Origin of the sequence: Amycolatopsis taiwanensis DSM 45107 (assembly GCF_000519205.1) — a bacterium.
GTDB classification, from domain to species: Bacteria; Actinomycetota; Actinomycetes; order Mycobacteriales; family Pseudonocardiaceae; genus Amycolatopsis_E; species Amycolatopsis_E taiwanensis.
Window position 1 is genome coordinate 1 of the sequence record NZ_JAFB01000014.1, and the last position, 57,444, is coordinate 57,444.

Sequence of the window (57,444 nt, forward strand, 5' to 3'; positions counted from 1 at the left end):
GACACGCCCGCCGAGTCCACCTCCGACTATCCCGACACGCACCCTGCAACACCCTGATCATCACCGCACACCAACGCCTCACCGCCCTGCCACAACTCGCCTAACCATCACCAACCCGCCCCGACAACCAGCAACACCACCCCGGCAGTGAACACCGGCGGCCACCCCACCGACAACGGGCACCACCAACCTGCCCCAAACCAAACAAACACCCCGAACAACAACCCCACGGACCACCCAGGACCAGCCGACCACCCCATGCAAGATCCGGGTTAATAGCCGCGCGGTCGCACGTAGGTGGTCTGGGCGTAGGAATTCGCGCCGGCCGGTGCGGGCAGTCCGAGGCTGCGGTTGAGCGCCTGACCGCGGAGCCCACCGCCTTCGACCGCGGGAAACGCGAGTTGGTCGTCGGTCGTGCTGAATCGCAAGGTCAGCGGATCGGCCGACACGACCTCCGCCGGGCCGTCGGCGTGCCGGACCGGATGGATCGAGTGATCTTCGTCTCCGATGGCGCGATCGGGTGGTGGCTGTGGGCCGTCGAGGTCCGCGCTCAGGTCCAGTTCGCCCCTCCGTTGATCATTTGCCGGGAGATTGGCAGGCCCGAATGGGCGCGTCGTGATCTTAGCCGCGGTCCCAGACGGTCACCGGGGCAAACGGCGGGCCGAACTCGACGATCTTGTTGCCGGCGAGTTGCGCCGTCAGCCCCACCAAGTTGTAAGCAAGAGCATAATTATCGACCGTGAAGGTTGTTTCTTTTGTCATCGCGCCGTCGGCCTGCGAGAAAGACAGCAGCTGATGGTGCTCGTTCTCAAGCCCCGTGTAGTCGATCCAGAGTTTCCCCTGGCTCATCCCGATCGCCCTTACGTCGGCGAGGCGTTCGAATTCGTGCGACCAGCGGGCCTGACCAGTGGCAAGGTCGTAGCACGTGAGCGACGGCGTCAGGTCGTCGTCCGGGTCGGGGGCTACAGCACACATGGAGGTGCTGTCGAAGGCCTCAGAGGTCTGGATGCCATCTACCCAACGCGAGAGATCGGTCTCGGGAGAAACCTGTAGGGGTATCGGTGCCGTATTCGGGTCGCGCAGGTAGTAGATCTCGTGGTAATTGACGACGACCAGTGGGTGCACCGACAGCGGTAACAATCGGTCTTCGAAAGTATCCGTTGAAGACATCTTCACCGTTCCCTTCATCGCTCCGCTGGCGGTGTCGTAGGTGGAGACTGTGATGCCGTCGCGCTGGCAGTCCTGTACCTGCACCGTCTCGTCCCCCTCGGCCAGCACGTAGATTTGGGTGCAGTAATCGCCGGTCGGCACCGGCACGGCCCATTTCCGCTGTCCGTCGCGAGCGCCGTAACCGAGCATGTTCTTCCGAAAATCTTCGACGATCACCATCCCATTGGCGACCGAAAGTGCGCCCGACGTGGGAGCGCCTATTTCCGGCAATAACGTTAGCTGGTTCACCGACCAGAGCAGCCTGCCGTCGGTAAGGTCGACGGCGGCGGCGGTGTCGCAGTTGGCGTGGTCGGACGGATTGGATGCCAGTCCGATCGCGCCGATACCGCCGTCGATGGTGGGGCTCATCGCACAGATGTTGGACTCCGGCAACTGCCATATCTGCTTACCGCTGTCGAGGTCGTAGCCGGCAAGTCCGCTCGTGGTGGCATAGGCGACCGTGTGCTCATCGACCAGCCAGCCGTGGAACGGGTCGTTCATGGTGCCAATCGCCGGAGCCGCCCACAGTTTCCTGGCTTCGCCGGGGCCGCCCCAGTCCACGGCCACATGGCTTGGCGTGGGTGCGGCCTTACCGGACCCGAAAACTCCGGTCAGCTTCAGCGTGACGCCGGTGCACGCGAGGATCACCACCAGCACCACGATGGTGATGATCCAAACAGTGTGGCCGTCTGAGGAATCGTCACTGATACTGCGCAGGAGGCGGTTCAGTTCGCGCGGAGTTTCTCGTAGTGCGCCACGCAGTCTTCGTACCGTGGCAGCATTCCGGCCGAGGCGGCTTCCGCCAGTGACGGGGCCGTGCGGTCCTTTTCGGACAGAATGGGCGGCAGGTCCGCCGGCCACGGCAGGCCCAGTTCGGGGTCGAGCGGGTTGATGCCGTGCTCGGCGGCCGGGTTGTAGCCGGTGGAGCACAGGTAGGTCATCGCGGTGTCGTCTTCGAGTGCGACGAACGCGTGCCCGAGCCCTTCGGCCAGGTAGATCGCGTGGAAGTCGGTGGAGTCCAGGCGTACCGCGTCCCAGTGGCCGAAGGTGGGTGAGCCGGTGCGCAGGTCGACGACCACGTCGAGCAGCGCACCGCGTGGGCAGTAAATGTATTTCGCCTGGCCGGGCGGCGTGTCGGCGAAGTGGACGCCACGGATGGTGCCGCGCTGGGAGACGCTGTGATTGGTCTGTGCCAGCCGCAGCGGGTGGCCGAGCGCTTCGATCAGTGCGGCCTCCTGGAACGGGGCGACGAACAGGCCGCGTTGGTCGGGGAACGTCTTCGGCACGAACTCGTAGGCGTCACGCACAGCCAGCTCACAAACCTGCATGCCATGAATGTAATTAGCCGCGCGAAGCGTGTCCGTTGAGGGTGGTGGTGGGCCGGCGGGCGGGGCTGATCAGTCGCGGAAGCGTGTCCGTTGAGGATGGTGGTGGGCGACGGGCCGGCCGGGGCACCGGCGTGGGCGGTTCGGCGACGGTGGGGAGAACGTTTCGGTTCCGTCAACCAAGCCGGATGGTCGTCTTGCTAAGGGGCCTGTGACCAGCCATTTTTGTGATCTCAGCCGCACCTCGGCGGCCAAGCCGCGGCCGCGCCTGTCACACTGGGGGGACCGCCTCGTCCGAGCGGCCGTTGCCCGCAGGACTCCTCGACGGCTTCAGGTGCCACCGCATCGAGCCGAAAGAGCCAGTGTCAGTCCGTGTTACTGGGGGACCTTTGCAATCCCGGGAGGGATTAACCAGATGACTTACGCTCAGGTCACCGGCAGTTCGCCGGTGACTGAAGACGAGATCTTCGAAGGGCACCGGGACGGCAAGCTGTCCGTGGCGGCGACCAGGCCGATCTCCCGGCCGCGGGACCTGTCCATCGCGTACACGCCGGGCGTGGCCAAGGTGAGCCGGGCCATTGCCGAGGATGCCGAGCTTGCCCACCGCTACACCTGGGCCGACCGGCTGGTGGTCGTGGTCAGCGACGGCACCGCCGTGCTCGGTCTCGGCGACATCGGGGCGAGCGCGTCGCTGCCGGTGATGGAGGGCAAGTCCGTGCTGTTCAAGACGTTCGGCGGGCTGAACTCGATCCCGCTCGTGCTGAACACCACGGACGTCGACGAGATCGTCGAGACGCTCGTGCGGTTGCGCCCGTCGTTCGGTGCGGTCAATCTCGAGGACATCGCGGCGCCTCGCTGCTTCGAGCTGGAGGACAAGCTCAAGGCGGCGCTCGACTGCCCGGTCATGCACGACGACCAGCATGGCACCGCGATCGTCACGCTCGCGGCGCTGCGCGGCGCGAACCTGGTGCTGGGCCGGGACATCGCGTCGCAGCGGGTGGTCATCTCCGGCGCCGGCGCGGCCGGTGTGGCGTGCGCGCGGATCCTGCAGGAGGCCGGGGTCGGTGATGTCACGGTGCTGGACTCGAAGGGCATCGTCCACACCGGACGCGCGGGGCTGAACCCGGTCAAGCAGAAGCTGGCCGAGACGACCAACGCGGCCGGGCTGCGCGGCGGGCTCACCGAAGCGTTGCGTGGCGCGGACGTGTTCCTCGGGCTGTCCGGCGCGACCATCGACGAGACCGTCCTCGCCGGAATGGCGGACGATCCGATCGTCTTCGCACTGTCGAACCCGGACCCCGAGGTGCATCCCGAGGCGGCCGGCCGGTACGCCGCGATCGTGGCCACCGGTCGCAGCGACTTCCCGAACCAGATCAACAACGTGCTCGCCTTCCCCGGCGTGTTCCGGGGCGCGCTGGACGCCGGAGCCCGCGCGATCACCGAGAACATGAAGCTCGCCGCGGCCGAGGCGATCTTCGCGGTGGCGCAGGACGATCTCGGCCCGGACCGCATCGTGCCGAGCCCGCTGGACCCGCGGGTCGCACCGGAGGTCGCCGCCGCGGTGGCGAAGGCAGCCATCGAAGACGGCGTGACAACCTGACGACTGAGTTACGACTGCAGGCATGAGTGACCCGTTACTGCCTTCTCCTTCGCGAGTTTGCGCGCGACCGCGATCGTGTCGACAGGGCGCTCCCGACGAACTCGGGTCACCTGGCCCGTAACGGCGCCCTGCCGCCTCGATAGCGGGCCTGTCGGCGGCGCGCTCTCTGGTCGGCCTGGGAGCCGCGGCTCGACAGCGGGCCACTCGCGTCGGATTTCGGCAGTAACGGGTCATTCATGTCTTCCGGCTTCCTGTCGTGGACGGCGGAGTGGCGTGCGTCCCAGTTCGCGGATCCGTGGCCGCTCGGGCGGCAACCCGGCTAGGGTGCCGGAGGTGGCGATCGAGTTCGCGAACGTGACCAAGCGGTACCCGGACGGCACCGTCGCGGTCGACGACCTGAGCCTGACCATCGAGGACGGCACCATCACGGTGTTCGTCGGGCCGTCGGGCTGTGGGAAGACGACCTCGCTGCGGATGATCAACCGGATGGTCGAGCCCACCTCCGGCCGGGTGCTGCTCGACGGGCGCGACGTCTGCGAGTCCGACCCGCCGGTGCTGCGCCGCGGCATCGGCTACGTCATCCAGAACGCCGGTCTCTTCCCGCACCGGACGGTGCTGGACAACGTGGCGACCGTGCCGCTGCTGTCCGGCTGGGGCCGGAGCCGGGCACGGGAGCGAGCCGCCGAGCTGCTGGCGACGGTCGGGCTGCCGGCCGAGCTCGGCGACCGGTACCCGGCGCAGCTGTCCGGTGGGCAGCGGCAGCGGGTCGGGGTGGCCCGCGCGCTGGCCGCGGACTCGCCCGTGTTGCTGATGGACGAGCCGTTCTCGGCGGTGGACCCGATCGTGCGCGAGGACCTGCAGGACGAGTTGCTGCGCCTGCAATCCCGGCTGGGCAAGACGATCGTGTTCGTCACCCACGACGTGGACGAGGCGGTCCGGCTGGGGGACAAGGTGGCGGTGCTGCGCACCGGCGGCAGGCTGGCGCAGTACGGCACCCCCGCGGAGGTGCTCCGGAACCCGGTCGACGATTTCGTCGCCTCCTTCGTGGGCCGTGACCGGGGCTATCGTGGACTGTCCTTTATGGATGCGACCGGCGTCCAGTTGCAGGACGTCGCCACGATCCGGCTCGGCGAGCCGGTGCCCTGGGTGACCACGGACTGGGCACTGGCGGTGAACTCGGACGGTCGCCCGCGCGGCTGGCTGCCGCCGAAGTCCACTGTGGACGGTGGCTTGCGGGAGGGTGATTTGGTGGCGGGCGGTTCGCTCTACCGCCGGGGCACGCCCCTGCGCGGCGCGCTCGACGCGGCCCTGTCCTCGCCCGCTGGGCTGGGCGTGGTGGTGGACGACGAGGAGCGGGTGATCGGCGTGGTCACCGCACGTCAGATCCTGGACGTGATCGAACAGCGGCGGTGAGCGTTCGTACGATTGCCCTCCGCGGTTCCTACTTTTGGCCCTTCTGTGGGTTAATTTCAACCCCCTAACCTCTGTGTGCAATAACCATCCAATCGGGTGGGAGACGCCCACCGCGGTGGGCATTGCCAAGGAGGTAAGGCAGCTTGCGGAAGATCCGATCCCTGGTCACGCTCGGCGCGGCCACCGCACTCGCGACGCTCACCGTATTCGGCACCGGTGCATCAGCTTCGGCGCAGGAAGGCAAGATCGTCGGTGCGGGCGCCGAGGGTGCGATCCCGGACAGTTACATCGTCGTGCTGAAGCAGGGCTCGTCCCCGGTGAGCGTGCTGGCCGGCGAGTTGACCGCCCGGCTGGGTGGGGTGGTGAACCGGACCTACTCTGCAGCCTTGCGCGGCTACTCGGCGAAAATGACCGAGGCGCAGGCCAAGCACCTGGCGGCCGACCCGGCGGTGGCCTATGTCCAGCAGAACCGCACTTTCCACGTCCTGGACACCCAGACCGATCCGCCATCGTGGGGCCTGGACCGGCTGGACCAGCGGTCGCTGCCGCTGGACCACAGCTACACCTACTCGACCACGGCGCCGGACGTCCACGCCTACATCATCGACACCGGAATCAACCTGACCCACAACGATTTCGGCGGTCGCGCGACCTCCGGCCACGACTTCGTGGACAACGACGCCGACGCCACCGACTGCAACGGGCACGGCACGCACGTTGCCGGAACGGTCGGCGGCGACGCCTACGGGGTGGCCAAGGGCGTGCGACTCGTCGGCGTCCGTGTACTCGACTGCAACGGCTCGGGCAGCGAGGAGCAGGTGATCGCGGGGATCGACTGGGTCACCGCGAACGCGGTGAAACCCGCGGTGGCGAACATGAGCCTGGGCGGCAGTTCGGACCAGGCGCTTGACGACGCCGTGTCGAAGTCGATCTCCTCGGGCGTGACCTACGCCATCGCCGCGGGCAACGACAACGCCGACGCGTGCGGTGACTCGCCCGCGCGGGTGCCGGAGGCCATCACGGTGGGCGCGACCACGAGGGCCGACACCCGGGCGAGCTACTCGAATTACGGCACCTGCGTCGACATCTTCGGGCCAGGCAGCAACATCACGTCGGACTGGATCGGCGGCAACACGGCGACCAACACGATCAGCGGCACGTCCATGGCCACCCCGCATGTCACCGGTGCTGCGGCGTTGTACCTGGCGGACAACTCGTCGGCCACGCCTGCCCAGGTGCGTGACGCGCTGGTCTCGGCCGGCACTCCGGATGTGGTAAGCGGCGTCGGCAGCGGATCGCCGAACGTCCTCCTCCACACCGGAAGCTGAGCCGACACGAGAGTGCCCCCTCTCCTCCGCGCCAGAGAGGGGGCACTGTCAACTCAGCTGGGCGATGAGTGACCCGTTACTGTCGAAATTCGGCATGAACGGGCCACTCATGCACCGGCGTGGATCAGGCGAACGCCTTGGCGATCAACGCCTTCTGCTCGACGTCGTGCACCTTGGACGAGCCCGCCGACGGCGCGGCCATCGGACGGCGCGCGGCCACGTCGAGGCCGGAGAGCAGGTCGGGGAGCTTGCGCGGCAGGTGCAGCCCGAAGAACGGCCAGGCGCCCTGGTTCTCCGGCTCCTCCTGCACCCACACGACCTCCGACGCGGCGGTGTAGCGCTCGAGCGCGGCCTTCAGCTTCTTCAGCGGCAGCGGGTAGTACTGCTCGATGCGCACGATCGCCACGTCGTCCGCGCCACGCTTGTCGCGTTCGGCCACCAGCTCCCAGTACAGCTTTCCGGAGGTCAGCAGCACCTTGCGCGCCTTCGCCGGGTTGACGTCGACGTCGTCGATCACCGACATGAACTTCGACTGGCCGGTGAAGTCCTCCACCGCCGAGGTCGCCGCCTTGTTCCGCAGCATCGACTTCGGGGTGAACACGATCAGCGGCCGGCGGATCCCGTCCAGCGCGTGCCGGCGCAGCAGGTGGAAGTGGTTCGCCGGAGTGGACGGCACCGCGACCGTCATCGACCCCTCGGCGCAGAGCTGCAGGAACCGCTCGATCCGGCCGGACGTGTGGTCCGGGCCCTGGCCCTCGTGACCGTGCGGCAGCAGCAGCACGACATCGGCGAGCTGGCCCCACTTGGCTTCGCCCGAGGAGATGTACTCGTCGATCACCGTCTGCGCGCCGTTGACGAAGTCGCCGAACTGCGCCTCCCACAGCACCAGCGCCTCCGAGTTGGCCACCGAGTAGCCGTACTCGAAGCCGACCGCCGCGTACTCCGACAGCGCCGAGTCGTAGATCATCACCCGGCCCTGGTTCGGCGCCAGGTTCTGCAGCGGCGCGTACTCACGGCCGGTCTTGCGGTCGATGAGCACCGAGTGCCGCTGGGTGAAGGTGCCGCGCCGCGAGTCCTGCCCGGACAGCCGCACCAGGCGCCCCTCCATGGCCAGCGACCCGAACGCGAGCAGTTCACCGAACGCCCAGTCGATGCCGCCTTCCCGCGACATCTTGCCGCGGCGCTCCATCACTGGCTTGACCCGCGGGTGCGGGGTGAAGCCGTCGGGCACGTTGCTGAACGCGTCACCGATCCGCTCGACGACCTCGCGGCTGACCGCCGTCGACACCTTGGCCGGGACCTGCTGCTCGCCTTCCACCGACGGGCTCGGCGCGATCGGGTGCTTCTCCAGTTCGCGAACCTCGTTGAAGACGTGTTCCAGCTGGCTGGAGAAGTCGCGCAACGCGGCTTCCGCTTCGTCGACCGAGATGTCGCCGCGGCCGATCAGCGCTTCGGTGTAGATCTTCCGCACCGAACGCTTGGCGTCGATGATGTCGTACATCGCCGGCTGCGTCATCGACGGGTCGTCGCCCTCGTTGTGGCCCCGGCGGCGGTAACAGATCATGTCGATCACGACGTCCTTGTTGAACGCCTGCCGGTAGTCCACCGCGAGCTTGGCCACCCAGTGCGCGGCCTCCGGGTCGTCCCCGTTGACGTGGAAGATCGGCGCGCCGATCATCTTCGCCACGTCGGTGGCGTACTGCGACGACCGCGAGTGTTCCGGCGCGGTGGTGTAGCCGACCTGGTTGTTGATGATGATGTGCACCGTGCCGCCGGTCCGGTAACCACGCAGCAGCGCCAGGTTCAGCGTCTCGGCGACCACGCCCTGGCCGGCGAACGCGGCGTCACCGTGCAGCAGCACGGGCAGCACGGTGAAGCCCTCGCCGTGCTGGTCGCCCTTGTTCAGGAGATCCTGCTTGGCCCGGGCGATGCCCTCCAGCACCGGGTCCACCGTCTCCAGGTGCGACGGGTTCGCGGTCAGCGACACCTTCGTCTCGCCGTCACCGAACATGCGGAAGTACTTGCCCTCGGCGCCCAGGTGGTACTTCACGTCGCCGGAGCCGTGCGCCTGGCCCGGGTCGAGGTTGCCCTCGAACTCCTGGAAGATCTGCGAGATCGGCTTGCCCACGATGTTGGCCAGCACGTTGAGCCGGCCACGGTGCGGCATGCCGATCACGACCTCGTCGAGCTCGTGCTCGGCGGCCTTGTCGAGCACGGTGTCCAGCAGCGGGATCACCGTCTCGCCGCCCTCCAGCGAGAACCGCTTCTGGCCGACGTACTTGGTCTGCAGGAAGGTCTCGAACGCCTCGGCCGCGTTGAGCTTGGACAGCACGTACTTCTGCACGGCCTGGTCGGGCTTCTCGTGCGGCACCTCGACGCGATCCTGGATCCAGCGGCGCTCCTCGGGGTCGAGGATGTGCGTGTACTCCACGCCGACCGTGCGGCAGTAGGAGTCGCGCAGGACGCCCAGCACGTCACGCAGCTTCATGCGCTCCTGGCCGGCGAACCCGCCGACGGCGAACTCGCGGTCGAGGTCCCACAGCGTCAGGCCGTGTGAGAGGACGTCGAGGTCCTCGTGGCGGCGCTGGCGGTAGTTCAGCGGGTCGGTGTCGGCCATCAGGTGGCCGCGGATGCGGTAGGCGTCGATGAGCTCGATGACCCGCGCGGTCTTGTCGACGGCGCCCGCGGGAATGTCCTTGACCCAGCGCACCGGTTCGTAGGGCAGGCGCAGCGACGTGAAGATGTCGTCGTAGAAACCGTCGCCGCCGAGCAGCAACTCGTGGATGCGCTTGAGGTACTCGCCGGACTCCGCACCCTGGATGATCCGGTGGTCGTAGGTCGACGTCAGCGTCATGATCTTGCTGATGCCGAGGTCGACGAGGGTCTTCTCGCTGCTGCCCTCGAAGGCCGACGGGTACTGCATCGCGCCCACGCCGATGATCGCGCCCTGGCCGGCCTGCAGCCGGGGCACCGAGTGGTTGGTGCCGATGCCGCCCGGGTTGGTCAGCGAGATCGTGGTGCCGGCGAAGTCGTCGGCGGTCAGCTTGTTGTTGCGAGCCTTCTTGACGATCTCCTCGTACGCCTGCCAGAACTGCAGGAACGTCATGTTCTCGGTGTGCTTGATGGAGGCGACGACGAGGGTGCGGCTGCCGTCCTTGCCCTTCATGTCGATCGCGAGACCGAGGTTCACGTGCTCCGGCGTGATCGCGAACGGCTTCCCGTCGACGAGATCGTAGTGCCGGTTCATGTTCGGGAAGTCACGCAGCGCACGCACCATCGCGTACCCGATGAGGTGCGTGAAGGAGATCTTGCCACCGCGGGTGCGCTTGAGGTGGTTGTTGATCACGATGCGGTTGTCGGCCATCAGCTTGGCCGGCACGGCGCGCACGCTCGTCGCGGTGGGGACGGTCAGCGAGGCGTCCATGTTCTTCGCGATCGCCGCCGCGGCGCCGCGCAGCTGCTTGCCCTCTTGCTTGGCCTCCGGCTTGGCTGCTGCGGGCGCGGGAGCGGCCTTCGCGGCGGCCGGCCGCGGCTTCACCGGGGTCGGCTGGGGGGCGGGTGCCGGGCGCGCGGGTGCCTTCGGCGGCGCGGTCTTGAGCTGACCGTTCGACTTCGCCGGTTGGCCCGATTGGTCCGGTCGGGGCGTCTTGGGTGCGGCGTCCGGCTTCTTGTGCGGGGTCTGCGTCGGCGTGAAGTCCGAGAAGAAGTCATGCCAGGCGGCATCTACTGAGGAGGGGTCGGCGAGGAACTGGTCGTACATCTCCTCGACGAGCCATTCGTTGGGGCCGAACTGCGACGCAGGGCTACTGCTGGACACGGCAGGGACTCGCCTCTATCCATCTCGATCTAACTTGTCCGTTTGATGCGCCTACCAGGCTAACCCCCTGCCCTCTCGGCGTGTGATTGAACTCGTCGATCTCCGTGGAGTGCGATTGCGGCATTTTTCACTGAATTGTTCACTAGACCGATTCAGATGCAACGCAGGTTCAACGACCTGGTCGTTGGGGAAGGCCGCGCCCAGCTGGTTGAGCTGATGGTGATCGTTCAGGCGGTGCGACGGTCGTAGTCCTCGCGGTTGGCGAGCACCTCGTCCATGTGCGCCTCGGCCCACACCTTGATGCCCCGGACCACGTGGTGCAGGGAGAGACCGAGGTCGGTCAGCTCGTAAGTGACCGTGACCGGCACGGTCGGTGTCACGGTGCGGGTGAGCAGGCCGTCGCGTTCGAGGGCACGCAGTGTCTGGGTGAGCATCTTCTGACTGACCCCGGCCAGTCGGCGGGACAGCTCGGAGTAACGCATCGACCGCGGCTGGCCGCTGCAGTCGGCCCCGGGCTGATGCGGGCCGTCGCTGCCCAGCGCGGCCAGGACCAGCGCGACCCACTTGTCGGAGATCCGGTCCAGTAGCCGGCGACTGGGGCAGTTGGCCATGAAGGCGTCGTATTCCCACTTCGCCTGTGCCCGCTTCTGGGCGGCCGTCGTCGTGGGCATCGACCGATCCTTCCTGCCGAGAGGTGACTTACGCACTTTGAAGTGCCTACTTCCTACTGGAAAGTTACCCATCCATCGTGGTGCGGGACAACTTTCGAAACAGGAGCGACACCATGAGCACCCCGACCTTCCGCGCCGCCGTCGTCCGCACCCCGAGCGGGCCCGGCTCGATCGAGATCATCGACGTTCCGGTGGCCGAACCCGGGCCCGGCGAGGTCCGGGTCGAGATCGCCGCCGCGGCGGTCAACCCCGTCGACCTCGGGGTCGCGCGCGGCCTCTTCCACGCGATGGGACTGGTCAACCAGCCCGAACACACCGGCCTGGGCTGGGACTTCGCCGGCACCGTCGTCGCCACCGGCGCCGTTGTGAGCCTGCCGGCCGGCACCCGGGTCGCCGGCCTGGTGGACGGATTCGACCGCGATTTCGGTACCTACGCCGAGCAACTCGTCGTGCCGGCCGCCGACCTCGCCGTCGTGCCGGACGGGCTGGACCTGGCCATGGCGTCGACGGTGCCGCTCAACGGGCTGGCCGCCGCAGGGATCGTCGACCTGCTCGGCGACGCGCCCACCGAGGGCAACCGGCTGCTGGTGACCGGCGCGGCCGGCGCCGTCGGTGGGTACGTGGCCGCGCTCGCGCAGGACCACGGCTGGCAGGTCACCGGTCTTGCCAGAGCCGAGGACGAGGAGTTCGTCCGAAGCCTCGGCGCCGCGTTCACCACGAACGCCGAGCCGGGCTGGGACGCGGTCGCCGACGGCGCGGCGCTGCAGGAGCGGGGCCTCGCCCTGGTCCGCGACGGCGGGTCCTTCGTCGGAGTGCAACCGAGCGCGGAGCCGGCCGCGGAGCGCGGGATCACGGTGGGCGTCGTGGTCGCGCATCCCGACGGCCCTCGGTTGGGCGGCCTGCTCGCCCGCACGGCGTCCGGCGAACTGCCGGCAAGAGTGCACGCGGCCGTGCCGCTGGAGCAGGTTGCCGACGCCCACCGGGCCGTCGCCAAGGGCGGGGTGCGCGGCCGCTACGTGCTGAAGCCCTGACCCGGACGACTGTCTGAAGAGGACAGTCCTGACTTCCGCCTCAGCGTAAGCATTCCCCACACAACGAACGGAGCGACCATGATCTGGACAGCCGGCTTCCGCACCGCGGTGATCAGTCCCTACGAGCAGATCAAGCTCAGCGAGCCGCGCGGCTTCGCCGACCAGACGGTGCGCCACGTGCTCCGCATGGCCGGCGGCGGGCAACGCCTCCGCGTACGCCTGACGAACCGCTACGGCCGCACCCCCTTGACCATCGGCGCCGCACGGGCCGCCACCGAGCACGGGCAGGCCAGCATCACCTTCGACGGTGCCGAGCGGATCACCATTCCGCCGGGAGAAGAGGCAGTCAGTGACCCGATGGATCTGCCCGTCGCCCGCGCCGCCGAGGTGCTCCTCAGCATTTATCTCCCTGAGGAGACCGGTCTGGCCACCTATTCCCACCTGCCAAGGGAGAACGCGCGCATAGTCCGCGGGAACCACGTTGACTCGCCCGCACTCCCTGAGGCTGAGCAGGTAGAAGGCAGGTTCTACGTCTCGGGCATCGACGTGCTCGCCCCGGACGACACCGCGGTCGCCGTGGCGTTCGGCGACTCCTGGTTCGAAGGAGTCGGCACCACGATCGGCGCGAACAACCGTTCCGTGGACTTCCTCAACCGGCGCCTCGAGCGGGGCTGGGTCGTCAACCAGGGCATCGCCGGAAACCGGCTGCTGAAGGACGAGGTCGGCGAGCATGCGCTGGGGCGCTTCGACCGCGACGTTCTCTCGATTCCCGGCCTGACCCACGTCCTGGTGCACTTCGGGATCAACGACCTCGGCCTCGGCGGCATGTCCGGCGAGCCTCCCGCCACCTCCGATGCGCTCATGGAGGGGTTCAAGGCCCTGGCCCACCGCGCTCACCAGGCCGGCCTGAAGATCCTCGTGGCCACCATCGGCCCCTTCGCGGGCGCCATTTACCCCGGGATCAGTACCCCCGAGGGCCTTGCCGCCCGACGCGAGGTGAACGACTGGATCCGTACCACCGACGCTTTCGACGCCGTCTTTGATGTGGCACGGGCGGTCGAGGACCCCGAAGCCCCCGACTACATCCACCCTGCCCTGGACGGTGGCGACGGCATGCACCTCAACGACAAAGGCGCGGAAGCCATGGCCGACGCCGTAGACCTGGCAACCCTCCGCCTCTAGCGTCCTGGTCCGGTCACCGCGCGACTTCCCTTGTCGCTCGGTGATCTGGCCCGCGGGTCACGAGAGGCTGGACCGCATCCATGCCCGGTTGGTGATCGCTCAACGTCGAACGTCTCACCACACAGGAACGAACCATCTTCATCGCAGCCCTGCAGAAGACGTTTGGTCGCCAGCGAAGTCGTCCACAACCTCCTGCCCTTGCTCGCGTCGGCGGAATAGGGCACCGGCACCGCGGGTTGATCGCTGGTGTGACTGTTGAAATCGGTGTCATCCTGCCGACATCCACACCCGACCCCGCTCACCCGATCCTGGGTGATGTCCGGGAAAGCGCACGGTTCGCCGAGGCGGCCGGCCTCGACTCGATCTGGTCCACCGATCATCTGGTGGCGAGTGCCCCGATGCTCGACAGCACCGTGGTTCTGGCCGCCGCGGCGGCGGTGACCGAACGCATCACGGTCGGCTTCAACGTGATGTTGCTGGCCCTTCGGCCGGTGGCCTGGGCGGCGAAGCAGGTGAGCACGTTGCAGTACGTTTCCGGAAATCGACTCGTCCTGGGGATCGGCACCGGCAACCCAGCGCACGGCGACATCGGCTGGCGCGCGGCCGGGGTGTCCTATGCAGACCGTGGCCGGCGTACCGATGAGGCGCTGCGAGTGCTGCCGGATCTGGTCACCGGTAAGCGGACCGTGCTCGACGACGGTGTAGAAGTAGCGCTCGCCCCGGCTGCGAACATGCCTCCCGTCGTGGTGGCCGGCAACGGGCGGGCGGCGCTGCGCCGGGCGGCCAGGTACGGCGACGGCTGGGCGTCGATCGGACTGCCACCCGAGGAGATCGCGGAGAGTCTCGCGGAGATCGGCCGGCTCGCCGCCGAACTCGGCCGTCCAGCGCTCAAGGCCACGGTCGTCGGACCCGATGTGGGCACCGACCCGCAGCAAGCCGCCGCGCGACTGGCGGCCTACGAGGCGGCCGGAGTCGAGCGCGTGATCCTCGCGCCGACGGGCACGGACTGGCAGCGCGACTACGAGTTCGCGGCCAAGGTGCGCTCCGCGTACAACTAGGAGGGGCGGCGACTCAGCCTATTACCAGAAAGATCTCCTGGTTGCCGGACAGCTCGTGCATGCGTGACTCGTTACTCCCGAAAATCGGCATGAACGGGCCACTCATGAACGTGCTGACGCTGTGATCATGGGCGATTTCTCATCCGACTTCTACGGTGAAACTTCTACGGTGAATCCATAGTAGACGCGCCACTGCGGGGCAGGGTGTCCAGGCGGCAGCGGCACTCCTGTCAACGGCGGGACCGCCACCGCCTCCCAGTCGATCGCGTCCGAGCCATCCAAAAGATCTACAGCGCCGATCTCCTTGCCCCGGGAGTACGAGGTGAGGGTGAGCGGGCCGACGAATTCGTCGTAGTTCGCCAGCCAATAGTCGCAAGCCCAGCGCAATTCCTCGGGATCGGCGACCACCAGTCGAAACGTGGTGCATACCGAGCCGCTCCACAACTCGGTCCGCACCAGATGGTAGTCGTAGGGGAAGTCGCTTTCCGGGTAGTCGCGCTCGTCGAACACTTCGGCCAACGCCGCCAGGCACGCCTTGGGCGTGGGCGCCTCGGGATCCTCGCGCAGTACGTCGCCGAGCAACTCCTCCGCTTCCTCTCGCCGACGCGTGTTCGCCGACTCGATCTCCTCCTCCTCGGCACCCGGGGCGACGGCGACGATATCGAGGAGGTTCCGCCACGCCGCGGTCTGCGTGACCAGCAGGCTGCCCAGCAGCGTACGGGCCAGCGTGTCATGGGGGTGGGCGGTGACCGCTGCGCGCAACCATGGTTCACCGGCCCAGAACGGTCCGTCCTCCGCCAAGTTCCCATCCGGAAGCAGGCTCAACAACCGCCCGTACTCCCGGGCAGCCCCGGCATCGCCGTCCTGCGCCGCTGCCCGCAATGCGGCCACTCGCTCGGAGAAGATCGTCACGCCAGGCCACACTACTTGGCCGAGCGCACGCTCACCCGCGACCGAGGGGATGTCTGGCCTTGTCCGAAACCGAGCGCACTTTCCCATCAGACGACGAGTTCCCGACCGATCTGGCCCGCACCCGACCGGCGCCGCCCGGCCGGCGACCCCACCGGCGCGGGCTTTTCCTCGCGGCAACCATCATCGATGCCCTGGGCAGCGGGCTGTGGATGCCTTTCGCGCTGCTGTTCCTCGTCCACGCGCAGGGGTTCGGCCTGGTCGAGTCGGGGGCCGCGCTGAGCGGAGGGGCGCTGGTGGGCCTGGCCGGCGGACCCGTGTTGGGCTCGATCATGGACCGGGTGGGCGCCGCAACCATGTTGTTGGCGAGCAACATGGTGCGAGCGCTCGCGTTCGCCTGCTACCCGCTGGTCACAGCCGTGCCCCACATTGTCGTCGTCGCCGCGGTGGTCAGCATCGGCGACCGGCTGTTCTGGACCGCGAACGCCCCGATGATCACCTCGCTGACCGAGGGACGGGCGAGCGAGCGTTTGCTCGGGATCCAGACGGTGGCGCGTTTCGCCGGCAGCGGACTCGGCGCCGGCGGCTCGGCGCTGCTGCCCACCATGACCATCACCGCCTTCCACCTGATCGCCTACCTGAACGCGGCGAGCTTCGTCCTGGCCGCGGTTCTGATCTGGCTGGTTCGCCCAACTCGGCGTGAGCGTGTGCAGGCCAGCTCGGCCGCTCCGGTGCGGGGAAGCTGGGCCACCGTCCTGCGGGACCGTCCCTACGTCGCATTCTGCGGCGTGACCGTCCTGTTCACCCTGGCCAGCGTCGGCAAGTACTCGATGCTGCCCATCCTGGTCACCGATGTCCTGCATGGTCCACAGTGGGTGTTCGGTACCGCGATGGCCATCGGCACCGTGGTCATGGTCGCCGGCCAGCAGCCGATCCTTCGGTTCGTGGGCCGGTGGACCCGCGTCCGGGGCATGGTCACCGCCGCGGGCATCTTCGCCTGTTCGTTCGCCACCCTGATCCCGGCAAGCCTGGTCCCGGTAGGCGCCGCCGTGATCCTCATACTCGGCACCGCCGTGCTGTCCGCCATCGCCGAGGCGATCTTCGCTCCGCTGATGACGGCAGCGGCAGCAGCGGCCGCCCCGCAGGGCGCCGAAGGCAGGGCCAGCGCGCTGTTCCAACTCTCCTGGGCGGCATCCCAGGTAGCTGGGCCCGCGCTGCTGACCAGCCTGCTGTCCGCGGGGAACGCGGTACTTTGGCTCACCCTCACCGTCACCTCGGTGTGCGCGATCCCGGCCGTGGCGCTACTGAGCCGGAGGCTGCCGCACGGCGCCCTGGCGCGGTAGAACCCGAAGCACCCCGTCGTTCCTCAGTCCTCGGCTCCGCTGCCGAGCAGGCGCAGCGCGGAACCGTAGTTGAGCGTGTACTCCTCCGGTGAGGTGTCGCTCTTCTCGACCTTCAGCGCGCTGCGCTCGCTGGCCACCTCCAGCGGGATGCAGTTGTCCGGCGTGGGACAGGCTTGCCCCCGCACGACCACGGACGCGCGGCCTTCGGTCGCGTCCGTGTCCAGAACGTCGTACGAATCGATCTTCACGTGCGCGTCCGGGTGGCTCTGGAGCCAGTAGCGAACACGCTCCTTTCCCTGTTCGGAGGGGTACACCCAGGACACCACCTGATCCGCGGCGGTAGCCGGGCTCGGATGCGCCTTCAGCGTCTCCCCGCGATCGCGGACGGTCGAGATGTCCTTCGAGGGTTCATGCGACCGTGGCATCGACGCTGACTGTCCACTTCAGACTTTCTTTTGGTACCGCAGCCGGCTCGTAACCGGTGCCTGGCACCTCCTTCACGGCAGGGCCGGTAGCCTGGGCTGGCGGAGGTGGCGATGGAACCCGCTCGAATCGTGGCCGGCCTGCGTGCGCTCGTGCCGGCCGATCGCGTGCTGGACGACCGGCAGGTCATTCAGGGTTATCTGCAGGATCAGGCGGAGTGGGCGCCCTACGCCCAGGCGGCCACCGTGGTCCGGCCGCGCAGCACCGAGGAGGTCCGGGCGGTCGTCGCGTTCGCCGCCGAACACGGCGTACCCGTCGTACCGCGCGGTGCCGGCACGGGACTGTCCGGTGGGGCCAACGCCATCGAGGGCTGCGTCATCCTGTCCTTCGAGGCGATGAACGCCGTGCTGGAGATCAACGAGTCCGAGCCGTACGCGGTCGTGCAGCCCGGTGTCGTCAACGACGACCTGAGGGCGGCCTGTGCGGAGCGGGGCCTCTGGTACCCGCCGGACCCGGCCAGTGCACCGTGGTCGACGATCGGCGGGAACGTGGCGACCAACGCGGGCGGGATCTGCTGCGTGAAGTACGGCGTGACCCGGGACTACGTGCTCGCGCTGGAAGTCGTGACGGGACGCGGCGACGTGGTGCGGGTCGGCCGCCGGACGGCGAAGGGAGTCGCGGGTTACGACCTGTGCGGGCTGATGGTCGGATCGGAGGGCACGCTCGGCGTGATCACCGAGATCACCGTGCGGCTGCGGCCCGAACGTCCGCCGGAGCGCACCATCGCGGGATACTTCGACTCCATCGTGGCCGCGGGCCGGGCGGTCAGCGCGGTCTCGGCGTCCGGGGTCATCCCGTCGGCGCTGGAACTTGTGGACCGGCATTGCCTCGAAGCCGTGGATGCCTGGAAGAACATGGGCCTGTCCACCGAAGCCGACGTGGTACTGCTTGGCCGCTGCGACGCGAACAGTGACGAAGACGCCGAGGTGATCCGGCGATGCTTCGACGAGGCCGGCGCGTCCTGGGCCGCGGTGTCCACCGACGAGCAGGAGGCCGAAGCGCTGTTCGACGCCCGCCGCCTGGCGTATCCCGCGTTGGAGCGGCTCGGCCCGGTGCTCACCGAAGACGTGTGCGTGCCGAAGGCGAAGGTGCCGGAAATGTTGGCACGCATCGAAAAGACCGCCGCCGTGCACGACACGTTGATCGCCAACATCGCGCACGCCGGCGACGGCAACCTGCACCCGCTCCTGATCACGCCGATCGGCGACGATGCCGCCCGGCGGCGTGCGCAGGCAGCGTTCGAGGACATCATCTCCGACGCGATCGAGCTCGGCGGCACGGTCACCGGGGAGCACGGCGTCGGCCTCCTCAAACGAGACGGCCTCCGCCGCGAGGTCAGCCCGCTCGTGCTCGACCTGCACCGCGCGATCAAGAACGCCCTCGATCCGCTGGGCATCCTGAACCCGGGGAAGGTCTTCAGCTGACCCGGCCGCTACGTCCGGGTCATTCTGCCTGAACGCGGAATTCGCCTGCCTGGACCGGGGACACGGCGTCCTGGACCGGGGACACGGCGTCCTGAATCGGGAACTCAGCGTTTTGGAGTGGGGACACGGCGTCCTGAATCGGGGACTCAGGGTAGCTGGGGAGCGGTGGGCAGGGTGACGACGACGCGCAGTCCGCCTGCCTGCCCCGGTTCCGCCCGCACCGAACCGTGGTGCGCGGACGCGATCGAGCGAACGATGGACAGCCCGAGACCGGCGCCGTTCGTGCTTCCCGTGCGATCGCCGGCCAGCCTGCGGAAGGGTTCGAACAGGCTGGGCATGAACTCCGCCGGCACCGGCGGTCCGGTGTTTTCGACCACCAGCGCGGGTGTCTCGTCGACCGACACCCGGACTGTGCCGCCGGCCTCGTTGTAAAGGATCGCGTTGTGCACCAGGTTGCTCACGAGTCGTTCGAGCAGTACTTGTTCGCCGAGGACCGTGCGTGGCGTGAGCGTGCGATGCAGCGTGACGTCATGCTCGGAAGCCAGGCCTGCCATCGAGTCCAGCACCAGGTTCGCGACGTCGTCCAGGCGAACCGGTGCGCTGGTGGCCAGGCCCCGGTCGCTGCGGGCGAGGACGAGCAGGCCCTCGATGATCCGCTCACTACGTTCGTTGGTCTGCAACAGTTGTCTGCCCAGCCGCAGCACGTCCGGGCTCACGTCCGGGTCCGCCATCGCCACGTCGACGAGAGTGCGCTGCACGGCCAGCGGGGTACGCAGCTCGTGCGATGCGTTCGAGACGAACCGCCGCTGACTGTCGAATGTGGACGCCAGCCGGTCGAGCATGCTGTCGAAGGTGTCGGCGAGTTCCTTCAACTCGCCGGGCGGACCCTCCAGGTTGATCCGGCGGTCGAGGTTGTCCGCTTCCAGCCGCCGGGCGGTGGCGGTGATCGCGTGCACCGGCTGGAGCACCCGGCCCGCCATCAGCCAGCCGAAGAGCACGGCCAGCGCGCCGGTCAGCAGCAACGCGAACCCGCCCACGGTGATCACGGTCTGCACCGCCGAGCTGCGGTAGTCCGAGATCGACGTGACCAGGATCGTATCGCTGCCCTTGTCCCCGGCGCCGACCTGCGCAGGGGGGCCGATGTTCTGGCCCGACACGGTGCCGTTCTCCGCATGTCCGGCGAACCTCGACGCATCCGGGAGGTAGTGGGCCACGAGCAACCAGTTGACCAGCAACAGGATCGCGCCGACGAGCAGGAACAAACCGCCGTACAGCAGGGAAAACCGCGTCCGCAGCGAAAGTCTGCTCATCAGCCGAACCGGTAACCCGCGCCCGGCACGGTCTCGATCACCGGCGGCTCGCCGAGCTTGCGCCGCAGGGTTCCCAAAGCGACCCGCACCGCGTTGGTGAACGGGTCGGCGTGCTCGTCCCATGCCTTCTCCAGCAGGTCTTCCACGCTGACCACCGTGCCCTCCGCGCGCATCAGTACCTCCAGAACCGCGAACTCCTTGCGAGACAACGAAAGATGCCGGCCGTCCCGGGACGCCTGGTGCCGCGGCAGGTCCAGCACCACACCCGCCCGCGTCAGCACCGGCGGCAGCGCGGGCCGAGCCCGGCGGGCCAGCGCACGCACCCTGGCCACCAACTCCCCGAACGCGAACGGCTTGGTCAGGTAGTCGTCCGCGCCGGTGTCCAACCCGGTGATCCGGTCGTCGATACCCGCCGCCGCGGTCAGCATGAGGATCTTGGCTTCGCCGCCGTCGGCAAGCAGTGCCTTGCACACCTCGTCGCCGTGTGTGCCGGGTAGATCGCGGTCGAGTATCACGACGTCATAGGCGTGTACTCCCACGCGTTCCAGGGCGGCATCGCCGTCGTAGCAGACGTCCACGGCCATGGCCAGCCTGCGTAAGCCCTCGGCGACCGTGTCCGCGAGAAGCCGTTCGTCCTCGACGACGAGTACCCGCACCCGCACCGCCTTCCCTCGTGTTCACCGCCATCGTCCGGCATCGCAGTTAAGCACGGGATAAGCGAATTCGCTTAACGCCGCCAGCGCGCGCGACCGCTAGAACTTGACACGCTTTCGAACCGAAGGAGGAAACCATGCGAATCGGATGGCGACTGGCGATCACCGCCGGTGCGATGTTCGTGCTGTCGACCGCGTGCAGCCAGAACGGCGGCGGCGACAAGGTCGCATCGATCTCTTCGGCAGCCACGGCCACGGCCGCTGCTGCCGCCGGGGGCACCGATGAGGACAAGGTGCGGGAGTATGTCCAATGCATGCGGGATCACGGCGTCAACATGCCGGACCCGAAGATCGGCGCCAACGGCGACTTCGGCCTCGCCATTCCGGACGGAGTCGACAAGTCGAAGGTGGACGCGGCCGACCCGGCATGCCGGAGCCTCATGCCCAATGGCGGGGCACCGAAGCCGGCCACCGCGGAAGAGCTCGACAAGCAGCTCCAACTCGCCAAATGCCTGCGCGAGCACGGAGTTGACGTCAAGGATCCGACGCCCGACCACCCAGGAATCCAACTCCAGAACGACGGGCCCCCCGACCAGAAGGTCGATGCGGCGATGGCCGCGTGCGGCGCCTTGGGGGGCGGCGGCGTTCACTCCCAGGTCGGTGGCTGATGAGAAGTCCGGTGTCAAGTCGCGGGAATCAAGGTGACCATCTCGCGGTCGCGCACAAAGTCGCGGAGGAGCACTGATGACCGAGAGTGAGGGACCGCAGCTGCTGCGGCGCAGGCGCCGGCTTCGCTGGCTCGGCGCGGGAGTGGTGGCGCTGGCCGTGTTCGGCGCGGGCACCGTGGTGATCGTCGCCCGGGCCGGCACCAGTCCGCCGGCGCCCACCCAGGCCGCCCCGGGCCCGGCCGCGACCGCCGAGGTGGTGCGCACCGACCTGGCCGAACAGGACACCGAGGACGGCACCCTCGGCTACGGCGCCGAACGCACGTTGACCGGCAAGCAGCCGGGGACGATCACCTGGCTGCCCGACCCTGGCACGGTGGTCGAGCGCGGCCAGCCGGCGTACAAAGTGGACAACAAGCCCGTTCCGTTGTTCTACGGAGACACGCCACTGTACCGGAATTTGGCTCCGGGCATCACAAAGGGACCCGACGTGCAGGTTCTCGAAGAGAACCTCAAGGCGCTCGGCTTCACCGGATTCGGCACCCCGGACACCACTTTCACCGACGCGACCGCGAACGCCGTCAAGCGCTGGCAGCGTTCGCTCGGCCGCGCCGAAACCGGCGTCGTCACTCCGGACGACGTGGTTGTGCAGCCCGGTCCGGTCCGGATCTCGTCCGTCTCCGCTCAGGTCGGGGACCCGGCCGGCGGGCCATTGATGAAGGCCACCGGCACCCAGCACGCGGTCATCGTCAAGCTCGATGTCAGCCGGCAGAACATCGTCAAGCTGGGCGACAAGGTGTCACTGAACATCATCAGCGTTGGCAACACCACGGGCACGGTCAGTTCCATCGGGACGGCCGCGGTCGCGGACGACAAGAGTGGCCCCAAGATCGACGTAACGATCACGCTGGATGACCAGAAGGCCGTGGGCAAGCTGGACTCGGCGCCGGTCAGCGCCACGTTCACCACCGGCAGTCACCCGGGCGTGCTCGCGGTGCCGGTCGGTGCGCTGCTCGCACTGGCCGAAGGCGGAATGGCGGTCGAGGTCGTGGAAGACTCGGGTACGCACCTGGTGGCCGTCCAAACCGGACTGTTCGCGCGCGGTCTGGTCGAGGTGACCGGCGACCTGCACGAGGGCCAGCGGGTGGTGACCACCTCATGACCCCGGTGCTGGAGCTGCGTGAGGTGAGCAAGACCTATCCGGGCGGGGTAACGGCCTTACGCGGCGTCTCGCTGCAGATACAGAGCGGCGAGCTGGTGGCGATCGTCGGGCCTTCCGGGTCCGGTAAGTCGACGCTGCTGCAACTGCTGGGCACGCTGGACCGGCCGAGCGCGGGCACGGTCGAAGTGCGTGGGCACGACGTCGCCCAGTTGCCCGATCGCCGGTTGTCCGCGCTGCGCTCGGCCTGGATCGGATTCGTGTTCCAGCAGTTCTTCCTGACCGAGGGCTTGACGGCGGTGGACAACGTGGCGAGTGGACTGGCTTACGCGGGGATTCCGCGACGGCGCAGACGGGAGTTGGCGACGTCCGCACTGGACCGGGTCGGCCTGGGCCACCGGGCCGACCACCTGCCAGGCGAGCTGTCCGGTGGCGAGCGACAGCGCGTGGCGATCGCGCGCGCCGTCGTCACCCGGCCGCCGATCGTGCTCGCCGACGAGCCGACCGGGAACCTGGACACCCGCACCGGCGCGGGCATCTTGTCGCTGCTGGCCGACCTGAACGACAGCGGCACGACCGTCGTCATCATCACGCACGCGCAGGAGGTCGCGAACCGCGCGCCGCGCCGGATCCAGGTACGCGACGGCGAGATCCGCGCCGACACCGCGGAAGCCGACACCGTAGAAGTGGAGGTGCTCCGGTGACCGTGCTCAAGGCAGTACCGGCGCTGGACGCCGAGGCCGCGCCGCTACCGAAGCCGACCAGGCTAAGCCCACGGGACGTGCTGGGGCACGGCATGCACGGGATGCGTACCCGGCCGTTGCGGGCCGTGCTGTCCGCGCTGGGGATCGCGATCGGCATCGCGGCGATCGTCGCGGTGGTGAGCATCCCGGCGTCCAGCGCCCAGGCCCTCAGCGACCGGCTCGCCGCGCTGGGCACCAACCTGCTGCGCGCCCAACCCGGGCAGCAGCTGATCGGTGGGGGTACGGCCAAGCTGCCGGTGGAGTCCGTGGCGATGGCCAAGCGAGTCAAGCCGGTCACCGCGGTCAGCGCGACGGGATTGACCACGGCGACGGTGCGCCGCACCGACCGGATCGACGTCGACGAGACGTCGGGGCTGACCGTGCTGGCGGCGACCCCGGACCTGCTCGGCCTGCTCGGCGGGCAGTTGCATGCCGGGACCTTCCTCGACGCGGCCAACTCCCGGTATCCCGCCGTGGTGCTCGGTTCCGTCGCCGCGACGAGACTCGGCATCCTGGATGTCCCCGTCGGATCCCCGCCCCAGGTGTGGATCGGAAACCAGTGGTTCACCGTCGTGGGCATCCTCGATGCGACGACGCTGGCGCCGGAGATCGAGCGGTCGGTACTCGTCGGCTGGGACGTCGCCACGACCAGGCTCGGCTTCGACGGCCACCCGAGCACGGTCTACCTGAAGTGTGCGGAGTCCGAAGTGGAAAGTGTGCGCGGGGTGCTCGGTGCCACTCTCAACCCGGAACAGCCCGGCGAGGTCAAGGTGACCAGGCCGTCCGACGCGCTGGCCGCCAAGCGGCTTTCGGACTCCTCGTTCAGCGCGCTTTTCCTTGCCCTGGGCGGAGTCGCACTGCTCGTCGGCGGTGTCGGGGTGGCCAACACCATGGTGATCTCGGTGCTGGAGCGGCGCCGGGAGATCGGCCTGCGCCGGGCACTCGGCGCGACCAGGCGGCAGGTGCGCGGCCAGTTCCTGGCGGAATCGATGCTGTTGTCCGGGCTCGGTGGAGTGGTCGGGGTGCTCTTGGGAGTTGCCGTGACGGCGGGATACGCCTTGATCCAGCATTGGCCCGCCGTGCTGCCACCGGTGGCGCTGTTCGGCGGCGTGGGAGTGGCCGCCGTCGTCGGTGCGCTGGCCGGCGCCTATCCCGCCATGCGTGCCGCCCGCCTGACCCCCACCGAGGCCCTGTCCTGACCGCCCACCCCACCTCCCGCGAGTCCCCCGTTCCCGTCGTGCGTGTCCCACACTCCCGTCGTGCGTGTCCCACACTCCGGTCGCGCGTGTCCCACACTCCCGTCGCGCGTGTCCCACACTCCGGTCGCGCGAGTTCCTCACTCACGCCGGGTGAGTTCTGGGTTCGGGTCTGAGTTCGTCCCTATGGCGGTGGCTCCTGGAGAGACTTTTCCCGGGAGTCACCGCCCGCTTGTCCGGCATTCGGGTTGGTCCTTACCGTGTTGGCGAATACCGTGATATTTAATGCAACGACTGGGGTTGCCGTGGACTAGACTTCGAGGCGCACATACGACTCTTCGCGGTTCGCCTGCACCTGGAGTTCGTGCGGTTTGTCGAAGGGTGATGAGTGTGGGGACAAGGGAACGGTGGGCGCACGTGGTGATGCGTCCGTCGGCGTATGGGTTGACGACGTTCGACCAGGCCGCGCACTTCCTTCTTGGTTTCAACGCGGCTTTGGAATTCGAGTTCCTTGGCCGTTTCAATGAAAGACTCGCGGAAGAGTTCAGCGAGGGTCGGAATCTGATGTGGCCCGGCCTGGCACGCTTGGTGATTTCCCGGCGTCTGGAGGGGACCGGTCGTTAGCTGGACGAACTCGACGCGAAAGAGCAGATGAACTTGCTGTTCGTGCTGGTCAACGAGTTCCTCGACGGTGAAATGTTCGATGAAGAGGATGCTGACGACCCGGATTCGGTGGTCATCGGCTCGGCGGCCGGTGATCGTGCCGTGATCGAGGTACTGGGCCGCATGCACCCGGAGGCCAACGATTTCTGGGATGGGAACTGGTTGTTCAGCCCGGTCGAGGTGGTAACTGGGGGATTTACCGGACGGGTACCCGCCGGTCTGCGTGCCGACGAGTTGCGCAGCTTCCGCGATGAGTTGGTCAGGGCATACCAGGACTTCGGTGGTGTCGCCCGGCTCGAGTCCATGGAGGACTGGTTGAGCCTGACCGTTACGGTGAAGCCGTCCGGGCACGTCGAAATCGACGGTGTGGCCGTCGATCGCATGGGAAGCAAGAACAGGCTGGCGTTCCACATCACCGATCTCGACCAGTCTCATCTGCCGACGATGATCGACTCGCTGACCGCGATCGAGGAAAAGTTCCCGGCCGTGGGTAAACGCCAGGGAGGTTGAATGGTCAGAGTTGGTCCGCCGGTGATCTTTTCATTGAAGGTGCCAAGTCCTGCATCAGCGATTGTACTGTAAATTTGTCTCAGTAGTCGGAGGGTGATGAGAATGGAACCACGGGAAAGATGGGCGCACGTGGTGATGCGTCCCTCGGCCTATGGGTTGACGAAGTTCGACCAGACTGCGACCTTTCTTTATGGTTTCAACGTAGCGTTGGACTTCGAGTTCCTCGATCGTTTCAACGACTGGCTCGCGGAGGAGTTGGGCGGGCGTCATAATTTGGGGTGGCCGTCCAATGCGTATATGGTGATCTCCCGGCGGCTGGAGGCCGCCGGCAGATCGATCGACGAACTCGACCAGGAAGAACAAATGAGGGCCCTGTTCACGCTGGTCAACGAGTTTCTCGAACTTCGCGACCGGGGTGCGGCGAACCCGTTGACCCCGTATGAGTACTACGCCCGGAAATGGGCGGCGGGATCGACCGGGGGTGGAGCCGACGACATCAGGTCCAGCGAGGCCGATAAAGCCTGAATAGCCACAGGGCCGGTGCCGTTACCCTGGCACGGTGACAACCACGGACGCGCTGTCGATCGCCACGGACGATTGCCTCGGGCCGCAGCTTCGACCGCTGCCTACGAAGGTGGCCGAGTTGCTACAACGACTCGACGCTCCGCCGCGGCTCGTTGCTCATCTTCGCGCAGTCCATGACGTTGCCGTGCAGCTCGTTGACTGGGTGGAAGCGCAATATCCCGCAAGGGAATTCGATCGAGAGGCGGTTCTTTTCGGGGCTGCCACACACGATATCGGCAAGACCCTGTATGTCGACGAGCTTTCCGGTCCTGGTTCGGAACACGAGCAGGCTGGGCGAGAACTTCTACTGGCTCACGGGGTGGACGCCGAGTTGGCCCGCTTCGCAGGTACTCATTCCTCCTGGGGTACCCCGGGCGTCGGCATAGAAGACCTGCTGGTGAGTCTTGCCGACAAGATCTGGAAGAACAAGCGTGTCTCCGGCCTGGAAGACCTCGTCGTGGCCGAACTCGCCCATGCCAGCGGCCGGGCTGCTTGGGAGGAATTCATGAATCTCGACGAGATCCTGACCCGCATCGGCGACGGCGCCGAGGAGCGGCTCGCCTACCAAATGTCTTACCCGGTGCGCTACTGACGTTACCTTGAATCCTTGGTCCTTGACAGGTACCCGGTATCGCGCGCGTGTCCCACACTCCGGTCGCGCGAGTTCTGCGTCCGGGGTCCGATTTCGTCTCCATGGCGACGGTGGCTCCCGGGAAGCTTTCCTGGGAGCCACCGGCCCTTGACTGGTTTCGGGTCGCTTTCATATGTAGGTCACCTGACGGTCTTGGGTGAGCCGCGATGGTCAACGCCGCCAAGAGTGCTGTGACGACCGGCGGCATGACACCTCCACGTGGCGACGGGGCTATCAAATAGGCGAACAAGCGTCGGAAATCGCTGCGGTGTCCCAGTAGAATGGGTGCACCTCGGTGATGCACGCGTCCTCGACAGTGATCGTCTGCAAGATCGGGAAACGAAGCTCACGGCCCGTGGCTCGAGCACGTGCGTGCACATGCGTACGGACGACGAGTGGGCTGGTGCTCGTCAGGAACTCCTGGTCCACCATCTCAAAGACATCCCACGCACGGCTCATCGCGAGGAAGAATTGTTCCAAGCCCGCGTGGCCGCGCCAAAGCCCGCCATAGGGCAGTGCGTCGGCCTGGTGTACCTCAACGTTTGGAGAGAAGAACGGCGCGAGCGGCGTAAACGACGCTTTTCCCGGGCCACCAGAAGCGAGATACTTTGCTTCCGCCGCATACATACCTTTCAGTACAGACATGGCGTCCGCTCGCGATGACATGGTCATGACAACGACTATGGACCGCCCACCACTTACCTCGCTGGCGGGAATGCGCCATCGCGGTCGTCCCGGCGACGGCGCCGAGGAGCGGCCGACGTGAACGGCAGAACGACCGTCACGAATGCTGCCCGGTGTGCCAGAGGCGGGCGTAGTGGCCGTTCGCGGCGAGCAACTCGTCGTGGGTGCCCTGTTCGATGACCCGGCCGTGGTCGAGCACGATGATCCGGTCGGCGCGAGCGGCCGTCGCCAACCGGTGCGCGACCACGAACGTGGTGCGCCGCCGGGTCAGGTTCTCGGTCGCCCGCAGCACCGTGGCTTCGGCCGAGGGGTCAAGCGCGGCGGTCGCCTCGTCGAGCAGCAGCACGTCCGGATCGACCAGTTCGGCGCGGGCCAGCGCGATCAGTTGCCGCTGTCCCGACGACAGGGACCGCCCGCGCTCGCCCACTGGCTGCCGGAACCCGGCGGGCAGTGCGGCGACCCCGTCGAGAGCGCCGACGGCCCGCACCGCCGCCTCGACTTCCGCGTCGCTGGCCGACGGCCGGCCGTAGCGCACGTTGTCGGCCACGGTGCCGGAGAACAGGTGCGCCTCCTGCGGCACCACGCCCATCCGGTGGCGCAACCCCGCGAGGTCGTAGTTGCGCACGTCGATCCCGTCGATGCTGACCTTCCCGCCGGTCGCGTCGTAGAACCGCGCCACCAGCTTGACCGCGGTCGACTTGCCCGCGCCGGTCTCGCCGACCAGTGCGACGGTTTCGCCCGGTGCCACCTTCAGCGAGACGTCCGACAGCGCGCGGGAATCCGTGTTCTGGTAAGCGAAATCGACCGCGTCGAAGGTCACTTCGCCGGCCAGGTGGTCCGGCGTCGAAACCGGGTTCGACGCGGGCGGCACCGACGTGGGGGTGCGCAGCAGTTCGCCGATTCGCTGCAGGCCGACCTTCGCTTGCTGGTAGCCGTCGAACACGCTGGACAGCTGTTGGATCGGGGAGAAGAACAGGTTGAGGTAGAGCAGGAACGCCAGCAGCACGCCGATCGGCAGGCTGCCCGCCGCCACGCGGTTCGCCCCGGCGACCAGCACGATCGCCTCCGCGACGCCGGAAAGCAGGGTGACGAAAGGGAAGTACGTCGCCACGTACCGCTGTGCGCGCAGCCGTGACCTGCGGTAGGCATCGCTGCGGGAGGCGAACATCTCGGCCGAACGTTGCTCCCGGCTGAAAGCCTGGGCGACTCGCAGCCCCGAGACGTTCTCCTGCATATCGGCGTTGACCACGCTCACCTTTTCCCGCGCCTCGCTGTACGCGGCGCTCGACAGCCGACGGAAGATCACCGTCGCGACGGCGAGGATCGGCAGCACGGAAAGCGCGTACAGGGCCAGGGACAGGTCCGTGAACAGCAGGGCGGCGGAGATACCGAGCAGGGTGAGCGCGCTGATCACCGCCTGGGCGAGCCCGGTCTGCAGGAACGTGGACAGCGCGTCGACGTCGGTCGTCATCCGGGTCATGATGCGGCCGGAGAGCTCGCGCTCGTAGAAGTCGAGCCCGAGCCGTTGCAGGTGTGCGTAGCTGCGCACGCGCAGCGAGTACAGCACCGTTTCCCCGGCACGCGCGGTGAGCCTGGTCTGTGCGTTGATCGCGCCCCAGTCCGCGATGACCAGCACCGCGCCGAACGCGGCGGCGAGCCAGATCGCCCCGGCCACGCCGGGACGTACCCCGTGGTCGACTCCCTGCTGGTAGAGCGCGGGCAGTGCGATCGAGGCGGCCGCGTCGAGCCCGACCAGGGCGATCACCACGGCGAGCAGCCCACGCACCGGTCTGAGCAGGCGGGACAGGCGGAAGCCCGGATCGGGCGCGGTGACCTGGTCCGGGGTCAGTGCGGGCTCGTCGGTGGCGGGCGGGAGTTTGCGCACGCCTTCGAGGAGTTCCTCGGTGGGCGGGAGGTCCAGGGTGGCGCCCATGCCGCCAAGTCGGCCTGTCGACATTTCGGCTCGCGTCTGGGTCGCGGCATCGGCCTGCTCGCGCGGTTCCGGCCAGAGTTCGGCGGTTACGCCGGCTTCGGGCTGGGCGCCGCAGTCGCGGTGCCGGTGCACCTCCTCGACGCCTTCGCCGGGGCCGGACACGAGCTCCCCGAACAGTTCGCACCGAGCTTCGAGCTCCTCGGCGGTGCCGACGTCGACCACCTTCCCGGCGTCGAGCACGGCGATGCGGTCCGCCAGTGCGAGGCTCGACCGGCGGTGTGCGATGAGCAGGGTGGTGCGGGCGCCGTCCGTGCCCGGTGCCGTCGCCCGCCGCCGCAGCAGCCGCCGGAGGGTTTCGTGGATCGCGGCCTCGGTCACCGTGTCGACCGCCGAGGTCGCGTCGTCCATGATCAGCACGCGCGGGTCGGTGATCAGTGCCCGCGCCAGCCCGATCCGCTGCCGCTGGCCGCCGGACAGCGTCATCCCGCGCTCGCCGACCTCGGTGTCGTAGCCCGCGGGGAGCTGGCTGATGAAGTCGTGTGCCTCGGCCGCCTTCGCCGCCGCGACGACCTCCTCGTCGGTGGCGTCCGGCCGGCCGTAGGCGATGTTGTCCCGGATCGAGGCGGAGAACAGGAACGCCTCCTCGAACACGACGCCGATCGCCTTGCGCAGCTCGGCGAGCTTGACGTCGCGGACGTCACAGTCTCCTATGTGGACGGAGCCGGCGTGCACGTCGTAGAACCTGGGCAGCAACAGGGAGATCGTGGACTTGCCGGAGCCCGCGGTGCCGACCAGCGCGAGCGTCTCGCCGGGCTGGACCGACAGCGAGAGGCCGTTGAGCACCGGTTCCGACCGGGTGTAGCCGAACCGTACGTCGTCGAGGCGGATGCCGAGCGGTCCCGTCGGCAGCTCTCGGGCGTCCGGTGCGTCCTTGACCTCCGGCTGCGCGTCGATCAACTCGTACACCCGGTCCGCGCCCGCGCGGGTCAGCTGGGCCTGCACGACCATCGACGACAGCATGCGGGCGGGCCCGACGAGGCCGGACAGGTAGCTGGCGAAGGCGAGGAAGGTGCCGATGGTGACCTGGCCGTTGAGCGCCAGGATGCCGCCGAAGGCGAGCACCGCGATCTGGCCCAAGGCCGGCAGCGCGGACGTGGTGGCGGTGGGCTGCGCCGCGAGCCGGGCCGCGCGGAGCCGTTCGGCGAACAGCCGCCGCGCCGTCTTCTCCAGCCGCGCCACCTCGCGGACCTCCTGACCGAAGCCCTTGACGACGCGGACGCCGGTCACGGTCTCCTCGACGTGCTGGGCCACGTCGGCGGCGCGTTGCTGGGCGGACCAAGTGGCGGGGAACAGCCGCTTGCGGGACATGCCCGCGACGATCGCGATCGCGGGCACGATGACCAGCGCGATCACGGTGAGCAGGGGCGACATCCAGAGCATGGCGCCGACCGAGAACAACGCGAGCACCACCGCGCCCGCCGAGATCGGCGTCATCATCACCAGCGAAACGACCAGTTGCAGGTCGGTGATCGCGCGGGAGACCACCTGGCCGGTCTGCAGCGAGTCCTGCCTGCCGCCGTCCAGCCGGGACACCGAGGCGAACACCTTCTGCCGGAGGTCGTGCTGCAGGTCGAGCGCCATCCGGCCGCCTACGTACCGTCGGACGAACGCGGTGCCGAACATCAGCAACTGCACGCCGATGAGTCCGGCGGCGAGCCAGCCGAGGCCCGCGGTGTGCCCGCCGACCGCGTCATCGACGGCGACCTTGACGATCAGCGGCGTGACGGCTTGTAACCCGACGCTCGTCACCGCCGCGGCAAGGGAAAACACGACGGTCCACGGATGGCGCCAGCATTCGGCCGCAAGCCGGGCGATCCAGCCAGACGTTTTCAGGGTCACCCTGCCACCCTAAGCACCCTCACCGACATTCCTTCGCTCCCACAAACGATGTGTTCTGCCTCGCACGAAGGCGGCCCGGCCATGCTTCACGAGGTTCCACGAATCCCGGCGGCTCGGCCATCACGACGACACGGTCCGCCGCGACGTCGAAGCCGAGCACGGGATGGCTTCCGTCACCGCCCTCGGAGTCCATCAGCACCGACTTGCCCAAGCGCCGCCCGATCGCCGTGAGGAAACCGCAGAACACATCGAGTCGCTCCTGCCCCTGCAGCTCCCGCAGGTCGACATCGAAGTCGATTCGTTCGTCCGCACGAAACCGGAAGATCGCCAGAATCTCCGCGGTCGGCCAGACTCGCAGTTCAGGGCACTCGGCGCCGACCGGACGGGACAGCACGGTCGCCGCCCGGGGCACCGGCAGCACGGTCGTTCCCTCGGAGTACTGGCACGTCCAGCCCTGCGCGGCGACGAGATCAAGCACCTTCTGCCAGTCCTCCACCGAGGTGTTCCACACCCAAACGTCCGGCAAATCCCCCATAAACCCCCGGTCGAAGAACCACCTGACCTCATCCCACACCAGATCACCCACCCCGCCATCGTGCCCCTCCCCCCATCCCACAGCCCGCCATTTTCACGCCCCTAAACCCCTCATCGCCACACTTCCACCCCTCCGCCGGCTCCCTCACGAACCCAAGGAACCCCCTCAGCGCCCCCGAACCGGGAACCCACCGCCCTGAACCGGGGACACGTATGCCTGGACCGGAAACTCGACGTCCTGAACCGGGAACTCGCCGTCCTGTACCGGGAACTCGCCGTCCTGTACCGGGAACTCGGCGTCCTGAACCGGGAACTCACCGTCCTGAACCGGGGACACGCGCGGCCGAACCGGGAACTCGGCGTCCTGAACTGGGGACACACCCGAGATGCAGCAACGGACGGATGCCAACGTTCGTCGCGGCACTCACAGACCAACCGACCGATGTCGCGGATGGGGGTCCAGGGGGCGAAGCCCCTTGGCGGGGGTCTGGGGGTTCGACCCCCAGAGAAAAAGACTGTGTCGAGCGCAACGGGGAAGTCGGGGAACCGACGAACAGGGGCGGCCCGCTCGACCAGCCTGGGGGTCACTGGGAGCGGGCCGCCACCGACAAGTTTAGGCGGTGTCGGCTGACTTCGCCGCATTGGGGCGGCAACTCACTGAAAATACTTATCGACGCACAGTGCTCGTATCTGGTGACTTAGTGACAGATCGTGACGTTCCGCCCTGTTCGATTGACGCGACAGTTACCCCAGAGGGAGGACTGGATGGGCTCCGGGCCAGGGTGAAGGCCGGTTTGAGTAGGCCTGGCTTGGCAGCCAATCGCTCGATGGAGCTCTTCCTGGCGTAACGGTGTGTGCCTACTGGCCGAGGACTTCGGCCGGGGAAACGTGGTGAAGATCATGTGCCCCGGCGACCGGCGCGTTGGTGAGGGCGCCCGCGTGCGTGTTCAGGCCCTTCGCGAGGGACGCGTCGTCGCGCAGCGCGGACTGCCATCCGTGGTCGGCGAGCCGGACGACGTAGGGGAGGGTGGCGTTGGTCAGGCCGTAGGTGGATGTCCGCGGGACCGCGCCGGGCATGTTGGCGACGCAGTAGAACACCGATCCGTGCACCGGGTAGGTCGGGTCGTCATGGGTGGTGGGATGCGAGTCCGCGAAGCAGCCGCCCTGGTCGATCGCGATGTCGACGAGCACGCTGCCCGGCTTCATGCGCGAGACCAACTCGTTCGAGATCAGTTTCGGGGCACGGGCGCCGGGCACGAGGACCGCGCCGATCACCAGGTCGGCCGCCAGTGCCGCCTGCTCGACCGAGAGCGCGTTCGACGCGACCGTCCGGATGCGGCCGAGGAAGTCCTGGTCGATCTGGCGCAGCCGGTCGACATTGGTGTCCAGGATCTCCACGTCCGAGCCGAGACCGAGTGCGACGCGCGCGGCGTTCAGGCCCGCGACGCCACCGCCGATCACCACCACCCGGGCCGGGTGGACGCCCGGGATACCGCCGGGCAGCACGCCACTTCCGCCGCTCGGCTTCATCATCGAGTACGCGCCGACCTGCGGGGCGAGCCGGCCCGCCACCTCCGACATCGGCGCAAGCAGCGGCAATGCGCCGTTGGGCAGTTGCACCGTCTCGTAGGCGATCGACGTGGTGCCCGCGTCGAGCAGGGCCACGGTCAGCTCGCGGCTCGCGGCCAGATGGAGGTAGGTGAACAGCACCTGGTCCGCGCGCAGGTGCGGGTACTCCTCGGCGATCGGCTCCTTGACCTTGAGCACCATTTCGCCTTCGCCCCAGGTGTCCTCGGCGCCGGCCAGGATTTTCGCTCCTGCCGAGACGTACTCGTCGTCGGTGATCGCCGACCCGAGCCCGGCGCCGGTCTCGACGAACACCTCGTGGCCGTGCGCGGTCAGCTCGTGCACGCCGGCCGGAGTGATCGCGACTCGGTACTCGTGCTTCTTGATCTCTCGTGGGACGGCGATGCGCACGTTTCCTCCTGTGCCGTCGGATCGTGGTGTTGCCCACGGTGAACCACTGTCCCGGCGGTGTCATCGTGTCCAACCGACAATTCTCCCCGGCTTGCCTGGTTCTCGCCCGACAATCGGTCCGACAGGCCCGATTGACCTCCAGCGCACTCGAGGTTGCATCGTGTCCAGGTGAGAGCTGTGTGGGTGAAAGAGTTCGGTGGACCCGAAGTGCTCGTGGCCGGTGAGGCGCCGGATCCCGTCGCCGGTCCCGGGCAGGTACTGATCGATGTGGCCTTTGCGAACATCACTTTCGTCGAGACGCAACTGCGTGCGGGTTCCACCGGCCCGTATCGGCTCGATTTGCCGGTCATTCCCGGGAACGGGGTGGGAGGGGTGATCGTCGAGACCGGAAAGGGCGTTGATCCGGAGCTGGTCGGGGCTCGGGTGGTGACCGGCCTGAACGGTTCCGGCGGCTATGCCGAGCGAGTGGTGGTGGGTGCCGAAGCGCCGTTCGTGGTGCCGGATGGGCTGGCCCTCGATGACGCCGTCGCGTTGCTGGCCGACGGCAGGACGGCCGCCGCCCTGATACACGCGGCGGGTGTGACCGCCGGCATGCGGGTGCTGGTCGAGGCGGCGGCCGGTGGGGTCGGCAGCCTGCTCGTGCAGCTCGCGGGCGCGGCGGGCGCCACGGTGGTCGCGGTCGCGGGCGGGGCTGGAAAGGTCGAACTGGCCCGTGAACTGGGAGCGGCGCACGCGATCGATTACTCCTCGGCGGATTGGGCGCAGCGCGTCCGGGACGAGGTCGGCGGGGTGGACATCGTGTTCGACGGTGTCGGCGGCGAGATCGGGGCCAGCGCGTTCGGACTGCTGGGGCGCGGCGGGTGGTTCTTCAGCTATGGGCTCGCGAGTGGTGCGTGGACAGAGGTCTCGGAGGAGACGGCGGCGGCGCGCGGGGTGAGCATCCACCGCGGCTCACTGGGGAGCCCGGCTGAGCTACGCCGGTTCACCGAACGCGTCCTCGTCGACGCGGCGAACGGCCGGGTCAGGCCCGTGATCGGGCAACGCTTTCCGCTCACCGAGGCCGCGCAAGCCCATCGCGCCATCGAAACCCGTGCCACCCTCGGAAAGACCCTGCTGGTGGTGTGACTGCGTGCCGCCCGGGCGCGTGTCCCCCATTCCCGTCGTGCGTGTCCCACATTCGCGTCGTGCGTGTCCCACATTCCCGTCGTGCGTGTTCCACATTCGTGTCGTGCGTGTTCAGTTGCGAGGTAGCCCGGAACGTTGGAACTCAGACGACCGGAACGGGGGACTCGCGCGACGGGGACGTGGGACACGCGCGACGGGAATGGGGGACTCGCAAAAGTTGGTTTACGGGTTTGGTCGGACGGAGACGTTGTCCCCGGTGCGGACGACCCCGGCCCTGGTTGCCCGCATGATCAGCCCGAACTTGTTCTCGTGCTGTTCGATCAGCCACTGTTGCAGCTTCGGCCACCGCTCGTGCCCACCGGGGTCCCAGCTCGGCACGGTGCAGCGGATGCACGGGCCGGCATTCTTGCCCACGACCTCCAACCGGACGTCGCCGATGGTGATGGCAGTACCCTCGCCCCAGCCGCCCTCGACGAACGCCGGAGTGTTCACGTCCAGATGGACGTTGGGCCGGAACCGGGCCAGCTCGACCGGAGCCGACAGCTCCTGCTCCAGCGCGGCCCGGGAAGCCTCGAAGGTCACCAGGATCGTCGGCCCGCGATCCTGCCGCCCCGCGGCCGTGCACAGGTCCAGCGGGATGCCCAGGGTTTCCGACAGCTCGCCGGCCAGGCCGGGATCGTCCCACGACCATTCCGCCCCGTCCGGCGCGCGCAGCTTCGGCGACCCGGCGGGCTCGATGACACCGGTGCCGTAACCGCTGCTCCAGTGGAGCAGCTGGGGGATCTGGCGGACCGTGAGGACCCGCCCAGACCGGGTGGGCCGCAGATCGGTCAGGATATGGCCGCGATCGCCGGCCAGGCCGCGCTCGTCGAGCTGCGCGGCGTCGATCTGCTCACCGCGCAACGACTTCACGGGCCAGCGATAGAGGCCGGCCACCGAGCCCTCGTACATCCCGCGCCCCCTTCCGGCGTTCCGCGGCACTACGCCCACCGCAGCGACACGAGCTGGACAAGCAATGCTAACCGGACGTCGGGGTCGTCCAGGTTCAGCGGGACGATTTCCAGCATCCGCCGCATCCGGTATCGAAAGGTGTTGGGGTGGATGCGCAAGGATTTCGCGGCCGCGCGCGGATCGCCGGGGAAGCGCAGGCTCTGGTACAGCGTGTCCACGTACTCGGTGTGGCTGTCGTCGTCGTGCGACCGCAACTTTTCCAGCGGTCCCAACTCGGCGACCTGCGCCGCGGCGGCCGCCGTCGCGGTCCGGTGCAGGACCAGCGCGGTCCACACGTCGTCGAAGCTGCCCACCTGATCGGGCAGCAGCCCGGCGCGCAGCATGCCCAGGGTTTCTTCGGCCTGCTTGGCCGACCGCGGCAGCTCGCCGATCTCCACCGGCGCGCCCGCTGCCACGCGGTGGACGCCGGGCTGCTGGGCGAGCGCGGCGCGCAGTTCGGTCCAGGAACCGGGGCCGTCGCCGTCGGGCACGACCGCGTAGAGCAGGCCGGCGAGTTCGGTGGCGACCGGGCGTTGCCCGATGCCCTGCGAGATCCGCTCCAGCAGGGCCAGCCGTACGCCTTCGGCGTCGGCCGTGTCGCCATGTGCGGTGTCCACGACGACCACCCGGTGCGCCTGCTCGGTGAGCCCGAGTTCGGCGATCGCCTTGCGTGGCCCGGCCTTCCCTTCCAGGATCGCCCGGAGCAGTTCGGCGGAGGCGCGTCGTTGTGCGTCCGCGTGCGCCCGTCGCCGCAGCAGGTGCAACGCGACCACGGGCGCGGTGTCGGCGAACGCGGCCGCTCGCTCGTCGGAGACCGGACCGGCCACCACCGCCCACATCGAACCGAGCAGCTCACCGCCCATCCGGATCGGCACGATCAGCCGCGGCAGTGTGCCGTCCCGTTGTGCCGGCACGAAAATCGTCTGCCGGCCACGGGACAGTTCGCGGAAGACGCCGCGTGACCGGAAGCGGGCGAACACGTCGTCGGGGATGCGGCGGCCCATGATCGTGGACACCCGGGCCGGGTCGGTCAGGTCCTGGCGGGCGGAGTAGGCGAGCACGCGCGAGTTGGTGTCCTCGATGGTGACCGGGGCGTCGACCACCGACGCCACCACGTCGGCGAGCCGGAACAGGTCACCCGAGCCGAGCTCGTCGGAGCCTTCCCCGCCGTCGTCGCCGGACACCGCGTCCAGCACGGTCCGCAGCAGCCAGACCAGTTGTGCCCAGGCCGTCGCGGCGCGAACCGAGATCAGCGCGATGCCCGCCGCCCCGGCCGCGCGCCGCAGGGCGGGTTTCGTGGCCAGCGGTGGTTTGAGCAACACCGCCGCCGCTTCCCGGTCGGCGCATTGCCGCACGAGCGCGATCGCCTCGTCGAGGTTCGTGACGCCGACGCCGAGCACCAGATCTCCCGCGGAGACCTGCGCCGTGCCCGGCTCGGCGATCACCACGTCCGCCACGGCTGGGCACACCTGGGGCACCAGCACTGCCTGCAGCAACGTCGGGCCGACTCGGTCCACGACGCTGCGCACGGAAACCATCCCCGAAGCATACGTCTGAACCTCCGCCAAAACCGGCGTTGTGCTACCGGCTGAGTAGGTGTGTGAGAACTTCCCGGAGCGTGCTGTCGGGGTCGTCGACACCGGTCACCGCGCGCCAGGCGACCACGCCGTCGGGGCGGACGAGGGTGGCGCCGGTGGATTGGATTCCGTAGCGCGCCAGGAAAAGCTCTTCCGACGCGTCGAAGTCGCTGCCGAGCACGCGGCAGTCCAAGCGCAAGCCCACCGCTTCGCCGGCCGTGGCGACCACCGGCCGCCACGACGGATCGGCGGTGACGAGCACCCAGTCGCGCCCGAGCAGGTCCACTGTGGACATCGAGATCCCGTCGACGGTGATCGGCACGTGCGGCGCGCGGAACCCGGCGCGGCCACTGGGCCGGTTCGGATCCTCGGTCGGCCGCGGATCGTCGTCCTCGATCAGCACGGCCGCCGAGAAGCACCGGTAGCCGAGCGCGAGTTCGACCTGGTTCACCGGCTCGGGCAGGCCGGAAATGTCCAGGTGCGGCATCATGCGGTGCTTCAGGTTGTGCAACGAGGCGTTGACCACCAGTTCGGCGAAGGGTTTGCGCTCGGCCTCGTAGCTGTCCAGCAGGGCCGGTCCGGCCTCGCCGCGCAGCACGGCCGCGAGCTTCCACGCGACGTCGTGCCCGTCGCCGACGGCGGTGTTCCCGCCCATGCCGCCGGTCGGTGGCGTCACCTTGGCCGCGTCACCGACCAGCAGCACTCGCCCGGAACGGAACCTCGACGCGATCTTCGCGGCCATCTCCCAGGCACCGATCCAACGGATGTCCGGGCGCAGGCCGGGCAGGTCGGTAGCGAGCCGGATCAGTTCGGTGACCCGTTCCGGGGTGAAGTCGTCAGCCTTTTCACCCTTTTCCGGATGGAAATCCGTGCCGAACACGAACCGATTCGGCACGTCGGTGTTGACCAGCACGCCGGTGAAGCTCGGATGCCGCAGGTGGTACAAATCGGTGACGTCGGGCTCGAGACGGTCGCCGAGGTCGGCGTCGAAGACGACTCCGATCGCGTTTCCGAGCACACCCATGCCTTCGGTGTCGATGCCGAGACGTTCACGGATCCGGCTGCGCCCGCCGTCGGCGGCGACGAGGTACTTCGCCCGCACGGTGCCTGAACTCAGCACGGCGGTGACGCCGTCATCGTCCTGCTCGAAGGAAACCAGTTCGGTGGAGAACCGCACCCGCGCACCGAGTTCCTCCGCCCGGGCGAGCAGGATCGGCTCGACCACGTCCTGCCCGGCCATCCCCCAGGGCACACCGACGGCCACGTTGAGGTCGATTTCCGAGACGTCCTCCAGGATGCGATGGATCACGTGCCCATTCAGGCTTTCCGCGATGGTGATCCGCAACCCCTGCGATGCCCGCTTGCTGACGCCGAGGACCTTCTCATCGATGCCCGCGAAGCGGTACAGCTCCATGGTCCGCGGGCTTTGCCCGGACGCTCTCGGGTGGATCGCCGTGCTCGGGTGACGCTCCACGGTCAGTACCCGAATCCCTTGCTGGGCAAGGAACATGCTCGCGGACAGCCCGCCCAGGCCCGCGCCGACGACCAGTACATCCACAGTCTCTTCAGTCACGAAAACATCTTAGAATCTAAGAGATTTAGTTGGCAAGGTAAGTTCCAAGTTGAACATTCACCGCTCCGGCTGTGGGAGCTACCTGTGGGTCAGCTCAGGGTGTCGGAGATCCACGAGGTGACGGGGAGGGCGCGGGCCTGGCATTCCGCGGACAGGCGAATGGTCCAGCGCAGCGCCTGCAGCACGAGGCTGTCGACCTCGTCGGGCGCGGCGCTGGTCAGTGCGATCTCGACCTGCTCCTGCGCCGCCTCGGTGTTGCCGTGCACCTCGGCGAGCAGGGTGCGCACGGCGGTGCGGACCGGCGGGTCGGCCTCGTCGATCGGGACCTCTTCGCCGGTCTCGTCGAACACCTGCACCTTGACCGGGGCGTTCCCGCCGTCACCGAGCACCGTCACCATCGCGCTGCACTCGCCGAACAGCAGCATCATCAGCTCGCGGATCTCGTCCGTCCGCCCCGGCTCGTCACCGGCCGAAGGCGCGACATAGTCGAGCGCCTCGTCGTCGCGGCCGAGTTGCATGGCGACGAGGGCGCGTTGCGCCTTCTGTACGAGGTTCCGCCGCTCGGTCACCCGTCCAATCAAGCACACGAACTCACCGGTCAGCTAGGCCAAGTTCCACACGGCGCGCGATCGGATTTCGCGCAAGTGAGGCCGAGACGCTAGCCGAGCGCCTCGAGTGCGCCGAGCGCGAGCCTGGTGAGCAGGTCCGCCAGTTCGGTGTCCGCCAACTGGCGGGTGTACGGGGTGGAGTTGAGCAAGCCGAAGACGGCGTGCGCGGCCGAGCGCGCCCGCTGTTCGCTCACGCCCGGGACCGCGTCCCGGATCGCCCGCACCCACACCTCCACGTAACGCCGCTGCAAGGCGCGGACGGTCTTCCGGTCGTCGTCGGTGAGGTTGGCCAGGTTGCGTTCCTGGACGACGATCAGCGACGGGTGCGTCAACGCGAAGTCCACGTGAAACTCGACCAGCGCCGCCAGCGTCCGTTCCGGGTCCTCCGCGCTCTCGGCGCGGGCCGTGCCGCCGTCGAGCAGGAAGTGGCTGATCGAGCGCAGCATCTCCCCGAGCATGGCGTCCTTGCTGCGGAAATGCCGGTAGAGCGCGGGACCGGAGATGCCCACCGCGGCCCCGATGTCGTCGATCCCGACGCCGTGGAAGCCGTGCTGGGCGAACAACTCGGCGGCTGCGGTCAGGATCTGTTCCCGGCGGGAGGCCGTGGCGCCGTTCACCAGCGGTGTGGGGGTGGACACGTGCGTCATGCTATCCGGTCACGTTAGCGATCGCTAACTTTCCACAGTTTGTTGTAAAGGTTCCTACTAAAAGCGGGTCCTCGCCAGGAACGAACCTGGTATTCCTTCTGTGGGTTGATCACTTACGAACGCGACTGGCACCGCGCCTCAGCCAACCAGCGGTACTGAGCGCGGTTCAAGCCCGCCGGCGTGTGAGGCAAAGAAGGGATCCGCTGTGCTGAGAACGCTTGTCGTCAGTGTCGTCGCTTGCGTGGCAACGTTAGGATTCGCCGGGGTCGCCCAGGCCGCCACCAACTACGTGGCACTGGGCGACTCCTACTCGTCCGGGGTGGGTGCGGGTAGCTACCTGGATTCCAGTAGCTGCAAAAGAAGTGCGAACGCCTATCCCTACCAATACGCGCAGTCGAGTGGCGCTTCGCTGAGCTTCCAGGCGTGCTCCGGAGCCAAGACCTCCGACGTGCTCAACAACCAGGTGGGTGCGCTCAACTCGTCCACCAGTCTGGTGTCGATCACGATCGGTGGCAACGACGCCGGCTTCTCCAACGTGATGACAAACTGCGTGCTGGGCGGTGACAGCGCTTGCAAGACCGCGGTGACCAGTGCGGAAAACTACGCTCAGACCACCCTGCCGGGCCTGCTCGACAACGTCTACCGCACGATCAAGAGCAAGGCACCGAACGCACACGTCGTGGTGCTCGGGTATCCGCACTTCTACAAGATCGGTGGCTCGTGCGTCGTCGGCCTGTCCGACACCGCCCGTGGCTACATCAACGGTGGAGCTGACGTCCTCAATACGGTGATTTCGAAGGAGGCGGCCAACGCGGGCTTCACCTTTGCCGACGTCCGGCCGGCGTTCACCGGGCACGAGATCTGCTCCAGCAGTTCGTGGCTGCACAGCTTGACCTGGCCCATCGACGAGTCCTACCACCCGACGGCCACCGGCCAGAAGAGCGGCTACCTGCCGACCTTCAAGACCGGCATCTGATCCCCGTCCGGTCACACTCCGATGCCATGATCCTGGCGAGCCGAATCGATCGGCCCGCGGCTCGCCAGGCGGCTTGGCCGCGGTTGCCTTCCCGTCCGTCCGGCCGCGGCGGTTCGTGACGGCAGGGGCGATGCGGCGCCCGTTCGGCATATTGCCCATCAGGTTAGTCGTCGTTAACATCGTGGATGACGTTAACGACGACTAACCTGGTGGTCATGGACACTCCGACGCTCACCACCGCTGCCGACCCGCGCAGCGACGGCTATGTGCGCAACGCGACGGCGCATGCCGAGCTTGTCGAGGACCTGCGCAAGCGGCTGACAGTCGCTCGGGCGGGTGGCCCGGAGAAGGCGCGTGCCCGGCATGTGGAACGCGGCAAGCTCCTGCCGCGCGACCGGGTGGACGCCCTGCTCGACCCCGGCTCACCGTTCCTCGAACTGTCCCCGCTCGCCGCGAACGGGCTCTACGGCGACGAGGCGCCGGCGGCGGGCATCATCACCGGCATCGGCCGGGTCTCCGGCCGCGAATGCGTGGTCGTGGCCAACGACGCGACGGTCAAGGGCGGCACCTACTACCCGATGACCGTCAAGAAACACCTGCGCGCGCAGGAAGTCGCGCTCCACAACAACCTGCCGTGTGTCTACCTGGTCGATTCCGGCGGCGCCTTCCTGCCCCGGCAGGACGAGGTGTTCCCGGACCGGGAGCATTTCGGGCGCATCTTCTACAACCAGGCGACCATGTCCGCTCGCGGGATACCGCAGATCGCCGCCGTGCTCGGCTCGTGCACCGCGGGCGGCGCGTATGTCCCGGCGATGAGCGACGAGGCCGTGATCGTGCGCAACCAGGGCACGATCTTCCTCGGCGGGCCACCGCTGGTGAAGGCGGCGACCGGCGAGGTCGTCACCGCCGAGGAACTGGGCGGTGGGGACGTGCACGCCCGTTCGTCCGGCGTCACCGACCATCTGGCTACCGACGACGCGCACGCGCTACGCATCGTCCGATCTATTGTGGACACTTTGGGTCCGCGACCACCGCGGCCGTGGGACGTGGTGCCGACCGAGGAGCCGGCGGTGGACCCCGCGCAGCTCTACGGAGTCGTGCCCACGGATTCGCGCACACCGTACGACGTGCGCGAGGTGATCGCCCGGATCGTGGACGGCAGCCGGTTCGCCGAGTTCAAGAAGGAGTACGGCACCACGCTGGTTACCGGGTTCGCCCGCATCCACGGCCATCCGGTCGGGATCGTGGCGAACAACGGTGTGCTGTTCTCCGAGTCGGCGATGAAGGGCGCGCATTTCATCGAGTTGTGTGACAAGCGCTCGATTCCGTTGGTGTTCCTGCAGAACATCAGCGGGTTCATGGTGGGCAAGGCCTACGAGGCCGGCGGGATCGCCAAGCACGGCGCGAAGATGGTGACCGCGGTGGCCTGTGCGCGGGTGCCGAAGCTGACCGTGATCGTCGGTGGTTCTTTCGGTGCGGGCAACTATTCGATGTGCGGACGGGCCTATTCGCCCAGGTTCTTGTGGATGTGGCCGAACGCGCGCATTTCGGTGATGGGTGGCGAGCAGGCCGCCTCGGTGCTGTCGGCGGTCCGCCGGGACGACGGGGAAGACGAGGAGACGTTCAAGGACCGCATCCGGCGCCAGTATGAGGAGCAGGGCAACCCCTACTACTCGACGGCCCGCTTGTGGGACGACGGCGTGATCGACCCCGCGGAAACCCGCACGGTGCTCGGGCTCGCGCTCTCGGTCGTGGCGAACGCGCCACTGGAACCCGTTGGCTATGGCGTATTCCGCATGTGAGGGGACTTATGTTCGACACGGTTCTGATCGCCAACCGGGGCGAGATCGCCGTCCGGGTCATGGAGACCCTGCGGCGCATGGGCATCCGGACGATCGCGGTGTTCACCGATTCCGACGCCGGAACGCGGCACGTCCTGGAGGCCGACGCGGCGATCCGCATCTCGACCTATCTGTCCATTGAGGACATCGTGCGTGCGGCCGTGGATTCGGGTGCGCAGGCCGTGCATCCCGGGTACGGCTTCCTCGCGGAGAACGCGCGGTTCGCCGAATCCTGCGCGGAAGCGGGCCTGAAGTTCATCGGGCCGCCCGCCGCGGCGATCGACGCGATGGGCGACAAGATCCGCGCCAAGGCAACGGTTTCCGCTGCGGGGGTGCCGGTGGTGCCGGGCAGCGACGACCCCTCCGCCGCCGACGAGGTCGGCTATCCGTTGCTGCTCAAGCCTTCCGCGGGCGGCGGGGGCAAGGGGATGCGGCTGGTCAACGGCCCCGGCGAACTGGCTGCGGCGATCGAGTCCGCGCGCCGGGAGGCGAAGTCCGCCTTCGGCGACGATCGGCTCCTGGTCGAACGGTTCGTCACCACGCCCCGGCACATCGAGATCCAGGTGCTCGCCGACCACCACGGCAACGTCATCCACCTCGGCGAGCGCGAGTGCAGCCTGCAGCGGCGGCATCAGAAGATCATCGAGGAGGCGCCGTCGGCGCTCCTGGACGAGCGGACCCGCGAACTGATGGGGGCCGCCGCGGTGGAGGCGGCCCGGTCCGTCGGATACACCGGCGCGGGCACCGTCGAGTTCATCGTCTCGGCGCGGGCGCCCGGGGAATTCTTCTTCATGGAGATGAACACCCGCCTGCAGGTCGAGCACCCGGTCACCGAGCTGGTGACCGGACTCGACCTGGTCGAATGGCAGGTGCGCATCGCCGCGGGAGAGCCGCTTTCCCTGACGCAGCAAGACATCCGGCTCAACGGCCACGCGGTGGAGGCGCGGGTCTACGCCGAGGATCCCGCGCGCGGGTTCGTCCCCACCGGTGGCACCGTGCTCGCCCTGGGCGAGCCTCGCGGCGTGCGGGTCGATTCCTGGCTGAGTCCGGGCACGGTGGTCACCTCCGACTACGACCCGATGCTGGCCAAGGTGATCGCCTGGGGACCGGACCGGGCGGCGGCACTGCACCGCCTCGACCGGGCGCTCGCCGACACCGCCGTGCTCGGCGTGACCACGAACGTCGCTTTCCTGCGAGGACTCCTGGCCGACCCCGATGTCCAGGCGGGAGAGCTCGATACCGGACTGGTCGAGCGGAGGCCCTCCGGCGAAACCGGATCCGGCATCGCCGAGGAATTCTTCGTGGCGGCCGCGGTCGACCGGTTGATCGAGCTCACCCCGGCCGGGGGCGGCGTCGTCGATCCGTGGGATGTGCCCAGCGGGTGGCGCATGCTCGGGCCCGGCGGCGTCGTTTTCCGGCTGCGCGCGGGGGAAACCGAGGCTCTCGTCCACATCGAGGGCCTGCCGGAGTCGGCAGTGGTCACAGTTGACGGTTCTACCCCGGTGCAGGTGTCCGGGCGCCGGGTGGGGGACCGGCTGGAGCTGCACTACGCCGGGGAGTTCCGACGGTACCTGCGGGCGTCGGACGGACGGCTGTGGCTGGCCAGGGACGGACAATGCGTGGCCGTCGGCGAACGGCCGAACCTGCTCGCCTCGCATGGGGAAACCACGGACGCGGGGCCGGTGGTCAGCCCGATGCCGGGCACCGTGCTCGTGGTCAAGGTGGCGCCCGGGGAGGCGGTGGCGGCCGGCGCCCCGCTGGTCGTGGTCGAGGCGATGAAGATGGAACACACCCTCGTTTCGCCGGTGGACGGAGTGGTCAGCGAGCTACGTGTCCAGGCGGGCCAGCAGGTCGCGCTGGACGAAACCCTCGCCGTGGTGACACCACGGGCGGGGGCCGAACTGGGGCATGACTAGCGGCGCGCCACATGCGACCGCGTTCACGTCGCCGACGAACAGGAGAAACCCATGATCGACTACCGGCTCGGTGAAGAGTACGAGGCGCTGAGAAAGACCGTCCAGGACTTCGCGCGCTCCGAGGTCGCGCCGGTGATCGGCGGCTACTACGAGCGCGAGGAGTTCCCGTACGACCTGGTGGCCGGGATGGGCGCGATGGGTCTGTTCGGCCTGCCGTTCCCGGAGGAGTTCGGCGGCATGGGCGGGGACTACTTCGCGCTGTGCCTGGCGCTGGAGGAGCTGGCGCGGGTCGACTCGTCGGTCGCGGTCACCCTGGAGGCCGGGGTGTCGCTGGGCGCTATGCCGATCTTCCGGTTCGGCACGCGCGAGCAGCAGGAACACTGGCTGCCCGCGTTGTGCTCGGGGGAGGCGCTGGCCGCGTTCGGGCTGACCGAGCCGGGTGGCGGCTCGGATGCCGGCGCCACCCGGACCACCGCGCGGCTGGACGACGGGCACTGGGTGGTCAACGGCAGCAAGTCGTTCATCACCAACTCGGGCACGAAGCTGACCCGGCTGATCACGGTCACCGCGGTCACCGGGACGAGGCCCGACGGCGGCAAGGAGATCTCCACGATCATCCTGCCGTCCGGCACACCCGGCCTCACCGTCGCACCCCGGTATTCGAAGGTCGGTTGGAACGCCTCCGACACCCACGAGCTGTCCTTCGCCGACTGCCGCGTGCCGGCGGAGAACCTGCTCGGCGAGCGGGGCCGGGGCTACGCCCAGTTCCTGTCTACTTTGGACGAGGGCCGGATCGCGATCGCGGCCATCGGCGTCGGGCTGGCACAGGGATGCGTGGACGAGTGCGTGCGGTACGCGGGCGAGCGGGAGGCGTTCGGGCACCGGATCGGCGAGTACCAGGCGATCCAGTTCAAGATCGCGGACATGGAGACGCGTGCGCACACCGCTCGCCTGGCCTACTACGCGGCGGCGTCGAAGATGTTGCGTGGTGAGCCGTTCAAGAAGGAGGCGGCGATCGCGAAGCTGGTCTCGTCGAACGCGGCCATGGACAACGCCCGTGACGCGACCCAGATCTTCGGCGGCTACGGCTTCATGAACGAGTTCCCGGTGGGGCGGTTCTACCGGGACGCCAAGATCCTCGAGATCGGCGAGGGCACCAGCGAGATCCAGCGCATGCTGATCGCCCGTTCCCTCGGCGTGGGAGCCGGAGCGAGATAGAAATACCGGTATAACTATGACGGTACAGGCGTCGCCCTGTACCGTCACATTGATATGCCGGGAGTGAGATTGTGATCGAGTTGAAGAGCGAAGACGAGTTGGCCGTGATGCGTGAGGCCGGCCGGATCGTCGCGCGGGTGCTGGCCGCCGTGCGCGAGCGCGCGCGGGTCGGCACGAGCCTGCTGGAACTGGACGAACTGGCCGCAAGCATCCTCGACGAGTGCGGCGCGAAGTCGTCGTTCCTGCACTACCACCCGAACTGGGCACCCAACCCGTACCCCGGGGTGCTGTGCACCAGCGTGAACGACGCGATCGTGCACGGCGTCCCGAACGGGTACCGGCTGTGCGACGGCGACCTGCTGAGCATCGACTTCGGCGCGGCCGTCGACGGCTGGCACGGTGACGCCGCGACCAGCTTCGTGGTCGGCACCGCCGATCAGGCCGACCTCGACCTGATCGCGACCGCGGAGCGCGGGCTCGCCGCCGGGATCGCCCAGGTGCGACCGGGAAACCGGCTGGGTGACGTCGCGCACGCGATCGGCGTCATCGGGCGGGCGGCCGGATACGGACTGACCGCCGACCACGGTGGCCACGGCGTCGGCCGCGCGATGCACGAGGCGCCGCACGTGCCCAACGAGGGCCGCCCAGGCCGGGGGCTCGGGCTGCGGCCGGGCATGGTGTTCGCGATCGAGCCGATGTTCACCCGGGGCGGCGGCGATGACTACCGTTACGGCGACGACGGCTGGACGGTCCTGACCGTGGACGGAAGCCGGGCGGCGCACGTCGAACACACGGTGGCGGTGACCGAGGACGGCCCTCTCGTCCTCACCGCGCCATGATCGAGATCAGGCCCGGCGACGGCCGGGATTTCCCGACCCTGATGGCCTTCTTCGATGACGCCGTCGAATGGCTCGTCGCCCGCGGCAGCGCGCGGCAGTGGGGTACCGAGCCGTGGAGTGGCAACCCTCAGCGGGAAGATCGAGTCCGGGGCATGGCCACCGGTGGTGGGCTCTTCATCGCCGAACTCGACGGCGAGCCGGTGGGTGCGCTCGTGCTGGGTGACCGGCTCTCCTACGCCCCGGCGGTCGACGAGCCCGAGGTCTACATCGGACTGTTGCTGACCTCGCGCGCACACGCCGGCCGGGGCGTCGGTTCCGCGCTCCTCGCCTTCGCGCGCGAGGAAACGCGTCGGCGTGGCATCGGCCTGCTCCGGGTGGACTGCTGGTCGGACGGGGACGGGGCGCTCGTCGAGTACTACCGCGGCCAGGGCTTCACGCCGACCGTGGAGGTTCCGGTCAACGACACCAAGGTCCAGGTGTTCGAACAACGCCTGTGACGCTGGAGAAGCGTCATCTGCCGAACCGCCGCCCGTGGCGGGTCTCTGCGTCCGTGACCTGTTGCGAAATGAATACTCGTCTACGTATACTCGTCGACGAGTAAGGACCGGTTCGGCAGATAACCCACCGTCCAGCCCTGGGGGTTGACATGATCCACATCAAGACCGATATAGAGACCGGCTCGGTCACGTCCGCGGACGGCACCACGATCGGCTTCCGGCGGCTCGGCCACGGCCCTGGCGTGGTGATCGTGCACGGCGCGATGGAATCGTCCACGAGTCATCTTGACCTCGCCTGCGCACTCGCCGACACGTTCACCGTGTACCTGCCCGATCGACGCGGTCGGGGAAGCAGCGGTCCCTTCGGCGCGAACTACGGTGCCCAGCGGGAGGTCGAGGACATCGCCGCGCTGCTGGCGAAAACCGGTGCGCGCCAGGTGTTCGGGGTAAGCTCGGGCGCACTGATCACGCTGCGGTCGGCGCTGACGCTGCCGACGATCGAGCGGGCGGCGATCTTCGAACCACCGTTGATCGTCAACGGCTCGATCACGACCGACTTCCTGTCCCGGTACGACCGGGAGATCGCCGAGGGCCGGACCGCCGCCGCGCTGATCACCGGAATGAAGGGCGCGCAACTCGGGCCGAGGTTCCTCAACGCGGTGCCACGCCCGCTGCTCGCACTGATGACCAACGCGCTGATGTCCAGTCAGGACAAGAAGTCCGATCGGGACACCGTAACCATGCGGCAACTGGCACCCACCCTGCACTACGACTTCCACCTGGTCCGCGAGATGGCCGAATCGGTGTCCGGCTTCCGGGACCTGGAAAGCGACGTGCTGCTGCTCGGCGGAAGCAAAAGCCCGGCCTACCTGAAAACCGCGTTGGACGCTCTACAAAGGACACTGTCGCGGGCGAAGCGCGTCGAGTTCCCCGGTCTCGACCACAGCGCCACCGGCAACACCGCCGAACGCGGGAAGCCGGAAACCGTGGCACAAGCACTGCGCGACTTCTTCGCCTGACCATGTCGCCCGTTCGGCGTGCCCGGTTTCCCTGGCACGCCGAACGGGCGACACAGCTTCGCTAGAAACCGGTGCAGTCGGCGATCGCGAACGGCCCGCGCGCGGTCGAGGTCTTGGCCACAGTGCCGTTCACGGTCACCTTGCAAGTCGCCGAGCCGCCCTTGTCGCCTGTCGTGACGATCAGCGAACCGCCGGTCAGCAAGCCTTTCGTCTGGACCTCCTTGGTCCAGGGCAAGGTCGCGGTCGTTTCGCTGTCGCTGGTGGTGGTTTCGCCGAACGTCGTGTAGTCGATCGAGACGTCCGTGGCGTCTCCGGTCACCTCGTAGACGACGGTGGTGGGCTGGTTGGCCTCCTCGCGAACGTCGTTGACCGCCTTGTTGATCACGGTGACCCACACGATGCAGACGATCAGACCGACGATCGACGTCACGATGCCGGCGATCGAGAGGCCCTTGTTGGTGGCCGCTCCTTTGCTGACTCGGCTGAGCCCGAGCGCGGCGAAGATCAGGCCGAGGATCACCAGCGGCCAGGCGACGAACCCGATGAGCGGGATCGGGGAAAGCACCAGTCCGACGAGTCCGAGGATGAATCCGGTCGTGCCGAAGCCGTTGCGCGGCTGCGTGGGTTCCTCCTGCTGGACGGGCGGATAGGGAGCAGGCTGGGTCACGGGTCGTTCCCTTTCGTTCCACTGAGGTTTGCGGGATGGATGAAAGCAGCGGGTGCCGGCCCGGCACGTCGTCCGCGAGGATCGACCACGTTCATCCGAAAGTCGTCACGGCTTGGTGATCATGGAAACGATCGACTGATGCCCGACGGTGGGGCCGGACCCGTACGCTCTGCGCATGGCACGGCGAGTACTCGGTATCGTCAACACGGTCTTCGCCGTCTCGGCGAGCGTGCTCGGCAGCTTGTATTTCTTCGGCGCCGACGGCTACGAACCGACGACTCGCACGGTGCACTCGAACTGGTGGTCGATACTGTCCCTGCTCGCCGGGATCGGCGCCGCGGTCATGTTGTGCTGGCGGCACCGCTGGCCGACGCTCGTCACCGCTATCGCGGTCGTACCCTCGCTCGTCTTCGTCTCGGACGCGCTGGCCGCGCTCATCTCGTTGGCCGCGCTTGCCGCCAATCGTCGGGACCACGTGCTGTGGATCGGCGCCGCCGCCGTCTACGCGGCGTCCACGCTCACCGCGTGGCGTGATCTGCACGGCAGCGAGTCGATCGCGGGAACCTTCGTGACCGCGGAAACCGCTGCGGGACAGGTGGTCGGCGCGTTCGTCGTGGCGGCCATAGTCACCGCGATCCCGCTGCTGGTGGGGATCATACGTGGGGTCAGAGGAGATCTCCGCCGGCAACAGGCCCACGAACGGGAACTACGCGCGGAGATGACGCGGCAGGAGGAGAGGTCCCGCATCGCCCGTGAGATGCACGACGTGCTCGGCCATCGACTCTCCCTGCTCTCGTTGCACGCGGGCGCGCTGGAAGTCAGCTCGGGCGAGGAGCCTTCGCGCGTCGAGGCGGCGCGGACGGTTCGCACCGCGGCACGCCAGTCTCTCGAAGACCTTCGCCAGGTGATCGGCGTGCTCCGTGGTGGAGGCGAGGGCACCGAAGGTCCCCGGAACGGAGCGGCCCGGCAGCCGGCCCTGAACGACCTGCCGAACCTGGTCGCCGATTCCCGCAAGGCCGGCCTCGTCGTCGACCTCACCATGTTGCTCGAGGGGGCCGATGCCGCGCCGCCGCAACTCGGGACGGCGGCCTACCGGATCGTCCAGGAGGCACTGACCAATGTGTTCCGGCATGCCCCCGGCAGCCCGGCCGCGGTGTCCGTGCGCGGCGGAAAGGAATCCGGCCTGGCGATCGAGGTGGTCAACCCGCTGCCGGCCGGGGCTCCGGCCGAGCCTTCTCCCGGCTCCGGCACCGGTCTGACCGGGATCGGCGAACGGGTCGCGTTGCTCGGCGGCTCGGTCAGTGCCGGACCGACCGACGGAGGCGTTTTCACCCTTCGTGTCTGGTTGCCGTGGCCCCGGCAATAGCATGTGCGCGTGGATCACCTGCGAGTGCTGCTTGTCGATGACGACCCACTCGTGCGCACCGGGCTGTCCATGATCCTGAACAGCGCACCGGACATCACCGTCGTCGGTCAGGCGGGCGACGGCGACGAAGCCGTGCCGAAGGTCATTTCACACGCCCCGGATGTCGTGATCATGGACATCCGGATGCACCGGATGGACGGCCTGGCCGCGACTTCCGCGGTAATGGCGCTCCCGCGCCCGCCCAGGGTCCTCATACTGACCACTTTCGACCTCGACGAGTACGTGTTCGACGCGCTCGCCGCGGGCGCCAGCGGGTTCCTGCTCAAGGAAAGCTCGCCGCAGGAGATCATCGCCGCCGTGCGTGTGGTGGCCGGCGGTGAGGCGATGCTTTCCCCGCGTGCCACCAAGAAGCTCATCGGTCATTTCGTCGCCGCGCGGATCAGCCCGAGGCGCCGCGCGGCGCTGACGAAGCTGGGCATGCTCAGCGACCGTGAGCGAGAGATCGTCACGGCGGTCGCTCAGGGCAAGGCCAACGCCGACATCGCCGCCGAACTCTTCCTGAGCGAGGCCACCGTGAAAACCCATATCACGCGGACTTTCGCCAAGGTCGACGTCACCAACCGGGTCCAGCTCACCATCTTCGCCTACGAATCCGGCCTGGTCTCGGTCTGAAAAGGTGTGCGCACCAGGGGCCCTGCGGTCCGAACAACGCCGGTGACGCTGGTGGCGTTCGGATGCCGATCAGGGCAGGATGACCGGCATGGCGAGGTCGCTGATTGACAAGGTCGTCGTGATCACCGGTGGAGCGCGCGGAATCGGTGCCACCACCGCGGCTGCGCTGGCGCGCGCGGGGGCGAAGGTCGCGATCGGCGACCTCGACCAGGCGCAGGCCGAGCGGTTGGCCGAAGAGCTTGGTCTGCTCGCGCTTCCGCTGGACGTCACCGACCGCCCCAGGTTCACCGCGTTCCTCGACGAGGTCGAGCGGCGGCTGGGCCCGATCGACGCGCTGATCAACAACGCCGGGGTGATGCTGCTTTCCCGGTTCGAGGACGAGGAAGACGCGGCCACAGCGCGGCAGCTGGAGATCAACGTGCACGCGGTCATGCACGGCACACGCGAGGCGATCAAGCGCATGCGGCCGCGCGCGTCCGGGCACATCGTGAACGTCGCGTCGATGGCGGGGAAGGTCGGCTTTCCCGGCGCGGTGACCTACTGCGCCACCAAACACGCGGTCGTCGGGCTTTCCGAAGCCGTGCGCCAGGAACTGCGTGGTTCGGGCGTCGACATCTCGTGCGTGATGCCGGTCGTCGTGCGCACCGAGCTGGCCGGTGGGCTGCCCGAAACCAGGCTGTTCCCCCAATTGCGGGCGGAAGACGTCGCGAAGGCCATCGTCGAGGCGCTGAAACGGCCGCGGTTCGACGTGTATGTGCCGCGGTCGCTCGACTTGACCACTCGCACGGGCCGGCTGGTGCCGCGCGCGGTATCCGAGTGGTTCCTGCGGTTCGTCGGCGCCGACCGGGTCTTCGCCCGGGCCGAGTCGTCGGCCCGGGCGGACTACGAGGCGAAGGTCCAGGGGCGTGAGTAGCCCAGTGCCGAGCCGCGGCTCTCAGTCCGACTTGATCGAGGAGCACCCGTGAGCCTCACGTTGTCCCCGGCCAGCCTCGCCGCCGCCGCGTCGAACGTGGTGGGGAAGCTGCAGGGTGGCCTCGCCGACCTGCGCCCGATGCCGCGCGCACTCATCGACCAGGGGCCCAACCGGTCGGTCTACCGGATGTCGCCGGCGTCTGGGCCGTCCCGGCCGTCCGGCCCGCCCGTGCTGCTGGTGCCGCCGCTCGCCGCGCCCGCGCTGTGTTTCGACCTGCGCCGCGGCTGCAGCCTCACCGAGCACCTCGTGACCGGCGGGCGGCCGACCTACCTGGTGGACTACGGCTCCGTGGCGTTCTCCGACCGCCGCCTCGGCGTCGAGCACTGGATCGACCACGTGCTGCCCTACGCCATCCGCAAGGTGAGCGAGGACAGCGGCGGGCAGCCCGTGCGGCTGGTCGCGTGGTGCCTCGGCGGGTTGTTCTCCCTGCTCACCACCGCCGACCAGCCGGACCTGCCGGTCGAGTCGATCGTCACCATCGCTTCCCCGGTCGACTTCACCGCCATCCCGCTGGTCGCGCCGATCCGCCCGCTGATCGAGGCGACCGGCGGCTACCTGCTCACGCCGATCTACCGCTTCTTCGGCAGCGCGCCCGCCTACCTGGTGGAGCAGGTGTTCCGGGCGACCGGGATCCACAAGGAAATCACCAAGCCGCTGGCGATCCTGCGGAACCTCGACGACCGGGATTTCCTGTCTCAGATCGAGGCCGTCGACCACTTCATGGACCAGATGGCCGCCTACCCCGGCCGCACGTTCGGCCAGCTCTACCACCGCTTCTTCCGCACGAACGACCTCGCCGAGGGCTCGGTGGACCTGGGCGGGCGGGTCATCTCGCTGTCCAACGTGAAGGTCCCGACGCTGATCATCGCCGGTGAGTCGGACAACATCGCGCCGCTGCCGGCCGTGGAGCGACTGGTCGAGTTGTTGGAGAACGCGCCGTCGGTGCGGTTCGAGTCCGCGCCGGGTGGTCACCTCGGCGTCCTCACCGGCCGTCGCGCGCGTAGCACCACCTGGCGCTACGTGGACGACTTCCTCGACGGTTCCTGAGCGCGCTCGGGCTCTTCCTGGTAGTCGCGCTGGTCGGCCTCGGCCCTTGGCGTGACGAGCGCTATGGGATGCATGTGCTCCTTCAGCACCACGTTCAGCTGCGCTCCCACCAGGGTCAGAATGCTCTGCAGGTAGAACCACCACAGCAGGGTGAGCACCGTGGCGAAATGGCCGTAGGTGCTTTGCGCGTTGGCCAGATAACGGCCGATGATCAGTGATGACAACGACTGGAGGACCCAGAACAGCACGCCCGAGAGCAACGCGCCGGGCAGCACGTCGCGGGTGGTCACCTGTCGGTCGGTGAGAATGCGGAACGCGGCCACGAACAGCCCGATGTCCAGGGCGATCGCGATGAGGTAGCCGATCAGGGGCCCGATAAAGCCGATGCCCAGCTGGCCGGCGGAACCGGACACGAAGCTGGTGATCAACGAGCTGAGCACGAGGCCGAACCCGATGGTGACCAGCACGCCCAGGCTGCGGCCGAGTTGTTTGGTGAACTTCGGGCGTTCGGCGGCCGAGAGTCCCCATACCGAGTTGAACGCCGACTGGACCACCCTCACCACCGTCAAGCCGCTCCACAAGGAGGTGAGCAGACTGAAGATCAACGCGAACCAGGAGCCGGTGAGGCCGTGCACCGCGGAGGTGTCGATCAACGGCAGGCTCGCGGAAACGTTGGTCAGCACCTGGGCCCGGATCGACTCGGGCACCAAGAATCCGAGCAGCGTGACGAACGCCAGCAGCAGCGGGAAAACGGAGAAGAACGCCCAGAACGCGATCATGCTGGCGAGTTGGGTGGACTGGTCACGGACGAACTTGCGCGCCACCGCCACGGCCACCGCCAAGGCGCGATGTCGTTGCTGAAACGCATCGACACGGTTGAGTTGGGCCTTCGCCATGTCGGCCATGCCGTCGCTGTGGTCGCCCATCGGTCCACTCCGTACTCAAGGTGTCACCTTTGAGCAAGGTGTCGTCTTCGAGCGATACCCGCATCGGAAGCGGGTCAACCTATTCCCGGTCGGATGGTCGATGTGGACGGTCGGTCACCGCGGTTGACACTCGGTGGTTTCACTGGGGCCCGTGCGGACCGATCGTGTAGTCGAAGGGGCCACCCGGCGCCTGCGGTGCGTCGACACGCAGCCGGGTGTACCGGCCGTTCGCGAGCGCCGAAACGGTCGTCGAAGCCGGGTAGCGGATGTAGTGTCCCATCGCACAGTCCGGGGTGCAGTTGTTCTCCCACAGGGAGCCGGTCGCGTTCGCGGTCGGTGCGCCCCAGGCCGACCAGCGCAGCCCGTCGAGGATGAGGCCGCCGTCCGCACAGGCGAGTATGTATCGCGACGGGGTGGACACGGCGGTGCCCTCGCACGTGGTGATCGTGGCCACGACGCCGGCCGCCGACGAGGCGCTCGCCGTGGTGAGTACGGGAGCGCGTTGTGGTGTGGTGGCCGTTGGAGACGTGGCGCACGCACTCGCCGCGAGCATCAGGATGCCCACGGCCACGGCAAGGGCGTGCCGGACAGGACGCATCGATTCGAGCATGGTCGCTCCTACATCGCTTCGACGCTGTTCCGTTCCTGTGTTGGTCAATTCAGTGTCGGTCAACTCCGGCGGCGACGCTGCCCGAAACCCCCGGCCGCCGTGTCCCCGGCCCAGGACGCCGTGTCCCCGGCCCAGGACGCTGTGTCCCCGGCCCAGGAGGCTGTGTTCCCGGTTCAGGACGCTGTGTCCCCGGTTCAGGCCCGCCGTGTTCCCGGTTCAGGCCCGCCGTGTTCCCGGTTCAGGCCCGCCGTGTTCCCGGTTCAGGCCCGCCGTGTTCCCGGTTCAGGACGCTGTGTTCCGGGTTCGTGGTGCCTGCGCTCCCGGATCAATGATCAAAATCCCTCGGCGGTGGTCGAGGCGCGTTTGCGCGCGCGATAAGCCGCGGCCTTGACGCGATTGCCACACTCTTCCATGCCACACCAGGAGCGCCGGGCGCCACGCGAGCGGTCGAGATAGATGCGAGTGCAGCCGGTGCGACCGCACTCCTTGAGACAGGCGTGTGGATCGGCGAACACGGCGATACCGCGTCTGGCTATCTGCGAAAGTACGGCGGCGAGGTCTCCCGACATATGCAGTCCTGCGTCGCTGAGCGTGATCGTGGGTACTGGGCCGGCGGCCGTGTCGTTGATGATCTCGAGGCTGCCCGGATCGAAGGGCCGATCGAGCACGCGATCGAGGGCAAGCCGGTAGATCGCTTCTCGCAGGGACAACGCGAACTCGAACATTGCGAAGTCGGCGGTGACACGGTCGGGGAGTTCGTCGCATTCGGACACCCACCGCTCGAGGTCCGCCGGCTCGGTCAACAGGTCGACGGACTCGTCTCGACGAGACCCCACGGTGCCGGCCAGATCGAGGGCAGGGTTGCCACTCACGAAGGCGAAACTCACGTCACCATCTTGACCGGTGACGAGAAGATCGGCAAGATCGTCACCTGTTGAACCGGTGACATTGCCACGGAGAGGAGAACGCATGGCCGAGAATCGCGACATCGAGGTCGTGGTCTTCGATGTCCTCGGAACGCTCGTCGACGAATCCAGCGGCCTTCGAACGGGCATTCGGGAAGCGATGCCTGCGTCCGATGACGCGTCTGTCGAGGAGCTGCTCACCGTGTGGCAGGAGCATGTCGAGCTTGAGCAGCAACGCATCGCGCAAGACGACCGCGCGTATGTCAACAGCGAGGCCATCGACGAAGAGGCTGCGAGGCGGGTGGCCGACCACGCCGGACTCGCCGATCCGGCGACCATCGCCCGGCTGGCTACCGCGGGCCAGCGCTTGCCGCCGTGGGGCGATTCTGTCGCCGGTCTCGAACGGCTCGCGCGCCGGTTTCCGGTGCTGGCGCTCTCCAATGCCGGCCGCACCGCTCTGCTGCGGCTCAGCGCACATGCCGGACTGCGCTGGCACCAAGCCTTGTCCGCCGAAGTCGTCCGGGCTTACAAGCCGGCGCCCGAGGTTTACCAACTCGCCATCGAAACCGCCGGATGTCCGCCAGAACGCCTGCTCATGGTCGCCGCGCACGCCTGGGATCTCCGCGGAGCTCAGGCGAGTGGAATGCGGACCGCCTATGTCCGGCGGCCGGCCGGGGATCCGCCGAGGCGTGCTGATGCCTTCGACTGGCAGTTCAACGACCTGGACGAACTGGCCAACGCGCTGACGGCGAGCTAGCGATCGTTTCCGAGCCCAAGGCCTGAGCAGGCGAGACCATCGACGGCGCGGCCCGTACGAAGAATGGGCCGCGCCACGCGAGGTCAGTGCGCGACGTCGTAAATCGCCATCCGGATGCCGTTGTCGAAGGTTCCGTGCTCGACCAGTTTGAGGTTGGTCTTGTCCGTACCGGAGTCGGCGAACAGTCGTTTGCCGCTGCCGAGGAGGACGGGGAAGATCAGCAGGTGGTAGCGGTCGACCAGGCCGGCGGCCGCCAGGTTCTGCGCGAGGGTGGCGCTGCCGTGAACGAGGAGCGGACCACCCTCGCCCTCCTTCAGCTTGGCCACCTCGTCGAGCGAGCGGAGGACCGTCGTGTTGGCCCAGGTCGGGTCGGTAAGAGTGGTCGACACGACGTACTTCGGCATTGCGTTGTACTTCGCGAAGATCTCCATTGTCGGCCACACGGGGGCGAACTCGTCGTAGCTGACCCGGCCGATCAGCATCGCCCCGGCCTCCTCCTGCTCCCGGCCCTTGATCTCGTAGGCGGCCTCGTTGAACTCGATGTCCTTGAACGTCCAGCCGGCGTGAGGGTGGTCGCCGCCACCGGGAGAGTCGATGATGCCGTCGAGGGACATGAACTCGGTGACGATCAGCTTGCGCATCGTAGGGTTCCTCTCTTCTTTCCTTGACCGGGTAGTCGTCGAGGACATGTCCGCCGGAAGTCTTGGCCGTTGCCGGGCTTTCGATCATCGCCATGTCCAACGTGCTCATATCGTGGCATCCGACAACTCTTCTTGTCAAG

The 57,444-nt window shown here is 68.0% G+C and carries 53 protein-coding genes and 1 pseudogene (1 of these 54 only partly in view); 29 read left to right on the top strand and 25 right to left on the bottom strand.

The genetic code is table 11. The features are described 5' to 3' along the window. Positions 1-272 precede the first annotated feature (272 nt). The 3 genes from A3CU_RS52350 to A3CU_RS0112160 all read right to left on the bottom strand — a co-directional run bounded on the left by A3CU_RS52350 (position 273) and on the right by A3CU_RS0112160 (position 2,537). Positions 273-449 (bottom strand): hypothetical protein, encoded by a 177-nt coding sequence (locus tag A3CU_RS52350; protein ID WP_156960334.1) that lies wholly within the window; start codon positions 447-449, stop codon positions 273-275. 172 nt (positions 450-621) lie between these two features. After that, on the bottom strand, positions 622-1,869 hold the full coding sequence (locus tag A3CU_RS0112155) for an outer membrane protein assembly factor BamB family protein (RefSeq protein ID WP_027942520.1): 1,248 nt from the start codon (positions 1,867-1,869) through the stop codon (positions 622-624). Positions 1,870-1,934: 65 nt separating this feature from the next. Then, positions 1,935-2,537 (bottom strand): dTDP-4-dehydrorhamnose 3,5-epimerase family protein, encoded by a 603-nt coding sequence (locus tag A3CU_RS0112160; RefSeq protein WP_027942521.1) that lies wholly within the window; start codon positions 2,535-2,537, stop codon positions 1,935-1,937. Between the two features lie 412 nt (positions 2,538-2,949). On the opposite strand from A3CU_RS0112160, the gene A3CU_RS0112165 reads away from it, so the two are divergent. The 3 genes and pseudogenes from A3CU_RS0112165 to A3CU_RS0112175 form a co-directional block, all read left to right on the top strand. Continuing rightward, positions 2,950-4,134, top strand: coding sequence for an NAD(P)-dependent malic enzyme (locus tag A3CU_RS0112165; protein WP_027942522.1), 1,185 nt, complete (start codon positions 2,950-2,952; stop codon positions 4,132-4,134). A gap of 333 nt (positions 4,135-4,467) precedes the next feature. Continuing rightward, complete coding sequence (locus A3CU_RS0112170; RefSeq protein WP_027942523.1) at positions 4,468-5,547, top strand: ABC transporter ATP-binding protein; 1,080 nt, start codon at positions 4,468-4,470, stop codon at positions 5,545-5,547. 143 nt (positions 5,548-5,690) lie between these two features. Next, a pseudogene (locus A3CU_RS0112175) lies at positions 5,691-6,872 on the top strand (S8 family peptidase); the annotation flags it as partial. A gap of 127 nt (positions 6,873-6,999) precedes the next feature. Here A3CU_RS0112175 and A3CU_RS0112180 read toward each other — a convergent pair. Together A3CU_RS0112180 and A3CU_RS0112190 are read right to left on the bottom strand one after the other, a co-directional pair. Further along, positions 7,000-10,692: a multifunctional oxoglutarate decarboxylase/oxoglutarate dehydrogenase thiamine pyrophosphate-binding subunit/dihydrolipoyllysine-residue succinyltransferase subunit gene (locus A3CU_RS0112180; RefSeq protein WP_027942525.1), complete on the bottom strand. Its 3,693-nt coding sequence runs from the start codon at positions 10,690-10,692 to the stop codon at positions 7,000-7,002. Between the two features lie 227 nt (positions 10,693-10,919). After that, a complete protein-coding gene (locus A3CU_RS0112190; protein WP_027942526.1) occupies positions 10,920-11,363 on the bottom strand; it encodes a winged helix-turn-helix transcriptional regulator in 444 nt (147 codons plus the stop codon). Between the two features lie 113 nt (positions 11,364-11,476). Here A3CU_RS0112190 and A3CU_RS0112195 point away from each other — a divergent pair, with 113 nt between their 5' ends. The 3 genes from A3CU_RS0112195 (at position 11,477) to A3CU_RS0112205 (ending at position 14,634) form a co-directional block, all read left to right on the top strand. Next, positions 11,477-12,394: an NADP-dependent oxidoreductase gene (locus A3CU_RS0112195; protein ID WP_027942527.1), complete on the top strand. Its 918-nt coding sequence runs from the start codon at positions 11,477-11,479 to the stop codon at positions 12,392-12,394. A gap of 78 nt (positions 12,395-12,472) precedes the next feature. Continuing rightward, the gene (locus tag A3CU_RS0112200; RefSeq protein WP_043840982.1) at positions 12,473-13,576 is read left to right on the top strand and encodes a GDSL-type esterase/lipase family protein; all 1,104 of its coding nucleotides are present in this window, start codon (positions 12,473-12,475) and stop codon (positions 13,574-13,576) included. A 248-nt stretch (positions 13,577-13,824) separates the two neighbouring features. Beyond that, positions 13,825-14,634 carry an LLM class flavin-dependent oxidoreductase gene (locus tag A3CU_RS0112205; protein ID WP_027942529.1) on the top strand — a complete coding sequence of 270 codons (810 nt, stop codon included), beginning with the start codon at positions 13,825-13,827 and terminating at the stop codon, positions 14,632-14,634. A gap of 150 nt (positions 14,635-14,784) precedes the next feature. Here the strand turns inward: A3CU_RS0112205 and A3CU_RS0112215 are convergent, their stop codons facing one another. After that, positions 14,785-15,546, bottom strand: coding sequence for a hypothetical protein (locus A3CU_RS0112215; protein ID WP_052371664.1), 762 nt, complete (start codon positions 15,544-15,546; stop codon positions 14,785-14,787). A 59-nt stretch (positions 15,547-15,605) separates the two neighbouring features. Here A3CU_RS0112215 and A3CU_RS44495 point away from each other — a divergent pair, with 59 nt between their 5' ends. Next, complete coding sequence (locus A3CU_RS44495; RefSeq protein ID WP_245617024.1) at positions 15,606-16,886, top strand: MFS transporter; 1,281 nt, start codon at positions 15,606-15,608, stop codon at positions 16,884-16,886. A 23-nt stretch (positions 16,887-16,909) separates the two neighbouring features. On the opposite strand, the gene A3CU_RS0112225 is transcribed toward A3CU_RS44495, so the two are convergent. Next, entirely contained in the window at positions 16,910-17,311 is a 402-nt protein-coding gene (locus tag A3CU_RS0112225) for a hypothetical protein (RefSeq protein ID WP_027942531.1), read from the bottom strand. 111 nt (positions 17,312-17,422) lie between these two features. Between A3CU_RS0112225 and A3CU_RS0112230 the strand changes: the two genes are divergently transcribed. Further along, on the top strand, positions 17,423-18,793 hold the full coding sequence (locus A3CU_RS0112230; RefSeq protein ID WP_027942532.1) for an FAD-binding oxidoreductase: 1,371 nt from the start codon (positions 17,423-17,425) through the stop codon (positions 18,791-18,793). A 146-nt stretch (positions 18,794-18,939) separates the two neighbouring features. On the opposite strand, the gene A3CU_RS0112235 is transcribed toward A3CU_RS0112230, so the two are convergent. Both A3CU_RS0112235 and A3CU_RS0112240 read right to left on the bottom strand, forming a co-directional pair. Further along, the gene (locus A3CU_RS0112235; protein ID WP_027942533.1) at positions 18,940-20,103 is read right to left on the bottom strand and encodes a sensor histidine kinase; all 1,164 of its coding nucleotides are present in this window, start codon (positions 20,101-20,103) and stop codon (positions 18,940-18,942) included. After that, positions 20,103-20,759, bottom strand: coding sequence for a response regulator transcription factor (locus tag A3CU_RS0112240; protein ID WP_027942534.1), 657 nt, complete (start codon positions 20,757-20,759; stop codon positions 20,103-20,105). The genes A3CU_RS0112235 and A3CU_RS0112240 overlap by 1 nt, the downstream gene beginning before the upstream one ends. Positions 20,760-20,893: 134 nt before the next feature. Here A3CU_RS0112240 and A3CU_RS44500 point away from each other — a divergent pair, with 134 nt between their 5' ends. From A3CU_RS44500 to A3CU_RS0112280, 8 genes are all read left to right on the top strand, one after another. After that, the gene (locus A3CU_RS44500) at positions 20,894-21,424 is read left to right on the top strand and encodes a hypothetical protein (RefSeq protein ID WP_052371665.1); all 531 of its coding nucleotides are present in this window, start codon (positions 20,894-20,896) and stop codon (positions 21,422-21,424) included. Positions 21,425-21,500: 76 nt separating this feature from the next. Then, positions 21,501-22,583: a peptidoglycan-binding protein gene (locus A3CU_RS0112250; protein WP_027942535.1), complete on the top strand. Its 1,083-nt coding sequence runs from the start codon at positions 21,501-21,503 to the stop codon at positions 22,581-22,583. Beyond that, positions 22,580-23,284: an ABC transporter ATP-binding protein gene (locus A3CU_RS44505; RefSeq protein ID WP_052371666.1), complete on the top strand. Its 705-nt coding sequence runs from the start codon at positions 22,580-22,582 to the stop codon at positions 23,282-23,284. Before A3CU_RS0112250 ends, A3CU_RS44505 begins: the two co-directional genes overlap by 4 nt. 92 nt (positions 23,285-23,376) lie before the next feature. Further along, the gene (locus A3CU_RS0112260) at positions 23,377-24,522 is read left to right on the top strand and encodes an ABC transporter permease (RefSeq protein WP_084143246.1); all 1,146 of its coding nucleotides are present in this window, start codon (positions 23,377-23,379) and stop codon (positions 24,520-24,522) included. Positions 24,523-24,936: 414 nt separating this feature from the next. After that, positions 24,937-25,143, top strand: coding sequence for a hypothetical protein (locus tag A3CU_RS0112265; RefSeq protein ID WP_027942537.1), 207 nt, complete (start codon positions 24,937-24,939; stop codon positions 25,141-25,143). 27 nt (positions 25,144-25,170) lie between these two features. Continuing rightward, positions 25,171-25,692: a WapI family immunity protein gene (locus tag A3CU_RS0112270; protein WP_245617026.1), complete on the top strand. Its 522-nt coding sequence runs from the start codon at positions 25,171-25,173 to the stop codon at positions 25,690-25,692. Between the two features lie 102 nt (positions 25,693-25,794). Next, positions 25,795-26,217, top strand: coding sequence for a hypothetical protein (locus A3CU_RS0112275; protein ID WP_156960335.1), 423 nt, complete (start codon positions 25,795-25,797; stop codon positions 26,215-26,217). A 34-nt stretch (positions 26,218-26,251) separates the two neighbouring features. Further along, on the top strand, positions 26,252-26,848 hold the full coding sequence (locus tag A3CU_RS0112280) for an HD domain-containing protein (protein ID WP_043840983.1): 597 nt from the start codon (positions 26,252-26,254) through the stop codon (positions 26,846-26,848). A gap of 273 nt (positions 26,849-27,121) precedes the next feature. Here the strand turns inward: A3CU_RS0112280 and A3CU_RS0112285 are convergent, their stop codons facing one another. The 5 genes from A3CU_RS0112285 to ald form a co-directional block, all read right to left on the bottom strand. Continuing rightward, positions 27,122-27,559 carry a nuclear transport factor 2 family protein gene (locus A3CU_RS0112285; RefSeq protein WP_027942541.1) on the bottom strand — a complete coding sequence of 146 codons (438 nt, stop codon included), beginning with the start codon at positions 27,557-27,559 and terminating at the stop codon, positions 27,122-27,124. A gap of 109 nt (positions 27,560-27,668) precedes the next feature. Next, entirely contained in the window at positions 27,669-31,397 is a 3,729-nt protein-coding gene (locus A3CU_RS0112290; RefSeq protein ID WP_156960353.1) for an ABC transporter ATP-binding protein, read from the bottom strand. A gap of 25 nt (positions 31,398-31,422) precedes the next feature. Beyond that, positions 31,423-31,989 carry a hypothetical protein gene (locus A3CU_RS44510; protein ID WP_211246405.1) on the bottom strand — a complete coding sequence of 189 codons (567 nt, stop codon included), beginning with the start codon at positions 31,987-31,989 and terminating at the stop codon, positions 31,423-31,425. A gap of 114 nt (positions 31,990-32,103) precedes the next feature. Further along, positions 32,104-32,316 (bottom strand): hypothetical protein, encoded by a 213-nt coding sequence (locus A3CU_RS0112300; protein WP_027942543.1) that lies wholly within the window; start codon positions 32,314-32,316, stop codon positions 32,104-32,106. A 479-nt stretch (positions 32,317-32,795) separates the two neighbouring features. Continuing rightward, positions 32,796-33,914: an alanine dehydrogenase gene (gene ald / locus A3CU_RS0112305; RefSeq protein ID WP_027942544.1), complete on the bottom strand. Its 1,119-nt coding sequence runs from the start codon at positions 33,912-33,914 to the stop codon at positions 32,796-32,798. 168 nt (positions 33,915-34,082) lie between these two features. Between ald and A3CU_RS0112310 the strand changes: the two genes are divergently transcribed. Beyond that, positions 34,083-35,039 carry a zinc-binding dehydrogenase gene (locus A3CU_RS0112310; protein ID WP_027942545.1) on the top strand — a complete coding sequence of 319 codons (957 nt, stop codon included), beginning with the start codon at positions 34,083-34,085 and terminating at the stop codon, positions 35,037-35,039. Between the two features lie 222 nt (positions 35,040-35,261). On the opposite strand, the gene A3CU_RS0112315 is transcribed toward A3CU_RS0112310, so the two are convergent. The 5 genes from A3CU_RS0112315 to A3CU_RS0112335 form a co-directional block, all read right to left on the bottom strand. Further along, positions 35,262-35,990: an MOSC domain-containing protein gene (locus A3CU_RS0112315; RefSeq protein WP_027942546.1), complete on the bottom strand. Its 729-nt coding sequence runs from the start codon at positions 35,988-35,990 to the stop codon at positions 35,262-35,264. Positions 35,991-36,019: 29 nt separating this feature from the next. Further along, positions 36,020-37,567 carry a PucR family transcriptional regulator gene (locus A3CU_RS0112320; protein WP_027942547.1) on the bottom strand — a complete coding sequence of 516 codons (1,548 nt, stop codon included), beginning with the start codon at positions 37,565-37,567 and terminating at the stop codon, positions 36,020-36,022. A gap of 43 nt (positions 37,568-37,610) precedes the next feature. Next, positions 37,611-39,179, bottom strand: a complete 1,569-nt coding sequence (rdmE, locus tag A3CU_RS0112325; RefSeq protein WP_027942548.1) for an aklavinone 12-hydroxylase RdmE — start codon at positions 39,177-39,179, stop codon at positions 37,611-37,613. An 89-nt stretch (positions 39,180-39,268) separates the two neighbouring features. Then, a complete protein-coding gene (locus tag A3CU_RS0112330; protein WP_245617049.1) occupies positions 39,269-39,697 on the bottom strand; it encodes a hypothetical protein in 429 nt (142 codons plus the stop codon). A gap of 140 nt (positions 39,698-39,837) precedes the next feature. Further along, complete coding sequence (locus A3CU_RS0112335; protein WP_027942550.1) at positions 39,838-40,404, bottom strand: SACE_7040 family transcriptional regulator; 567 nt, start codon at positions 40,402-40,404, stop codon at positions 39,838-39,840. Between the two features lie 235 nt (positions 40,405-40,639). Between A3CU_RS0112335 and A3CU_RS0112340 the strand changes: the two genes are divergently transcribed. The 7 genes from A3CU_RS0112340 (at position 40,640) to A3CU_RS0112370 (ending at position 48,740) form a co-directional block, all read left to right on the top strand. Further along, a complete protein-coding gene (locus A3CU_RS0112340; protein WP_027942551.1) occupies positions 40,640-41,410 on the top strand; it encodes an SGNH/GDSL hydrolase family protein in 771 nt (256 codons plus the stop codon). A gap of 215 nt (positions 41,411-41,625) precedes the next feature. Next, entirely contained in the window at positions 41,626-43,212 is a 1,587-nt protein-coding gene (locus A3CU_RS0112345; protein WP_027942552.1) for a carboxyl transferase domain-containing protein, read from the top strand. Between the two features lie 8 nt (positions 43,213-43,220). Then, complete coding sequence (locus tag A3CU_RS0112350) at positions 43,221-45,167, top strand: ATP-binding protein (RefSeq protein ID WP_027942553.1); 1,947 nt, start codon at positions 43,221-43,223, stop codon at positions 45,165-45,167. 51 nt (positions 45,168-45,218) lie between these two features. Then, positions 45,219-46,385: an acyl-CoA dehydrogenase family protein gene (locus A3CU_RS0112355; protein WP_027942554.1), complete on the top strand. Its 1,167-nt coding sequence runs from the start codon at positions 45,219-45,221 to the stop codon at positions 46,383-46,385. A gap of 71 nt (positions 46,386-46,456) precedes the next feature. After that, entirely contained in the window at positions 46,457-47,224 is a 768-nt protein-coding gene (gene map / locus A3CU_RS0112360; protein WP_027942555.1) for a type I methionyl aminopeptidase, read from the top strand. Next, positions 47,221-47,721, top strand: coding sequence for a GNAT family N-acetyltransferase (locus A3CU_RS0112365; RefSeq protein WP_043840985.1), 501 nt, complete (start codon positions 47,221-47,223; stop codon positions 47,719-47,721). Before map ends, A3CU_RS0112365 begins: the two co-directional genes overlap by 4 nt. A 149-nt stretch (positions 47,722-47,870) precedes the next feature. Further along, positions 47,871-48,740, top strand: coding sequence for an alpha/beta fold hydrolase (locus A3CU_RS0112370; protein WP_027942557.1), 870 nt, complete (start codon positions 47,871-47,873; stop codon positions 48,738-48,740). Between the two features lie 61 nt (positions 48,741-48,801). Here A3CU_RS0112370 and A3CU_RS0112375 read toward each other — a convergent pair whose 3' ends face one another. Next, on the bottom strand, positions 48,802-49,407 hold the full coding sequence (locus A3CU_RS0112375) for a DUF4190 domain-containing protein (RefSeq protein ID WP_027942558.1): 606 nt from the start codon (positions 49,405-49,407) through the stop codon (positions 48,802-48,804). A gap of 175 nt (positions 49,408-49,582) precedes the next feature. Between A3CU_RS0112375 and A3CU_RS0112380 the strand changes: the two genes are divergently transcribed. The 4 genes from A3CU_RS0112380 (at position 49,583) to A3CU_RS0112395 (ending at position 53,465) form a co-directional block, all read left to right on the top strand. Then, a complete protein-coding gene (locus A3CU_RS0112380; RefSeq protein ID WP_027942559.1) occupies positions 49,583-50,773 on the top strand; it encodes a sensor histidine kinase in 1,191 nt (396 codons plus the stop codon). Between the two features lie 24 nt (positions 50,774-50,797). Further along, a complete protein-coding gene (locus A3CU_RS0112385) occupies positions 50,798-51,445 on the top strand; it encodes a response regulator transcription factor (RefSeq protein ID WP_027942560.1) in 648 nt (215 codons plus the stop codon). A gap of 79 nt (positions 51,446-51,524) precedes the next feature. After that, entirely contained in the window at positions 51,525-52,358 is an 834-nt protein-coding gene (locus tag A3CU_RS0112390) for an SDR family oxidoreductase (RefSeq protein ID WP_027942561.1), read from the top strand. 48 nt (positions 52,359-52,406) lie between these two features. Further along, positions 52,407-53,465 carry an alpha/beta fold hydrolase gene (locus A3CU_RS0112395; protein WP_027942562.1) on the top strand — a complete coding sequence of 353 codons (1,059 nt, stop codon included), beginning with the start codon at positions 52,407-52,409 and terminating at the stop codon, positions 53,463-53,465. Here the strand turns inward: A3CU_RS0112395 and A3CU_RS0112400 are convergent. The 3 genes from A3CU_RS0112400 to A3CU_RS0112410 all read right to left on the bottom strand — a co-directional run bounded on the left by A3CU_RS0112400 (position 53,435) and on the right by A3CU_RS0112410 (position 55,888). Next, positions 53,435-54,391, bottom strand: a complete 957-nt coding sequence (locus A3CU_RS0112400; RefSeq protein WP_027942563.1) for a YihY/virulence factor BrkB family protein — start codon at positions 54,389-54,391, stop codon at positions 53,435-53,437. The genes A3CU_RS0112395 and A3CU_RS0112400 overlap by 31 nt on opposite strands. A gap of 139 nt (positions 54,392-54,530) precedes the next feature. After that, positions 54,531-55,001, bottom strand: coding sequence for a hypothetical protein (locus tag A3CU_RS49735; protein ID WP_052371667.1), 471 nt, complete (start codon positions 54,999-55,001; stop codon positions 54,531-54,533). A gap of 332 nt (positions 55,002-55,333) precedes the next feature. Continuing rightward, on the bottom strand, positions 55,334-55,888 hold the full coding sequence (locus A3CU_RS0112410) for a CGNR zinc finger domain-containing protein (RefSeq protein WP_027942564.1): 555 nt from the start codon (positions 55,886-55,888) through the stop codon (positions 55,334-55,336). Between the two features lie 82 nt (positions 55,889-55,970). On the opposite strand from A3CU_RS0112410, the gene A3CU_RS0112415 reads away from it, so the two are divergent. Further along, the gene (locus A3CU_RS0112415) at positions 55,971-56,663 is read left to right on the top strand and encodes a haloacid dehalogenase type II (protein WP_027942565.1); all 693 of its coding nucleotides are present in this window, start codon (positions 55,971-55,973) and stop codon (positions 56,661-56,663) included. A gap of 83 nt (positions 56,664-56,746) precedes the next feature. On the opposite strand, the gene A3CU_RS0112420 is transcribed toward A3CU_RS0112415, so the two are convergent. Further along, positions 56,747-57,304, bottom strand: coding sequence for a dihydrofolate reductase family protein (locus A3CU_RS0112420; RefSeq protein WP_027942566.1), 558 nt, complete (start codon positions 57,302-57,304; stop codon positions 56,747-56,749). A 135-nt stretch (positions 57,305-57,439) separates the two neighbouring features. Then, positions 57,440-57,444: the 3' portion of a hypothetical protein gene (locus A3CU_RS53910; protein WP_211246406.1), read on the bottom strand. It continues 166 nt past the right edge of the window; 5 of the gene's 171 nt are visible here — the last part of the coding sequence; its start codon lies off the right edge, out of view; it ends in the stop codon at positions 57,440-57,442.

What these genes read in the sequence shown, in the direction of transcription:
- A3CU_RS0112160 (WP_027942521.1), bottom strand. Translation starts at nt 2,537, where the DNA reads ATGCAGGTTTGTGAGCTGGCTGTGCGTGACGCCTACGAGTTCGTGCCG.
- A3CU_RS0112165 (WP_027942522.1), top strand. Translation starts at nt 2,950, where the DNA reads ATGACTTACGCTCAGGTCACCGGCAGTTCGCCGGTGACTGAAGACGAG.
- A3CU_RS0112190 (WP_027942526.1), bottom strand. Translation starts at nt 11,363, where the DNA reads ATGCCCACGACGACGGCCGCCCAGAAGCGGGCACAGGCGAAGTGGGAA.
- A3CU_RS0112195 (WP_027942527.1), top strand. Translation starts at nt 11,477, where the DNA reads ATGAGCACCCCGACCTTCCGCGCCGCCGTCGTCCGCACCCCGAGCGGG.
- A3CU_RS0112200 (WP_043840982.1), top strand. Translation starts at nt 12,473, where the DNA reads ATGATCTGGACAGCCGGCTTCCGCACCGCGGTGATCAGTCCCTACGAG.
- A3CU_RS0112225 (WP_027942531.1), bottom strand. Translation starts at nt 17,311, where the DNA reads ATGCCACGGTCGCATGAACCCTCGAAGGACATCTCGACCGTCCGCGAT.
- A3CU_RS0112230 (WP_027942532.1), top strand. Translation starts at nt 17,423, where the DNA reads ATGGAACCCGCTCGAATCGTGGCCGGCCTGCGTGCGCTCGTGCCGGCC.
- A3CU_RS0112235 (WP_027942533.1), bottom strand. Translation starts at nt 20,103, where the DNA reads ATGAGCAGACTTTCGCTGCGGACGCGGTTTTCCCTGCTGTACGGCGGT.
- A3CU_RS44500 (WP_052371665.1), top strand. Translation starts at nt 20,894, where the DNA reads ATGCGAATCGGATGGCGACTGGCGATCACCGCCGGTGCGATGTTCGTG.
- A3CU_RS0112250 (WP_027942535.1), top strand. Translation starts at nt 21,501, where the DNA reads ATGACCGAGAGTGAGGGACCGCAGCTGCTGCGGCGCAGGCGCCGGCTT.
- A3CU_RS44505 (WP_052371666.1), top strand. Translation starts at nt 22,580, where the DNA reads ATGACCCCGGTGCTGGAGCTGCGTGAGGTGAGCAAGACCTATCCGGGC.
- A3CU_RS0112260 (WP_084143246.1), top strand. Translation starts at nt 23,377, where the DNA reads ATGCACGGGATGCGTACCCGGCCGTTGCGGGCCGTGCTGTCCGCGCTG.
- A3CU_RS0112270 (WP_245617026.1), top strand. Translation starts at nt 25,171, where the DNA reads ATGAACTTGCTGTTCGTGCTGGTCAACGAGTTCCTCGACGGTGAAATG.
- A3CU_RS0112275 (WP_156960335.1), top strand. Translation starts at nt 25,795, where the DNA reads ATGGAACCACGGGAAAGATGGGCGCACGTGGTGATGCGTCCCTCGGCC.
- A3CU_RS0112285 (WP_027942541.1), bottom strand. Translation starts at nt 27,559, where the DNA reads ATGACCATGTCATCGCGAGCGGACGCCATGTCTGTACTGAAAGGTATG.
- A3CU_RS0112315 (WP_027942546.1), bottom strand. Translation starts at nt 35,990, where the DNA reads ATGTACGAGGGCTCGGTGGCCGGCCTCTATCGCTGGCCCGTGAAGTCG.
- A3CU_RS0112320 (WP_027942547.1), bottom strand. Translation starts at nt 37,567, where the DNA reads ATGGTTTCCGTGCGCAGCGTCGTGGACCGAGTCGGCCCGACGTTGCTG.
- A3CU_RS0112330 (WP_245617049.1), bottom strand. Translation starts at nt 39,697, where the DNA reads ATGCAACTCGGCCGCGACGACGAGGCGCTCGACTATGTCGCGCCTTCG.
- A3CU_RS0112345 (WP_027942552.1), top strand. Translation starts at nt 41,626, where the DNA reads ATGGACACTCCGACGCTCACCACCGCTGCCGACCCGCGCAGCGACGGC.
- A3CU_RS0112350 (WP_027942553.1), top strand. Translation starts at nt 43,221, where the DNA reads ATGTTCGACACGGTTCTGATCGCCAACCGGGGCGAGATCGCCGTCCGG.
- A3CU_RS0112355 (WP_027942554.1), top strand. Translation starts at nt 45,219, where the DNA reads ATGATCGACTACCGGCTCGGTGAAGAGTACGAGGCGCTGAGAAAGACC.
- A3CU_RS0112365 (WP_043840985.1), top strand. Translation starts at nt 47,221, where the DNA reads ATGATCGAGATCAGGCCCGGCGACGGCCGGGATTTCCCGACCCTGATG.
- A3CU_RS0112370 (WP_027942557.1), top strand. Translation starts at nt 47,871, where the DNA reads ATGATCCACATCAAGACCGATATAGAGACCGGCTCGGTCACGTCCGCG.
- A3CU_RS0112380 (WP_027942559.1), top strand. Translation starts at nt 49,583, where the DNA reads ATGGCACGGCGAGTACTCGGTATCGTCAACACGGTCTTCGCCGTCTCG.
- A3CU_RS0112390 (WP_027942561.1), top strand. Translation starts at nt 51,525, where the DNA reads ATGACCGGCATGGCGAGGTCGCTGATTGACAAGGTCGTCGTGATCACC.
- A3CU_RS0112400 (WP_027942563.1), bottom strand. Translation starts at nt 54,391, where the DNA reads ATGGGCGACCACAGCGACGGCATGGCCGACATGGCGAAGGCCCAACTC.
- A3CU_RS49735 (WP_052371667.1), bottom strand. Translation starts at nt 55,001, where the DNA reads ATGCTCGAATCGATGCGTCCTGTCCGGCACGCCCTTGCCGTGGCCGTG.
- A3CU_RS0112415 (WP_027942565.1), top strand. Translation starts at nt 55,971, where the DNA reads ATGGCCGAGAATCGCGACATCGAGGTCGTGGTCTTCGATGTCCTCGGA.
- A3CU_RS0112420 (WP_027942566.1), bottom strand. Translation starts at nt 57,304, where the DNA reads ATGCGCAAGCTGATCGTCACCGAGTTCATGTCCCTCGACGGCATCATC.